The organism is Paenibacillus suaedae, assembly GCF_032337355.1.
Taxonomy (GTDB): domain Bacteria; phylum Bacillota; class Bacilli; order Paenibacillales; family Paenibacillaceae; genus Paenibacillus_B; species Paenibacillus_B suaedae.
On sequence record NZ_JAVYAA010000004.1, the window covers coordinates 57,672 to 115,342 of the forward strand.

General features: G+C 43.6%; 48 protein-coding genes and 1 other RNA gene (1 of these 49 only partly in view). 29 read left to right on the forward strand and 20 right to left on the reverse strand.

Annotated features, from left to right (window positions below; translation table 11 throughout):
• The 4 genes from rnr to ssrA all read left to right on the forward strand — a co-directional run.
• On the forward strand, positions 1–2,192 hold the 3' portion of the coding sequence (gene rnr, locus RQP50_RS17340) for a ribonuclease R (RefSeq protein ID WP_315746186.1). 1,021 nt of this gene lie to the left of the window's left edge; 2,192 of the gene's 3,213 nt are visible here — the last part of the coding sequence; its start codon lies beyond the left edge, outside the window; the stop codon is at positions 2,190–2,192.
• 207 nt (positions 2,193–2,399) lie between these two features.
• Positions 2,400–3,236 carry an MgtC/SapB family protein gene (locus RQP50_RS17345; protein ID WP_315746187.1) on the forward strand — a complete coding sequence of 279 codons (837 nt, stop codon included), beginning with the start codon at positions 2,400–2,402 and terminating at the stop codon, positions 3,234–3,236.
• 229 nt (positions 3,237–3,465) lie between these two features.
• Positions 3,466–3,939 carry an SsrA-binding protein SmpB gene (smpB, locus tag RQP50_RS17350; RefSeq protein ID WP_021252812.1) on the forward strand — a complete coding sequence of 158 codons (474 nt, stop codon included), beginning with the start codon at positions 3,466–3,468 and terminating at the stop codon, positions 3,937–3,939.
• A 300-nt stretch (positions 3,940–4,239) separates the two neighbouring features.
• Positions 4,240–4,604, forward strand: a transfer-messenger RNA (tmRNA) gene (gene ssrA / locus RQP50_RS17355).
• Positions 4,605–5,104: 500 nt separating this feature from the next.
• Here the strand turns inward: ssrA and RQP50_RS17360 are convergent.
• Both RQP50_RS17360 and RQP50_RS17365 read right to left on the reverse strand, forming a co-directional pair.
• Positions 5,105–6,541 carry a glycoside hydrolase family 1 protein gene (locus tag RQP50_RS17360; RefSeq protein ID WP_315746188.1) on the reverse strand — a complete coding sequence of 479 codons (1,437 nt, stop codon included), beginning with the start codon at positions 6,539–6,541 and terminating at the stop codon, positions 5,105–5,107.
• Positions 6,542–6,670: 129 nt separating this feature from the next.
• Positions 6,671–7,468 carry a MurR/RpiR family transcriptional regulator gene (locus RQP50_RS17365; protein WP_315746190.1) on the reverse strand — a complete coding sequence of 266 codons (798 nt, stop codon included), beginning with the start codon at positions 7,466–7,468 and terminating at the stop codon, positions 6,671–6,673.
• A gap of 384 nt (positions 7,469–7,852) precedes the next feature.
• Between RQP50_RS17365 and RQP50_RS17370 the strand changes: the two genes are divergently transcribed.
• A complete protein-coding gene (locus RQP50_RS17370) occupies positions 7,853–9,205 on the forward strand; it encodes a PTS transporter subunit EIIC (RefSeq protein WP_315746191.1) in 1,353 nt (450 codons plus the stop codon).
• 208 nt (positions 9,206–9,413) lie between these two features.
• Here RQP50_RS17370 and RQP50_RS17375 read toward each other — a convergent pair whose 3' ends face one another.
• From RQP50_RS17375 to RQP50_RS17385, 3 genes are all read right to left on the reverse strand, one after another.
• On the reverse strand, positions 9,414–10,031 hold the full coding sequence (locus RQP50_RS17375) for a DUF1796 family putative cysteine peptidase (RefSeq protein ID WP_315746192.1): 618 nt from the start codon (positions 10,029–10,031) through the stop codon (positions 9,414–9,416).
• A gap of 433 nt (positions 10,032–10,464) precedes the next feature.
• Complete coding sequence (locus tag RQP50_RS17380) at positions 10,465–10,920, reverse strand: hypothetical protein (protein ID WP_315746193.1); 456 nt, start codon at positions 10,918–10,920, stop codon at positions 10,465–10,467.
• A 132-nt stretch (positions 10,921–11,052) separates the two neighbouring features.
• The gene (locus RQP50_RS17385; RefSeq protein ID WP_315746429.1) at positions 11,053–11,559 is read right to left on the reverse strand and encodes a TetR/AcrR family transcriptional regulator; all 507 of its coding nucleotides are present in this window, start codon (positions 11,557–11,559) and stop codon (positions 11,053–11,055) included.
• 221 nt (positions 11,560–11,780) lie between these two features.
• On the opposite strand from RQP50_RS17385, the gene RQP50_RS17390 reads away from it, so the two are divergent.
• Complete coding sequence (locus tag RQP50_RS17390; RefSeq protein ID WP_315746194.1) at positions 11,781–13,550, forward strand: oleate hydratase; 1,770 nt, start codon at positions 11,781–11,783, stop codon at positions 13,548–13,550.
• 104 nt (positions 13,551–13,654) lie between these two features.
• Here RQP50_RS17390 and RQP50_RS17395 read toward each other — a convergent pair whose 3' ends face one another.
• Entirely contained in the window at positions 13,655–14,206 is a 552-nt protein-coding gene (locus tag RQP50_RS17395; RefSeq protein ID WP_072730282.1) for a helix-turn-helix domain-containing protein, read from the reverse strand.
• A gap of 114 nt (positions 14,207–14,320) precedes the next feature.
• On the opposite strand from RQP50_RS17395, the gene RQP50_RS17400 reads away from it, so the two are divergent.
• Genes RQP50_RS17400 through ribD form a run of 4 tightly spaced genes read left to right on the forward strand, consistent with a single transcriptional unit; the run spans position 14,321 to position 17,345 of the window.
• A complete protein-coding gene (locus tag RQP50_RS17400; protein WP_072730281.1) occupies positions 14,321–14,773 on the forward strand; it encodes a DoxX family protein in 453 nt (150 codons plus the stop codon).
• A complete protein-coding gene (locus RQP50_RS17405) occupies positions 14,770–15,429 on the forward strand; it encodes an alpha/beta hydrolase (RefSeq protein ID WP_315746196.1) in 660 nt (219 codons plus the stop codon). Before RQP50_RS17400 ends, RQP50_RS17405 begins: the two co-directional genes overlap by 4 nt.
• Positions 15,430–15,484: 55 nt before the next feature.
• Entirely contained in the window at positions 15,485–16,249 is a 765-nt protein-coding gene (locus RQP50_RS17410; RefSeq protein WP_315746197.1) for a GTP cyclohydrolase II, read from the forward strand.
• Positions 16,242–17,345: a bifunctional diaminohydroxyphosphoribosylaminopyrimidine deaminase/5-amino-6-(5-phosphoribosylamino)uracil reductase RibD gene (ribD, locus tag RQP50_RS17415; RefSeq protein WP_315746430.1), complete on the forward strand. Its 1,104-nt coding sequence runs from the start codon at positions 16,242–16,244 to the stop codon at positions 17,343–17,345. Before RQP50_RS17410 ends, ribD begins: the two co-directional genes overlap by 8 nt.
• Positions 17,346–17,690: 345 nt before the next feature.
• Here the strand turns inward: ribD and RQP50_RS17420 are convergent, their stop codons facing one another.
• The 5 genes from RQP50_RS17420 to RQP50_RS17440 form a co-directional block, all read right to left on the reverse strand.
• On the reverse strand, positions 17,691–17,996 hold the full coding sequence (locus RQP50_RS17420) for a hypothetical protein (protein WP_315746198.1): 306 nt from the start codon (positions 17,994–17,996) through the stop codon (positions 17,691–17,693).
• 402 nt (positions 17,997–18,398) lie between these two features.
• Positions 18,399–18,794 (reverse strand): VOC family protein, encoded by a 396-nt coding sequence (locus tag RQP50_RS17425; protein ID WP_072730277.1) that lies wholly within the window; start codon positions 18,792–18,794, stop codon positions 18,399–18,401.
• Positions 18,795–18,951: 157 nt separating this feature from the next.
• Positions 18,952–19,740 (reverse strand): GNAT family N-acetyltransferase, encoded by a 789-nt coding sequence (locus RQP50_RS17430; protein ID WP_315746199.1) that lies wholly within the window; start codon positions 19,738–19,740, stop codon positions 18,952–18,954.
• 243 nt (positions 19,741–19,983) lie between these two features.
• Positions 19,984–20,202: a hypothetical protein gene (locus RQP50_RS17435; protein ID WP_021252797.1), complete on the reverse strand. Its 219-nt coding sequence runs from the start codon at positions 20,200–20,202 to the stop codon at positions 19,984–19,986.
• Positions 20,203–20,265: 63 nt separating this feature from the next.
• A complete protein-coding gene (locus RQP50_RS17440) occupies positions 20,266–20,925 on the reverse strand; it encodes an SGNH/GDSL hydrolase family protein (protein WP_072730333.1) in 660 nt (219 codons plus the stop codon).
• Positions 20,926–21,211: 286 nt separating this feature from the next.
• Here RQP50_RS17440 and RQP50_RS17445 point away from each other — a divergent pair, with 286 nt between their 5' ends.
• The 14 genes from RQP50_RS17445 to RQP50_RS17510 all read left to right on the forward strand — a co-directional run bounded on the left by RQP50_RS17445 (position 21,212) and on the right by RQP50_RS17510 (position 36,969).
• The gene (locus tag RQP50_RS17445) at positions 21,212–21,859 is read left to right on the forward strand and encodes a 2OG-Fe(II) oxygenase (protein WP_315746200.1); all 648 of its coding nucleotides are present in this window, start codon (positions 21,212–21,214) and stop codon (positions 21,857–21,859) included.
• A gap of 78 nt (positions 21,860–21,937) precedes the next feature.
• Positions 21,938–22,225, forward strand: a complete 288-nt coding sequence (locus tag RQP50_RS17450) for a hypothetical protein (protein WP_021252794.1) — start codon at positions 21,938–21,940, stop codon at positions 22,223–22,225.
• A gap of 208 nt (positions 22,226–22,433) precedes the next feature.
• On the forward strand, positions 22,434–23,081 hold the full coding sequence (locus tag RQP50_RS17455) for a TetR/AcrR family transcriptional regulator (protein ID WP_021252793.1): 648 nt from the start codon (positions 22,434–22,436) through the stop codon (positions 23,079–23,081).
• 284 nt (positions 23,082–23,365) lie between these two features.
• A complete protein-coding gene (locus tag RQP50_RS17460) occupies positions 23,366–25,684 on the forward strand; it encodes an ABC transporter permease (RefSeq protein ID WP_315746201.1) in 2,319 nt (772 codons plus the stop codon).
• 4 nt (positions 25,685–25,688) lie between these two features.
• Positions 25,689–26,447: an ABC transporter ATP-binding protein gene (locus RQP50_RS17465; protein WP_251487648.1), complete on the forward strand. Its 759-nt coding sequence runs from the start codon at positions 25,689–25,691 to the stop codon at positions 26,445–26,447.
• 685 nt (positions 26,448–27,132) lie between these two features.
• Entirely contained in the window at positions 27,133–28,569 is a 1,437-nt protein-coding gene (locus tag RQP50_RS17470; RefSeq protein WP_315746202.1) for a CDP-glycerol glycerophosphotransferase family protein, read from the forward strand.
• 64 nt (positions 28,570–28,633) lie between these two features.
• Positions 28,634–29,680, forward strand: coding sequence for a pyridoxal-phosphate-dependent aminotransferase family protein (locus tag RQP50_RS17475; RefSeq protein WP_315746204.1), 1,047 nt, complete (start codon positions 28,634–28,636; stop codon positions 29,678–29,680).
• Positions 29,681–29,744: 64 nt separating this feature from the next.
• A complete protein-coding gene (locus tag RQP50_RS17480; protein WP_171417857.1) occupies positions 29,745–30,476 on the forward strand; it encodes a phosphocholine cytidylyltransferase family protein in 732 nt (243 codons plus the stop codon).
• Complete coding sequence (locus RQP50_RS17485; protein ID WP_315746206.1) at positions 30,473–31,318, forward strand: LicD family protein; 846 nt, start codon at positions 30,473–30,475, stop codon at positions 31,316–31,318. The genes RQP50_RS17480 and RQP50_RS17485 overlap by 4 nt, the downstream gene beginning before the upstream one ends.
• Before the next feature lie 17 nt (positions 31,319–31,335).
• The gene (locus RQP50_RS17490) at positions 31,336–32,097 is read left to right on the forward strand and encodes a class I SAM-dependent methyltransferase (protein ID WP_315746207.1); all 762 of its coding nucleotides are present in this window, start codon (positions 31,336–31,338) and stop codon (positions 32,095–32,097) included.
• Positions 32,098–32,125: 28 nt separating this feature from the next.
• Complete coding sequence (locus tag RQP50_RS17495) at positions 32,126–32,752, forward strand: class I SAM-dependent methyltransferase (RefSeq protein ID WP_315746208.1); 627 nt, start codon at positions 32,126–32,128, stop codon at positions 32,750–32,752.
• A 228-nt stretch (positions 32,753–32,980) separates the two neighbouring features.
• Complete coding sequence (locus RQP50_RS17500) at positions 32,981–33,508, forward strand: GNAT family N-acetyltransferase (protein WP_315746209.1); 528 nt, start codon at positions 32,981–32,983, stop codon at positions 33,506–33,508.
• 368 nt (positions 33,509–33,876) lie between these two features.
• The gene (locus RQP50_RS17505; protein WP_315746210.1) at positions 33,877–34,074 is read left to right on the forward strand and encodes an ATP-binding protein; all 198 of its coding nucleotides are present in this window, start codon (positions 33,877–33,879) and stop codon (positions 34,072–34,074) included.
• A 222-nt stretch (positions 34,075–34,296) separates the two neighbouring features.
• Entirely contained in the window at positions 34,297–36,969 is a 2,673-nt protein-coding gene (locus RQP50_RS17510; RefSeq protein WP_315746211.1) for a DUF4855 domain-containing protein, read from the forward strand.
• A 133-nt stretch (positions 36,970–37,102) separates the two neighbouring features.
• On the opposite strand, the gene udk is transcribed toward RQP50_RS17510, so the two are convergent.
• A complete protein-coding gene (gene udk, locus RQP50_RS17515) occupies positions 37,103–37,726 on the reverse strand; it encodes a uridine kinase (protein WP_021252782.1) in 624 nt (207 codons plus the stop codon).
• 265 nt (positions 37,727–37,991) lie between these two features.
• Between udk and RQP50_RS17520 the strand changes: the two genes are divergently transcribed.
• Positions 37,992–38,711: a YebC/PmpR family DNA-binding transcriptional regulator gene (locus RQP50_RS17520; RefSeq protein WP_021252781.1), complete on the forward strand. Its 720-nt coding sequence runs from the start codon at positions 37,992–37,994 to the stop codon at positions 38,709–38,711.
• Positions 38,712–38,888: 177 nt separating this feature from the next.
• Here the strand turns inward: RQP50_RS17520 and RQP50_RS17525 are convergent, their stop codons facing one another.
• Positions 38,889–39,938, reverse strand: coding sequence for a hypothetical protein (locus RQP50_RS17525; protein ID WP_072730271.1), 1,050 nt, complete (start codon positions 39,936–39,938; stop codon positions 38,889–38,891).
• Positions 39,939–40,332: 394 nt separating this feature from the next.
• Between RQP50_RS17525 and RQP50_RS29360 the strand changes: the two genes are divergently transcribed.
• The 4 genes from RQP50_RS29360 to RQP50_RS17540 all read left to right on the forward strand — a co-directional run bounded on the left by RQP50_RS29360 (position 40,333) and on the right by RQP50_RS17540 (position 46,519).
• Entirely contained in the window at positions 40,333–40,437 is a 105-nt protein-coding gene (locus RQP50_RS29360) for a BBE domain-containing protein (protein ID WP_370510435.1), read from the forward strand.
• 28 nt (positions 40,438–40,465) lie between these two features.
• A complete protein-coding gene (locus RQP50_RS17530) occupies positions 40,466–41,302 on the forward strand; it encodes a protein-glutamine gamma-glutamyltransferase (protein ID WP_072730270.1) in 837 nt (278 codons plus the stop codon).
• Between the two features lie 205 nt (positions 41,303–41,507).
• On the forward strand, positions 41,508–43,223 hold the full coding sequence (locus RQP50_RS17535) for a hypothetical protein (protein WP_315746212.1): 1,716 nt from the start codon (positions 41,508–41,510) through the stop codon (positions 43,221–43,223).
• A 182-nt stretch (positions 43,224–43,405) separates the two neighbouring features.
• On the forward strand, positions 43,406–46,519 hold the full coding sequence (locus RQP50_RS17540) for a hybrid sensor histidine kinase/response regulator (RefSeq protein WP_315746213.1): 3,114 nt from the start codon (positions 43,406–43,408) through the stop codon (positions 46,517–46,519).
• A 281-nt stretch (positions 46,520–46,800) separates the two neighbouring features.
• On the opposite strand, the gene RQP50_RS17545 is transcribed toward RQP50_RS17540, so the two are convergent.
• The 7 genes from RQP50_RS17545 to RQP50_RS17575 all read right to left on the reverse strand — a co-directional run bounded on the left by RQP50_RS17545 (position 46,801) and on the right by RQP50_RS17575 (position 57,571).
• Positions 46,801–47,448, reverse strand: a complete 648-nt coding sequence (locus RQP50_RS17545; RefSeq protein ID WP_072730268.1) for an ABC-2 transporter permease — start codon at positions 47,446–47,448, stop codon at positions 46,801–46,803.
• Positions 47,438–48,304 carry an ABC transporter ATP-binding protein gene (locus RQP50_RS17550; RefSeq protein ID WP_315746214.1) on the reverse strand — a complete coding sequence of 289 codons (867 nt, stop codon included), beginning with the start codon at positions 48,302–48,304 and terminating at the stop codon, positions 47,438–47,440. The genes RQP50_RS17545 and RQP50_RS17550 overlap by 11 nt, the downstream gene beginning before the upstream one ends.
• Positions 48,301–48,684, reverse strand: coding sequence for a GntR family transcriptional regulator (locus RQP50_RS17555; RefSeq protein WP_021262161.1), 384 nt, complete (start codon positions 48,682–48,684; stop codon positions 48,301–48,303). The genes RQP50_RS17550 and RQP50_RS17555 overlap by 4 nt, the downstream gene beginning before the upstream one ends.
• A 166-nt stretch (positions 48,685–48,850) precedes the next feature.
• Positions 48,851–54,007 (reverse strand): SpaA isopeptide-forming pilin-related protein, encoded by a 5,157-nt coding sequence (locus RQP50_RS17560; RefSeq protein WP_315746215.1) that lies wholly within the window; start codon positions 54,005–54,007, stop codon positions 48,851–48,853.
• Positions 54,008–54,309: 302 nt separating this feature from the next.
• The gene (locus RQP50_RS17565; RefSeq protein ID WP_175560755.1) at positions 54,310–55,485 is read right to left on the reverse strand and encodes a response regulator; all 1,176 of its coding nucleotides are present in this window, start codon (positions 55,483–55,485) and stop codon (positions 54,310–54,312) included.
• 92 nt (positions 55,486–55,577) lie between these two features.
• Entirely contained in the window at positions 55,578–55,874 is a 297-nt protein-coding gene (locus RQP50_RS17570) for a hypothetical protein (protein ID WP_021252770.1), read from the reverse strand.
• 218 nt (positions 55,875–56,092) lie between these two features.
• Positions 56,093–57,571, reverse strand: a complete 1,479-nt coding sequence (locus tag RQP50_RS17575; protein ID WP_268626209.1) for an aldehyde dehydrogenase family protein — start codon at positions 57,569–57,571, stop codon at positions 56,093–56,095.
• Between the last annotated feature and the right edge of the window lie 100 nt (positions 57,572–57,671).

Here is a 57,671-nt window from a genome sequence, read left to right on the forward strand (position 1 = left end):
TGTCCTGCGAGATGGAGTTCGACGAGAAGGCGAAGCTCGTGAAGCATGATGTATTCCCGAGTGTAATTCGTACCGTTGAGCGCATGACGTACACCAATGTACGGAAAATCGTTGAGGATGAGGATCCTGAGGTATCAGCACGCTACGCTTATTTGGTTGACAGCTTCAAGCTGATGAAGGAATTGGCGCTGAAGCTCCGCCAGAAGCGGATGAACCGTGGCGCAATTGATTTCGATTTTGTGGAATCGAAGGTATTGGTTGATGAGAAGGGTGTACCGACTGATATCATTAAGCGGGAACGTACGATTGCGGAGCAGATTATTGAAGAGTTCATGCTGGCAGCTAACGAGACGGTTGCGGAGCATTTCCACTGGCTCAGAGTTCCGTTCCTATACCGGATTCATGAAGAGCCGAATAGTGAGAAGCTGTTCAACTTCATGTCCTTCGCAGCGAACTTCGGATATGTTGTTCGAGGCAAGGGCAATTCGGTACATCCTCGTTCCTTGCAGATGCTGCTTGAGGAAATTGAGGGAACGCGTGAGCAGACTGTGATCAGCACGATGATGCTTCGCTCAATGAAGCAGGCGAAGTATGATGCGGAGATGACAGGCCACTTCGGACTAGCTGCTGAATTCTATTCGCACTTCACATCACCTATCCGCCGTTACCCAGACTTGGTGATTCACCGAGTCATGCGGGAAGTGATGGATAATGGAGGAGCGTTGCCTGAGAAGCGCTTGGAGCAGCTACATGCGCGCATGCCGGATATTGCGCAGCAGTCCTCAGAGCGTGAGCGGGTAGCCGTTGATGCAGAACGCGACACAACAGCGCTGAAGAAGGCAGAATTCATGCTCGATAAGGTCGGCGAGGAATTTGACGGCATTATTAGCAGTGTGACAAGCTTCGGGATGTTTGTTGAGCTGGATAATACGGTTGAAGGGCTTATCCGACTAAGCGAATTGAATGATGATTATTACCACTTCCATGAGCAGCATATGGTGCTGATCGGGGAACGGACGGCAAATGTATTCCGTATTGGGGATGAAGTTCGTATTCGGGTAGCTCGTGTCAATATGGATGAGCATACGATTGATTTTGAGCTGATTGAGAGCAAGTCCCGCCATAACGGACGTGACTTCGGCTTCGACATCCGGAAAAAACGTGGTCGCGGTGGATTTGGTGCCGAAGGACGCGGTGGAACTGGACGTAGCGACTATAAGAGCCGTAAGGATGGAAAAGGCGGCCGTCCAGGAGAACGCGACCGTGGTGGACAACCGCGAAATGGCCGCGATGCGGATAGAGGAGCAAGAGGCGGTCGTTCGGATCGATTGGGCGGTCGAGATAGTCGTCCGACAGAACGTTTCGATCGTGGTCGTCGTGCAGATCAGCCTGCTGGTCAAGGTGCACGTGGAGACGGTCGTGTAGATCGGCACGCTGGTCAAGGCATGCCTGGAGCTGGTCGTGCTGATAGACGTGTCACTGGCATTGATCCTGCAGAACAGCAAGCTTATGAGCAGTATGGTGCTTCTTCGAACCAGCAGTTGCGTGGGGGTTACGGACGAGATCAGCACCAGCATGAGGAGCGATTGGAGCGGGATGCTCGTTATGAGCGTCACAACAATGGTGATGCTGTGGAGCATGAGGCCGACGCATTCGCTGGCGATTGGTATAACCAAGGTGAATTCCGTGAGCAGCAGAGGGGCCGCCGTGGACGCAAAGGGCGCCGCGAAGAGCAGGGACGTGGATACAACCCATACGACAAGTCATCCGCTTCTTCTCAGCCGCGAGGCAAGGGAGGCATTAACTTTGGAGCGGGACAAGGGAATGCGGAGCGTCCAGCCCCAGCGAAGAAGGAGTATGATGACTCCAATTGGGTAGATCGTCTCATTGCAGATGCGGAACAAGAAGCTGATCGTCCACGCTCCTTCGACTTTGGCTCTGGCCGAGGAGGTTATGGTCGATCAGGTGGCAATGATCAGGGCGGTAGAAAACCAGGGCGTGATGGAGGCTCCTATCGAGGTAGCGGTACATCTGGCGGCAAGAAGGGGCGGAGAACGACGTCCGAAAGCGGGATCTTCATTGGTGAAGATGCGGCAAAGGCTCGTAATCAAGGCGAATCTGCCCACAAAGCAGCAAAGCAGAAGGGGAAAGCAAACAGCAAGACTGCAAAGTTTGTTCGTAAGAAGCGATAAGTTTTCCGTTTTCTAACAAGTAGAAATAACGGCTTTGGTTCCGCTTAAGAGCGGGACTGGGGCCGTTTATTATTTTCTGTGAGATGGAAGTTGGGGTTTCGATTTCAACGCTTAGGTGGGCATACGGACAATCAAACGGAATACATATGATACAATGTACATATCTTAGGAGACGCTACTTTTTACTTCGTTAGAGAGGTGAGTAAGATGAGCCCTTCAGATATATCGATGTATCATGTTATGCTGCGTATGGTGCTTGCATTAGTGCTAGGTGGCTGTATTGGATTGGAACGGGAGAAGCGAAGTCAGGCTGCAGGGCTAAGGACGCACATGTTGGTGAGCCTCGGATCGGCGCTTGTCATGCTCATATCGGTATACGGATTCCCAGATTTAAGCGGTAATAATAAAGCCGCTGTGGATGTGGCGCGTATTGCGGCTCAGGTCGTCAGCGGCGTTGGCTTCCTTGGAGCAGGGACGATAATACGCAATGGAACTAGTGTGAAGGGGCTAACGACAGCTGCTTCCTTGTGGGTTTCGGCGGCGATTGGACTTGCTTGCGGCTCTGGCTTTATTTCTGCGGCCTTATTCGGTTGTGCCTTATCTCTCGTCGCTTTGTGGCTGCTGAATAAGGTTGATATTAAAAATCGGGTTGCACATCGAATTCACGAGCTGGAAGTCGTTGTGGAGGAACGTGAAGGATGGCTGTCAGAATTGACAAAGGTTGCAGAGGAGCAGGGGCTTACGGTACGAAGCATTCGCATGCGGCCGGAACGCAATGCAGGGAAGTCGTGGATGAAGTGGCTTGGAGCGGGACAGGGGATAGAACTGAAGGATAGAAGCGATTACTTGTCTGAAAGTGATATGGAAGTCGGCAGGGAGGACGGCCACCCCGAAGACATGGATGATAAAGAGCGTACTTTGGCAAGTGCAAGACTTTTGCAAATTGAACTGAAGGTGCTGTCTGAGGATGTAAAATCGGTAGCCGTATGCTGCGAGGCGATACTTCGATTACAGGGAGTCTCGGATGTTCATATGTTATCGTAATTGGATTCCTTTACGATATAGAGATGGATCGAAGAATACCTTAGGACAATCATTGTCTGTGCCCATTCTTGTCTGAATACATGTTGAGCCAATATTGTTTCTTGCTTGAGTCGGGGGTGTCCTTTTTGGTACAATATACTTCTAAGCAATAAGCTATAGTGACGTGGTTCAGGGCAATTACTTCGTTCACTTGGCGATGATGTCATTGTCGTAACGTTGGAGGGCAATCATGGGTAAGAAGAATGATAATAAAGTTTTAGCCCAAAATAAGAAGGCGTCCCATGATTATTTTATTGAGGACACTTATGAAGCGGGCATGGTGCTGACAGGGACAGAAATTAAATCGCTGCGCATGAGCAAAGCGAACATTAATGACTCCTTTGCTACGATTCGTGGTGGTGAAGCGTTTATTCACAATATGCATATTAGCCCATTCGAGCAAGGTAATCGACACAATCCTACTGATCCGACGCGTGCTCGCAAGCTGCTGCTGCACAAAGAGCAGATTAACAAGCTGATCGGGCAGACGAAGCAGGAAGGATATACGCTCGTTCCGTTGAAGGTATACGTTCGTAACGGATATGCGAAGCTGTTGATTGGACTCGGTCGAGGCAAGAAGAACTACGATAAGCGTGAAACGGCTGCGAAGCGGGATGCGGATCGTCAAATTCAGCGCGCGCTGCGTGAGAAGCAGAAGTATTAAGGTTGGCTTGTGAGACATAATGCGATTTTTTGCTACTGTTGTTAGCAGTGTTCCTTTTGGATCATTTGTACCAAGGAAATGGCATGTAGCGTTGGTAACAAGTTGACTAACAACTTTCGTTTGAGTGTGTTATAATAAACGTGTCGGTAACGAACAGAGCTGCATGGTATCGCTGCTGACCGGATACGAACATCATTGACAACTGAATAGTGTGGAAGGATACACTATCTGTGTCTTAACTAGATTCTCTTTAATTCAAGACTCTATTCCCCTGATGGGCGAGGTTCGCTTATCATTTATGGGGGCGTTCTTGGATTCGACGGGGATAGTTCGGGCTCGGGTAGCGGGTAGTGGGGACGCGTCCACTTCATCAACGCTAAAGCCATTTAAACGGCAAACAACAAACAAACTACGCTTTCGCAGCTTAATAACCTGTGAGCGTGCTTCTACTCTGCATCGCCCATGTGCCGAGATAGGGGCTCAACTTTTAGTGGGATACGCTGTCACATCTCCGCCTGGGGTGTGCTGAAGAAGACAATCAGGCTGACCCAAAGCATAGCCGGTTACGGGGCGATGCTCGGGTGACATCAAAACTGTGACTACACCCGTAGAAGCTCGTGTTGCGTTATCTTCGGACAGGGGTTCGAATCCCCTCGCCTCCACCAAAAACCTGAAAAAACCGACCGCGTGAGGTCGGTTTTTTGCTTTTGGTGGAAATAGGCGAAGTTACGGGATGAGAACCCCTGGGGTTCGTTCCGCGCGCAGGAAGTGGGGGAATGGCTTCGAAGGAAGACAACAGCGGACGAGCACGGCATCGATTTCAACCACTAAGGTAGTCATCGAAGGATAAGCATCGACAGCAAGTTCAATGAAGAAAACGATTATCCCCTCGCCTCCACCATGAAAAACCCGACCGCATGAGGTCGGGTTTTTGTCATGCTCGGCGAAATTGGGGATTTGCCCCTGTCAGGGGTACGCTCCGCGCGCAGGAAGTGAGGGAATGGCTTCGAAGAAAAGACAACAGCGGACGAGCACGGCATCAATTTCAACCACTAAGGTAGTCATCGAAGGATAAGCAACGACAGCAAGTTCAATGAAGAAATCGATTACCCCCTCGCCTCCACCATGAAAACCCCGACCGCATGAGGTCGGGGTTTTGTTAAACTTATAAATTTTCACCGTTTGATTCGACTACTTTTTTATACCAATCAAAACTAGCTTTTTTATACCGTTTACCGCTGCCATTTCCGTAATCATCCAAGTCTACGTAAATGAAACCATACCGCTTACTCATTTCAGAAGAAGAGCAACTTACCAAATCAATAGGTCCCCAAGGGTAGAAACCGATCACATCAACTCCATCTCTGATCGCTTCTTTTACCTGTACGATGTGTTCTTTGAAGAAATTTATTCGATAGTCATCGTGAATTGTTCCTTCTTCATTTAATTCTTCATAAAAACCCATACCGTTTTCTGTAATCATAATTGGTAATTGATAGCGGTCATACCATTCGTTTAATGCAGTACGTAAACCTATAGGGTCAATTGACCAGCCCCAGTCATTTTGTTTCAAATAAGGATTCAATGCTGTTGGGCTGTCCGTATGGATACGCTCAGAATCTGTAATTTGAGTGTAGTAATAAGAAAAAGTAACAAAATCAACTGTATTTTTGAAATCTTCCTCATCTTGTTCACCAAACTCAATATGAAGACCTTTCTCTTCAAAGAAGCGGTAAGCGTAATTTGGATACTTGCCACGGACCAAAATATCTGAATAGAAGAACTCCATTTGGTTATATTTTAAACTGGCTAAGACATCTTTTGGATCACATGTTGCAGGATAAACATTTCCATAGTAAGACATCATACCAAGCTGAAATTCTGGATTAATCTCCTTAGCGATCTTAATCGCCCTTGCACATGCCACTAATTCATTGTGTACCCCTTGATATTTCGCCTCCGTAAGATTATCTACTCGATCTGAAGGAATACCTAAGTGATTAAAGGACTCATGAGTAATCAAATTCATTTGATTCACTAAAATCCAATACTTTACCTTATTACGATATCTTTTAAACAATGACTCAGCAAACGTAGTAAAGAAATCAATCATTTTGCGATTGTACCAACCGTTATACTCCGTTGCTAGATGAATTGGCATTTCATAGTGAGAAATAGTAATGAGAGGTTCCATACCATTTTTAATAATGGTGTCAATTAATCGATCATAAAATGCTAATCCTTCCTCATTGGGCTCTAGTTCATCTCCCTTAGGGAAAATACGCGCCCAACTAATAGATGTTCGGAAAGAATTCATTCCTGTTTCAGCTAATAAAGCTAGATCTTCTTCAAATGTATGATAAAAATCGATCCCTGTTCGTTTTGGATAAATACCAACTTTATCATTTAGTGCTTCTTCAATATCTGTTGTACTGACTTCTTTGTTTCCTTTTTTCTTAATGTTAATATCATCACGAAAACGATTAAGGTCAGCGACGCTTAGTCCCTTTCCGCCTTCTAAATATGCTCCTTCTAACTGGTTAGCTGCTACAGCTCCTCCCCAAAAGAAATTTTCAGGAAATGTCTTTGGATTCTTTTTCATCTGCTAACTTCCTTTCAAATGATAAATTAATCTGTAGCAAAATAATGATTTTTACCACCATGATTTAGCTTTATCATAAATGGAAACCACGTGAATGACTATCTTAATCGTTTTCTAAAAATAGAAAATTTAAACCAACATTAGGTAATTGGCAATGACTTTCAAAATCGTATGAATAACTTTTTGGGAGTAATAATTAGAATAAAAAAGAAAATGAAATGCTTCTAAAGAGATAATCTCTTCAAAAATTTGAGCATGGAATGTTTCAGGTTGAGATGTCAGAAGAAATGTGGGCGTTTCTGATTGTTGAATTTCCATAAGAATATCAGGATTTTCTGTTAACCATTTACCGGTAAGAGAAAAGATGAAACAGCTATCTACTTCGCGCAGCATTTGTTTAATAACAGAAAGATCCGCCTTGCGATTAATTTCAAAAACAGTAATACCCTTAAGACTAAGTAATTCTCGCAAAATATTTGCAGAAGCAAAGTTAAATGTATTACAAAAAACGGCAATTTCAGTTGAAGAAGTCAACTTTTCAGCGATTCTCTTGCACTGTTCTAGGTCTATTAATTCATAAATTTTCTGGTTTAGATTTTGTTCTTCTGTCTTCATCGCTTCTATCATAGTTTGTGGGGAGTTATTCCAATCGATCGTATTAAATGGATTTTTGTAAGAGTAGGGGGCTAAATCAGTCCTCATTTCCTTAAAAGAAGAATAGCCTATTTCTTTACAAAATTTAGTTACACTTGCAGGTGTTGTTTTTGCCACATGGGCAATTTCTTCGATATAAATATCTGGGAATTGATGAATTTTTTTGATTAATACTTTAACAATTGCATAATACACACTGGGTTTAGTGCACTTAAAAAAGTACTCAGTTAATCGTATATACACTGGACTAGAAGGAATTGAGTGATCTTGCATTATATTGAACTCCTTTATGAAAATAAACCCTAATTTTCGTTTTGTTCATTTCGTATTTGACTTGTTTTAAGCCTTGCAAATGAAAAAAGCGAAGCACTCCTTTTGATTCTATTATGAACAGGAAACACCATAACCATGCATGCCCGGGCTTCTTCCGTAATGGAAGCAAGTCACTGTTTCGTTGGGATGAAATCAATTGACCTGTTAGTGGAATTTTAAATAAATAAGCGTATATGCCCTCCTATTCCAGATCATAATTATAACGTGGAATGGGGAGAGATCCTGAGAATCTTATTTTCCGATTTTAGAAAATGAAACAAATTGTTAAGCGCTTACGTTGCTGCTAGACTCAAATTATCAAAGCAATAAGGAGTTGATATAGAAATGAGCTATGAGAAAATTGCTAAAAACTTGGTTAATCAAGTAGGCGGAATGGAGAATATTAGTAATTTATCCCAATGCGCTACTAGATTACGATTTCAATTAGTAGATCAAAATAAAGTAAATGATGAGAAAATAAAAGAAACTGACTTAGTTTTGGGAACGGTTGTTGCAGGAGGGCAGTATCAAGTAATCATCGGCAGTAAAGTATCCGATGTATACAAGGAAATTATGGCATTAAAAGAAAACAACACATCGGAAGCCGACAATGTACAAAACGAAACTAAGACTAAAAAAGGTGTTCAAGAGATATTCGACATTATTTCAGGAAGTTTTCTGCCCTTATTGGGGGTATTAGCTGGTTCTGGTATGTTAAAGGCAATTTTAAATTTATTACTGGAACTGAATCTGATCGATACAACTAATAGTACGTATATGATATTATCTTCCATTTCGAACGCTGTTTTTTATTTCTTACCCATTCTACTAGGTTTCTCATTATCTAAACGCCTGGGTGTAAACGTATACATTGGTGCAGTAATTGGAGCATCTTTGTTAGAGCCAGGATTTATGGGATTAATTGGGGATGGAAATGTAGACTTCTTAGGAATTACATTAATACCGATTAATTACGCTTCTAGTGTATTTCCCGTTTTTATAGCCATTGCTTTTTATTCGAAATTTGAGAAATTACTAATAAGATTTATACCAAAAATGTTACAGATGTTCTTGGTTCCAATGATATCTCTTGTTGTAATTGTACCGTTAACTATGCTGATTTTTGGTCCTTTTGGTACTTTGGTTGGTGAAGGAATTGCTAATTTTGTTGTAATGTTGAGTGGTGTCAGTGGAATGTTGACTGGTGCTATCCTAGGTGGTTTTTATACCTTCTTAATTGTTATGGGACTTCACTGGGGACTTGTCCCGATTGTATTAGCGAACTTAGGCGCTGGCGGTGATCCATTATATGCAATGGGGGGAATGTGTGCATTTGCTCAAATGGGGATTGCGTTAGGTTTCTTACTACGCTCGAAAAATAAAAAGCTGCGAACTCTAGCAGGTTCTTCTTTGATACCAGCTGTACTAAGCGGTGTAACAGAACCCATTATCTATGGTTTAATTGTTCCATATCGCAAAACTTTCATTTACATTATTATTTCAGGTGCAATAGGTGGCGCAATTAATGGGTTTTTCCAAGTGAAAATGGTATCTTACGCCTTTGCAAGTTTCTTAGGAATCCCAGCGTATAGTCCAATGTTAGTATATTTAATTTCAGCAATTATTACACTAGTAACTGCAGCCTTTTTCATAATAGTATTTGGATATGAAGGGAAGAAAAAAGTACAGACTTTATAAATACAATCAAGGTATTCAGTCACAACCCCAACATGAAAGTAGGAGTATGGAACTTCCTCCTAAATTGAATATTGTGATTTCACTTAGACAAGATCTGCAAAATTAAGCCGACCGCATGAGGTCGGCTTCTTGCGTTGGAGGCGAAGTCTTACAGCGTATGCCAGGCTTCTACTGAATTCATACATGTAGGCAACAAGTTAAATGCATGTCATAAATTAAGGTTAAACCCTTTCATAATGAGATCCCAATGATGGTCTGAGCCTCTCCAATTCCTCCCTGGTGGAATTTTCACAGAAGAAACGCGCTGCAGTCCCCAATCGTCATAAATGACGCCCTTTCCCCACTGATTATGGAAATTAACTATGAGTATCCTGAAATCTTTGTACGAAATGCCAGATAAAGCTTGTTCCAGGAGCCGTGCCTCCGAGCTTGAAGTTTCTGTACGCACGAAACAAACAGGACCGGTTTTTATCGTTTTTAAAAATCTGGATACCCTACGGTCCATTGTCTCTTTATACTTGGGGTACAGCTGGTTTGGATTATAATGAACGGGGAAATCATGATACGAATCTACATGGTATTCCGTATCACGTAAAACATAATGATTATCGACTATGTTTATAAGACGCAATTTGTCTAATTCCATAAATCCATTGAACCTTGTCTTGAGGAGATGTGAAAGTTTTGAGGAAGGATAGGAAATGAACCAATCAAGTGGGCCACTAAATTTACGGAGTTTTAGTCTTCTTAATTGATGCGCAGTCTGGCACGTTGCTCCAAGGCTGATAAATGCATGGTAAGTTCCTCTGTTTTGATTCCAATCCAAAGACCGTCACCTCAAATTCATATAATTGGACGGGTACAAGGCATTTTCCCTATTCTATTCCTATTGTATGGGTATCTAGAAATTTAGCCTGTTCAAATGCCTAGATGAACATTTTTCGCTACGCCCAAAAAGGCGAACATCCAATGAAAAAATCAAAAGTGTTGGAAAAGATTCGTACTAAAACATACGGATACGATGGGGCGCCTTATAATGCTGAATAGAGTGACGGGAACTATGGAATTAGGATTATTTCCTGACATTTGCACGGCTTTCTTTGCTCTACAGGGGATAGGAATTAGGGATGAACGGCTGCAGAAAAGATTAAACAGCCTTAGCCCGATGGAAGTACGAGCTAAGGCTGCTTAATCATTGTATTCTAATGTCTACTGACGGGTTTAGTTCAGATCAGGTGGCTCTATTGTTATTTAAATATTTAGCCTTTTTTAGCTGTTTTAAATGAACTGCGTATTTGATCATACGTATCCGGAGCCGTGTTCTGTAGACTGAAATGCATGTAAACTTTATTTTCGGTAATCAGCGCAATCATTTCTTTATCGTCTGCCGATTGAATGAGTACTAATGATCCTTTTGTGTCTCCGTCATCATAATCAGCAGATTCTACAACCTTCGGATCCTTCAGCTGCTCGTCCTCCGGAAGCGCTCTCTTAGCACCGACACGGAATTTACCTTGCACATCAGGGTGTATACTCTCATCAACAAACTTTGTTTTGGCCTCTTTCGTTCCATTGTGGTAGTTTGTGACATAGGATAATGCCAGCTTCTCATCCGCAGATCGATCCTTCGAATCCGCAGCATTATTACTTGAGCATCCAGATAATATAATCACTGCGGCTAATAAAATAGATAGAAATTTTGTGAAGTTCTTCATGTTTTCCCCCTTGAAATATAATACTATTCGTTAGTCTATCAGGTATAGGGGGTATTTGGTAGTAAAATCCAGGTTGTTTCCATTAAATTAAGTATTAATTTGTAAAAAATGATAGAAATGATAGATTTAGATTCACTTAAAACGCTCCACTGCATCCATAAAACGCCCATCCATCAGTCGAACAATGTGGTTCACGATTACCTCACAGGGTGTTTTCATCCCATCCTCAATCCAATCCAGCAGCGTTCCTGCAAAGGCATGACTGTAAAATTGAACGATGAACGTCCTGTCTTTTTCTGAAATCACACGGGAATCTGATACTTCATTGATGACATTGCTTAGGAGTTCAAACAAAACCTGATTTAAAAACATTTCCAAATGCTCTTTTCCAAGAGAACGACAGGTGTTCATGCAAAGCGCCTTGTTGCTTTCCACAAATTCTAAAATGATAAATAGCCCCTGCTGCCAAGTCGCATAGGATTTGTTATTCTGGATAGCACCCAGTGCCTCTGTTTTATATATCCATCCAAGCAGGTCATAAATATCCTGAAAATGATAGTAAAAGGTTTGGCGATTCAACTTGCAGGCTTCCACTAAGTCTTTAACCGTTATTTTATCTAAAGTCTTGGCGCCCAGCATATCCTTCAATGCATCAGCTAATGCATGTTTGGTGTACGGATGAATTGGAAACCTCTCCTTAGGATGCAATGTTTCTTATTATTTTACCATAACCTATGGATATTTTAGACATATGGCACTTGAAGTTTAAATTTTAGACACAGGGCTTTACTTGTCTATTTTTATTGCATTCATACTCCTATAAAGTGGAGGTGTCAGGATCACTAAAGGAGGTTGTAAGGATGTATTATAGCAATGGTAACTATGAAGCTTTTGCCCGTCCAAAGAAACCACTCGGTGTTGATCAAAAATCCGCCTATCTGATCGGCTCTGGTCTTGCATCACTGTCCGCAGCCGCATTCCTCATACGGGATGGTCAGATGAAGGGGGAAAACATTCATATTCTTGAAGAACTCGATATTGCCGGAGGTGGATTAGACGGCATCTACGATGACGGTCGAGGGTTCATTATCCGCGGTGGCCGGGAAATGGAGAACCACTTCGAATGCCTGTGGGATCTATTCCGCTCTATTCCTTCACTTGAAACAGAGGGTGCATCGGTATTAGATGAATTTTACTGGCTCAACAAGGAGGATCCGAACTTCTCCTTGCAGCGTGCTATCCTCAATCGTGGTGAGGATGCACATACCGATGGCAAATTCACACTGACTCAAACCGCTTCGATGGAAATTATCAAATTGTTCTTTACGCCAGAAGAAGCGCTTGAAGATATGAAAATTACAGATGTCTTCTCGGAAGATTTCTTTAATTCGAATTTCTGGCTTTACTGGCAGACGATGTTTGCATTTGAGCCTTGGCATAGCGCGATGGAAATGCGCAGATATATCGCTAGATTCATTCATCATATCGGGGGATTGCCAGATTTCTCAGCGTTGAAATTTACAAAATACAATCAGTATGAGTCTCTTGCATTGCCGCTAATGAAGTATTTGCAAGGCCATGGCGTCACCTTCCAATATGCAACGACCGTAACGAATGTTGAGTTTGATATTACGGAGAACAAGAAAGTTGCTAAAAAGCTGGTCTATGTTCAAAACGGACAAGAAAAACACTTTGACCTGACTGAAAATGATCTGGTATTCATCACGAATGGCAGTAATACCGAGAGCTCCACTTTAGGCGACAACAACACTCCTGCCGTTATGAATACCTCCCTCGGGGGAAGCTGGGAGCTTTGGAAGAAGATCGCGGAGCAAGATCCTGCCTTTGGCCGTCCAGACAAATTCTGTGGCAACATTGCGGAAAGCAACTGGGAGTCTGCTACGGTTACAACGTTGGATGACCGAATCCCTCCTTACATCGAGAAAATTTGCAAGCGGGATCCATTCAGTGGCAAGGTCGTTACCGGCGGTATCGTGACAGTAAAAGATTCAAAATGGCTGATGAGCTTTACCTTGAACCGACAGCCTCACTTCAAATCGCAGCCAAAAGATCAGCTCGTCGTATGGGTTTACAGCTTGTATTGCGACGTGCCAGGTGACTACATCAAGAAACCGATGAAGGACTGCACGGGTATCGAGATCACGGAAGAATGGCTCTACCACATGGGCGTACCTGAAGCAGAGATTCACGATCTTGCCGTAAACTCCGCAAACTGTGTGCCTTGCATGATGCCTTATGTTACATCTTACTTCATGCCAAGAGCTGCGGGAGACCGTCCGAATGTAGTTCCTGATGGTTGTATCAACGCTGCCTTTATCGGTAACTTTGCCGAAACACCGCGAGACACGGTATTCACCACGGAGTATTCGGTACGTACCGCCATGGAAGCTGTATACACGCTTCTTGACATTGATCGCGGCGTGCCAGAAGTATTTGGATCCGCTTATGATGTCCGTGTGTTGTTGGATTCCACAGCGAAAATGATGGACGGCAAGAAGCTAACCGATATGGAACTGCCTCCAGCAATCCAATTAGCAGCAGTGACGGGTGTGCAAAAAGTTTCTCACACCAGAATCATGCAGCTGCTTAAAGAGTATAAGTTGATTTAAACGTAGACGAATAGATGTAAAGCGATGAGGCTGTTGCACAATGGTGAGAGATCAAATCACTGTGCTTCAGCCTCATTTTTATGTCCTACGAACATCGCTTATAGTTAGATTAGCTCCCGATTGTTGTCGTTCTCCGTATAGATGGATATTAGAACGATGGCAGTTTCATCACCGATGTTTTTCACCAAATGGGGTGTACATGCGTTCCAACTGAAGGAATCACCTTTTTCAAATTCGGCCGCGTCTTCTCCCTGCTCCGCGTAGATTCTTCCCTCAATGACAACATGAACCTCCTCACCTTCATGCGCATGTGGAGCAATCCCTGTCGAAGCCCCTGGAGGAAACTCTACGACCATCATCCTTACGTTCTTCGTAGAGCTTAAGTGCTGCACTGTTAACTTATCAGAACCGCTTGTCGTAATGCTTCGCTCATCTTTACGAACAATATTCATCCGATCTTCTTTCTTTAATAGCAAGTAAGCTAAAGGTACTTTTAGTGCTTTTGCGATGTTTTCTAGAGTTGATATGGAAGGGGAAGTCTTATTCGTTTCCACTTGACTCATGAATCCTTGTGATAGACCAGTTTCTTCGCAGATCTGAGCAATAGTTATATTTTTTCGTTTTCGGATAGCACGTATTGTGGAGCCAATATCCATAGGACTGCACCTCTTTAATATTAGTGATAACAAATATAATTGTATATTAGCAATTTTTTTGTTGACACGCTACTTGCTTTTGATTAGTATTACTAATATGAATTTTATTTCTTTATGACTAATATTATTTTGAGGGTGATTTGTGTGACGAAGACAGCTGCTGTAACAATTATTATGCGTGTAGTGCTAGGAATCATATTTATGTTTCATGGTATCGCGAAATTTCAAATGGGCATGACTAATGTTGAGGCATGGTTCAGTTCCATTGGTATCCCTGGATTTGCGGCTTATATCGTGGCGCTGCTTGAGCTTGTGGGCGGTGTTATGCTGATAGCGGGATTGTTTACCCGTTATGTAGCGGCGTTATTCGTAGTAATGCTTATTGGTGCAATACTGACTGCAAAACTCTCCGCCGGACTTCTTGGCAATGCTCAAATGGCTGGCTATGAGTTGGATCTTGGATTTATGATGGTTTCTTTATACCTTGCAGTGGCCGACCGGTCGCCATTCTCGCTTGACCACATTATTATGGCAGGAAAAGCGTCTCAAAAAGGGTGGTTCAAATGACTCCGTTTTACCAATATGACGTTCACCTGCCTGCCAATGTAGTACCGAATAAGAAATACCCGGTTATTTTTACGCTGCACGGTAAAGGTTCTAATGAAGGAAATATGTTTGGCTTGGTAGCACCTATAAGTGATGATTTCATTGTCATTGGGATTCGCGGTAATCTACCGCTTGGTGCAGGATATCAATATTACGAACTGAAAAGTCTGGGCAATCCCATTCGAGAGATGTTTGATGAGGCGGTAAAACAGCTCGAAGCTTTCATTCAATATGCGATGGATAAGTATCCAATCGATCCGGGCAAATGTTACTTGCTCGGCTTCAGTCAAGGCGCCATTTTATCCATGACGATTGCACTTACAATGGGGGATCAACTAAAGGGAATTGTTGCGTTGAATGGATACATTCCTGACTTTGTAAAGACGGAATATTCACTTCGAAGTCTGAATAATGTATCGGTATTTGTCTCGCACGGTGAGTATGATTCCATATTCCCAGTCAGAATCGTGCATGAAACGGCGACATATTTAAAGGAACACACGCAACGAATCACATTAAAGATATACCCGACCGACCATGGCGTTTCGGAAGAAAATCAACGTGATGTTCTGGATTGGCTTAGGCGGGATGCTGGTTTAACCATTAACAGGGTATAAAAGTTGTTTCGTTCACAATAAGACATAAACATTGGTTAAAAGAGGAGTTGTGTTAATGCCTGCTGTTAAGGAGTTTGATCCGAAAGTCATTTCTCTTCTACAAGAGAGAATTAAAATGATCAACACGGAAAACGGAGCCATTTATCTAGTCGGACCAATAAATCTTCCGATTAATTTGCGGGGGGAGACCGTTCAGTTTAAATGGTATTGCTGGTTGAATTGCAGCGAGGTAACGGAAGATTTTGAGCATATTGTTGCCAAATTATCGAATGTGAATTTAGCTGAATTTCAACAATCGAGCGTGCTGGTGCACGGAGACTTCGAGAATGCAGATCATGCCTTAATCCGGTTCCATTCCATTTGCCACACCGGGGATATTTTCGGTAGCAAACGCTGTGATTGTGGATATCAGCTAGAACAGTCATTGGTGCATATTGCCGAGCATGGAACTGGCGCGCTGTTTTATCTTGCCAACCACGAAGGCAGAGGGATCGGGCTTTTCAGTAAAGCGCTGGCTTATATCCTTCAGCAAAATGGTTACGATACCGTAGATGCCAATCTTAAACTTGGATTTGTTGATGATTCCCGTGACTATAGTGATGCGATACAAGTATTAAATGTCCTTCGGACCAAACCGGTTACACTGATAACCAATAACCCTAAAAAGATTGATGCGCTTCGAAACGCAGGCATGGCAGTAGAAGATAGGGTACAGCTTTGGGGAGATATATCGGAATATAATGAAAAATATTTAAAAACCAAAATCGAGCGGTCGGGACATATAAACGAAGGGAATGGCTCCTGCAACAATGATGAATAACCATGAATTCTATATGCGGCTGGCCATACAGAATGCAAAGGCCATGAAGGGGCAGACTGATCCCAACCCGCTTGTAGGGTCTGTGATTGTCAACGAAAACCGCATCGTGGGCATCGGGGTTCATATGAAGGCAGGCGAACCCCATGCCGAAATCCATGCGATCCGCATGGCTGGAGAGCTTACGCGGGGAGCGACCATCTATGTGACGCTTGAGCCTTGTTCCCATTATGGTAGAACAGGGCCATGCGCAGTTGCTATTGTTGAAGCAGGCATTAAAAAAGTGGTGATCGCAGCACTTGACCCTAACCCGCTCGTTTCGGGCAGAGGGGTGGATATACTCCGGGAGGCAGGAATTGAAGTCATCACGGGAGTATGTGAAGAAGAATCTTACCAAATGAATGAGGTTTTCAATAAATTCATTGTCCAGCATATTCCGTTTGTGACTTTAAAAACAGCTATCACGATGGATGGGAAAATCAATAGCTACACTTCCGATAGCAAATGGATTACTTCAGAAGCAGCTCGGGAGGATGTCCACGTTCTCCGCAATCAGAATGCCGCGATCTTAGTTGGCGTCAACACGGTGCTTACAGATGACCCCGAGCTTACAACAAGGCTGCCTAACGGTAGGAATCCGATACGCGTGGTTTTGGATTCCTCTTTACGGTTACCTTTGGATGCTAAGGTGGTTACAGATGGAGAAGCTCTTACTTGGGTGTTCACAACAACTTCTCATGACGCCGAGAAGAGGGCGGCATTAGAAAAGGCAGGCGTTAAAGTCTTTGTTACGGAACAGACGGGCAGGGTCAATCCAATCGAAGTTCTTCAGCTTTTGGGCAGGGAGATGATCTCTTCCGTTTTGATAGAAGGCGGTAGTGAAATCAATGCAGCCTTTTTTGAGAATAAACTCATCGACAAAGTCATTATTTACATGGCTCCAAAGTTGATAGGTGGTCGGAATGCATCGTCCTTTCTCGGCGGGACAGGGATCGAAAAGATGAGTGGCGCTGTAGAGCTTCACAATGTCAGTGTGCAGCCCTTAGGTAAAGATTTTAAATTTGTGGGTTACCCGTATGCAAAAGCCCAGCACCGGTAAGGTACTGGGCCGCTATTTTCTTCTCTAAAAACATGTAAATGACACAATGCTTCTTAGATCGACTCCCGTAAACATCCATCCAAAACCGGTCCATCTAAAACCTGCAACGGATCTACGTCCTACAAAGGTTGGGAAGAACCAGAACGAGTTCCCATTTCTTAACCACACATACGTGTTGCGGAATAAACAACCGGAAATAGCTCCGGGGTCGATGGCGAACGCTGTAGCAGCGGGTTGTGGTGGTGCGAATTGTGGAGGAGGGGAGGATGGTGCCTGCTGTATTCCTTGTGGTCCTTGAGGCGACATAAATGCCATAAGATTTCACTCCTTAGATTAGGCTTGAGCCTATATTAATGAAATGGCGAGTAAATTGAACAGTACTAGGGGCAAGACGAAATCATTTTGGAAACCAGGTACAAAAGCGCGACTAGCCCCCTGGCTTGGAAGTCGTAAGTATAAAATTCCTCTTTCGCAGTGGATAAGCACCCCTTCAAAAACATCGCCATCCACCGTCTCCACTAGAACCAGTTTATTCATATGGTTGCGGCATATATTTCCTATGTGATCTTGAATGGATCTTACGTTATGCATAGTCGATGGATCCATTCGATATAGTGTTTGTTCTTGTTGCCCCTGTTGTTGCAAGCTCATGGTCGTGACCTCCAATTTTGATTTGTTCATTTTCTCCATCGTATGCAGATGCCTATAGGGGAGTGACGATTTGTGGATGGGATTGATAACTTGGTCGATTTCAAACCCAAAGGTAGTCATCGTAGGATAAGCTTAGGCAGCAAGTCCAATGGAGAAGTCAATAGTCCCCTCGCCACCATGAAGTCAGTCAAACCAGAATTCAGAAGATGACAGAAGTAAATGGTGTAAAAATGAAATGGACATATGTCCATGTAATTAAAAAGGGGTTTGGTCTGTTTTAGCACACCATTGATAAAGGGGAAGAGAAAATATTCGCATCTCTCACGTATATAAAATAAGGTACACATAGAAAAACCCGACCTCTATAGCGGCCGGGTTTTCCTATGTGTAAAGGGAAAAATTCTATTTTGCATTCTTATCTGGCTGATGAATCCCAAAAGTATTCCCCTCGGTGTCAATATAATACCCCTGCCATGCCATTCCGGGTAGTGCATGCTTCGGCAATGCGACTTTGCCTCCCAGCTTTAGAATTTTTGTCTCAGTAGAATCGTAGTCTTCCACTCCCATTGTACATGCATAGCCATTCAAAGGCTGACCTGATTCAGGGGTAGTGCCTTTACGTTGCATCAAAGCCCCGTTAATGCCCAGTTCATTTGCATCCCCAGTCGTAGCTCCGAAATAGGGCATTCCAGCATAATCGCTCCAATCCTCAAATGTCCATCCAAATACCTCTCCATAAAACTTCTTAGCACGTTCCATGTCATCTACATGAATTTCAAAATGAACGATTCTGCCCATGATTACCTCCTACGTTTTGATTTTCTAAAATCCTATTATGCATGCTTTTTGATTCCCCTAGATCATTATTGTAATTACCCAAAAAAATAATACATTCCATAATAAAATCAGTTAGGGATTTACCTGTTTACAGGCGTATAAAGAAATGCTGGAGGATCTAAGATTGGCTTCTGTTCACTTTGTTATTAATAAAATATGTGTCGTAAGATTCCTTGAACGTATATCCCAGCTTTTTTGCTAGCTCAACAGACTCAGCATTCGCCGCATCCCAACTCGGGTATTTCCCTCTATCCAGACAATCTAAAATCAGTACAGAGGCAACAGTTGCTGCAAGTCCCTTCCTTCTATGGTTAGGGTGACTCGCAATTTCGATCTCGATTCCGTCATCATAGATGCTAAATGATGTTGCCGCAGAAACAACCTGCCCTTTATGTAAAATAGCATACCCGATTCCTCTTTCCATAAAATCATCAATCGAATCAAACTGACTGACAAAGTCTTCTGAGAGCTCATGGAAGGAAGGGGCGTTAGCTATCTCTTTATCAATTTTTTTAATTTCATATTCTTCAGGTAATGCAGACAGTAGATTCTGTATGTGTGCTCTATCTAAATCCACAGAATCTTTTTTAAATCTGAATCGCTGAAATTTCTCATAGGATCCTTTGTAAACCGTTTCTATCCGCTTTTTCCACCCATCCGAATCAACAATTGCAAGCGTAAATTCAGGAAGATTGTGAAGTAATTCTTCAGCTTCCTCTGTGTTTGGATTCCCCGCATAAAACACTATAAGCCCCACAGTAATCTGAGCAACAGTTGGATTCTCAAGGTTGTCTACCCAAGCGTCACCCATATGTCCTTGGAGATAGGAGAGAACAAAAGTGTTATCCATGTGTTCGAACATAGGTACCAATTTTTCTCTTACCTTGAGATCTGCTTTATAAATCATTCAATTCCTTCTCTCTAATCAAATAGTGAAATATTTTCCAACATAACATATCACCCATTTCACAATATTACCATATAAACCTATGTTTTTTTATGACAGGAGCGATATATATCTATTCTTTCGAGAAACAGGCAAATGATTAGCTGCTGCAAATATGTGAATGCGAAAAGGGGATATACAGGTCATTTCACATGACTTGTATATCCCCTTTGTATGAGAACTGTTCAACTTGCTATGTACAAATTAGAACAGCTTCTTGATCGAATCAAAAACGCCGCTGGCTTTATCTACGGTCAATTTCGCTTTTACACCCTCGATTAATGCATTGATCTGATCATTTGGCAGGTCAATCCCTATTACAGATTCGATCGCCGAGACAGGATCACTCATAAATTTAGATGAGAAGTCTGGATCGTTTTTGATTTTAGCAACGACTTCTTCAATTTTTGCTTTGATATCCATGTGCAATCCCTCCTTTGGATTTGTACTATTTTCATTCTTCGCTATTATACTAGAACTTATTCGTTAAGTAAAAAGCGGGGGAGTGTTTGGAAAAAGATATGGCGCCAACTTCGCTGCAATCACTTGGTGACCCCTGTTGTTCGGGTGTATCGGCAAAAATCCGCCCAGTGCATCTTCAATCTTTCCATGTTGAAATCCATAGATAAGCTCGGCCTGCTTCCCTTCAAACCACTTATGAGCGGGAGCTACCGTAACATCAAAATGACGGGAAATTTCACTGATTAGAAGATTTAATTTGCTTACCGCATCAACGGCAAGAGGACTTTTGGGAAATGGATTGTATTGGGTGCAGCAAACGATTCGAGCACAGCTTCCTGCTTGAATTTGAGTGAAAATGGAACTTAAATTCCGTTCATAGTTTGCAATCATATGTTTTACTTCCGGTGCTGTTTTAGATCTAAGCGCGGCTAGTGCCGTGTTCGCTAAGTCCACCCCGCCAATCCATACCGAAACGACTGAGGAATGACTGATTACAGGGGCCCCGCGCCAAATCAAAGCATCCAATAGATCATAGCTGTTCCAACCAGGCTGAGCCAGAACAAAGCCTTGGGCCCTGCATGATTTTGAATGTAACGCAGAGACGATCAATCGGGGATAAGACTGTGCTAGTGAAGAAGCATTTTCCCCAAATGTGATGGAGTCCCCAAGAGCCGTATAGATCATAATGATATCACCCGTTCCATTCTTTATCATAAAGACAACGTCAACCACCAGATGAAAACAATAATAATGATAACGTTTGACTGAATGCTCGTGTATTTTCGTCACATACAGCCTAGAGACATTATATTGCGGCTGCGTATTAGTTGTGAGTCAGGAATGTATGATTCGGAATGTAGAGGTAAAGGTGAGAGTGGTCTGTACCTTTCTAAAAATTAGTAGAGCGGAATGACCATTTTATGGTATCTTATTTTTGTGATTGATGTCATTAGCTGGGGGATACCTAAGGATGATCGGGAACGCGACGGAGAAAGAACGTACTATTTTTGATCATGTCGGAAGCACAATTAAGACAGAAGATCGAGAGATTCGAATCCTTGCCAAATATGAGGAGCCCTTGGTTATGGTATTAGGAAATGTCCTTAGTAATGAAGAGTGCGATGAACTGATTGAACACTCAAGAGATCGGCTGCAGCGCTCCAAAATCGGAGAAGACCGTTCGGTCGATCAAATTAGAACGAGCAGTGGAGTATTTTGTGAAGACAGTGAGTCGGTCGCAAGGATTGAGAAGCGAATCGCTCAAATCATGAATATTCCGATCGAGCATGGTGATGGTTTGCAAGTGCTGCTCTATACCCCCGGTCAGGAGTATAAACCGCATTATGATTACTTCGCTGAGACGAGTCGGGCAAGTGGCAATAATCGAATTAGTACACTAGTTATGTATCTGAATGATGTGGAGGAAGGCGGAGAAACGACCTTCCCTAAGCTTAATTTATCCGTGTTCCCTAATAGAGGCATGGCGGTCTACTTCGAATATTTTTACAGTAATCCTGAATTAAACGAACTTACCCTGCATGCAGGTACACCTGTAAGCAAAGGCGAAAAGTGGGTTGCAACGATGTGGATGAGAAGACAAACCTTTCGAATTTCATAGGCTTGGAAGGAATGCCCTTGCCCTTTGCCGAAATACTCCTTGATTACATACAAATCATTGGATTCGGAGGGATAGGTTATGTCAGTAATCATCACAACAGGTGATTTGAAAAGAAATTATGAAGTGATTGATACCATATTCGCGATGGATTCTCACAAAGAAGGCTATTATAAATCTGCAGACCCTAATTTAGCCTTTGAGGGAGTTAAAAATCAGTTAAAGAAAAAATGTGAACAATTGCGTGGGGATGCTGTGATAAGTTGTCAATTTGAATATCGTGTAGCTGTTTCTGATAGTTTGATTGGCAAAAAGCAGGTTATGGAGATTTTTTCTTACGGTACAGTAATCCGTTTTTTGGATAGATGATGATGAAGACGAAATAGTGGTTGCTTTACAAAAAGCTCGACCTGATTAGGTCTGAGCTTTTTTAATACCCAACAAAAGCGTTAAGAGATACTTATTAAACCCTTCCATGTATTCAAATTTTTTAGGGCAAAAGTCCTTTTTTAATAGATTGGTTTATGTTAACATTTAACAGACAGGCAGTCGGTCTACTAAAGAAAGAGGTATATGGATGAGAATTGTAAAAGAAGCCGAAGAGCGTAGAAATGAAATTCTTGACGCAGCGGATGAGCTTTTTGGCCTGAAAGGCTTTGACGGTGCAAGTACAAACGATATCCTCGATAAGGTCGGGATTGCACGTGGAACCTTATATCACCACTTTAAATCGAAGGAGGATATATTAGACGCGCTGATCGAGCGGTACAATGTCCGTCTATTAGGTGCGGCGCAGGATATTGCTGCTGACAAGAGCATCCCTGTAGTCGAGCGTATTATCCGTGTAGTCATGGCACTGAACATAAGCGGCGGGAGCAGCAAGGAGATAATGGAGCATATTCACAAGCCGCAGAACGCACTTATGCATCAGAAAATACAGAAGGTCATCATTAACGGCGTTACGCCGATACTGGCGGAAATTATCCGCGAAGGCATCCAGGTGGGCATGTTCCATACGCCGTTCCCATATGAATGCATGGAGATGATCGTGATCTATGCAAATACCGTGTTGGATGATGATGTGGTTGAATTGACGGACGAAGAGCGGATGTTACGTATGCAGGCATTTGTTTATAACATAGAGAGACTGCTTGGGGCTGCAGAGGGAAGTCTCATTCACACGATGAGGATGTTCGGAAACATAAACGGAAAACATGCCGAGTAGTTAAATAGAACTACATCATTCGGAAAAAATGTGAATTTTTTCTTGAGATCATGAAGGTTTCGTATCCGACCAAAACGTCCTAGTTTCAAACAGAGCCGGAACATATAAGTTCTCGTTCTATCATCAGGGAAGATAGCCATATGACTAGTGACAGATAACAGGGAAGGGTTGCTTAGGTTACTTATGAACATCGCTGACTTATTGCTGCAATTTTGTTCTGCATGGCTTTTGTGATTCTGTACGACTTGAAATCGGCTAAGAAGTTCGAGGAACAGAGGTGACGTATGCATTTCAGGATAATCCGTAATGACATGTTGAAGAGCAAGGCAATAACCCTGACAACGATGATATTTGTTGCCGCTGCGGCAATGCTTGTCTCACTGGCGGCAATTCTCATCGTCAATCTAACAGGCGCGTTAGACACACTTATGATTCAGGCGAAAACGCCGCATTTTATGCAGATGCACTCAGGTGCACTTAACACAGCACGGCTGAATGCTTTTGCGGAGCAAGATGCTAATGTTGAAGACTTTCAGGTGCTTGAGTTTTTGAATATGGACGGCTCGCAAATCCGCTTTGGCAATGGTTCACTTGCTAATAGTGTGCAGGACAATGGTCTTACTGTCCAGAGCGAGAAGTTCGACTTCCTCTTGAATCTTGACGGCAGTCCTATCCAAGCATCCGATGGAGAACTGTACGTTCCGATCAGCTACATCAAGGACGGAATAACGAAGATTGGCGACAAGGCGAACATAAGCGGGAAGGAGTTCACGGTTGCGGGCATGCTTCGAGATTCGCAAATGAATTCCTCGTTAGCTTCTTCGAAGCGAATGCTGGTCAGCAAGCATGATTATGAGGAGTTAAAACATGCAGGGAACGTCGAGTATTTGATCGAGTTTAGACTCAAGGATTTGTCTAAGACGAGTGAATTCGAAACGGCTTATGCCTCTTCTGGACTCGAAGCGAACGGGCCAGCGATTACATATTCTCTCTTCAAAACACTTAACGCGATTTCCGACGGGATGATGATAGGGGTGATCCTTCTAGTCAGCGTACTTGTTGTAGCAATCGCATTGATGTGCATCCGCTTTACACTCCTGGCGAAGATCGAAGACGATTACCGCGAGATTGGCGTGATGAAGGCCATAGGGCTCCGCATTTCCGATATCAAGGGAATTTATCTGGTGAAGTATGCGGCGATTGCAGCGGCAGGCTGTGTGCTCGGTTATGCACTTTCTTTTGTATTCAAAGGGATGCTCCTTGAAAATATCCGCATGTATATGGGAGAAAGCGAGAACACTTCTCTTGCTATGCTGTTCGGGGTAATCGGCGTACTGCTTGTATTTGGGGCAATTATTGCTTTTGTAAATGGAGTGCTAAGACGCTTCCGGAAAATATCCGCTGCCGAAGCCATTCGATATGGAGCCTCTCAGGAAAAGGCCTCGGGCGCAAAACGCTTCAATCTGAGTAATAACAAACTGTTCCATACCAATGCTTTTCTTGGTATCAAAGATGTGCTTGCGAGGAAGAAGCTATACGCTACAATGCTTGCCGTGTTGGTGATTTCGGCATTTATCATCATCGTTCCTCAGAACCTCTATAACACCATTTCCTCAAAAAGCTTCATCAAATATATGGGGATAGGCAACAGCGATATGCGCATCGATATACAGCAGACTGACCATATGTCTGAGAAGGCAGCTGAAATGCTCAAAACAATGAGCAGCGATAGCGCGATCTCCAAGTATGCGGTACTCACAACCAAAACATTTAAAGCTAAGATGGAGAATGGCTCGGAGGAAAGGGTAAAGATCGAGCTCGGAGACCATTCCGTATTCCCAGTGCAATATTCGGAGGGTACGGCTCCACGTGTAGAAGATGAAGTGGCGCTGTCGGTCATGAACGCCAAAGAGCTCGACAAAAAAGTCGGCGATACCATGACTCTAGTGATAGAGGGGAAAGAAAAAAATCTCAAGGTAAGCGGCATTTATTCTGACATTACCAATGGAGGCAAAACCGCAAAGGCGGTGTTTACCGATCAGTCGGCAGAGATGATGTGGGTTGTGATCAGTGCGGTAATTGCTGACAAATCGCTTATCGGTAGTAAAGTTTCAGAATATGCGGATAAATTCCCTTTTGCAAAGGTGTCAGACATCGATGAGTTTATGGCACAGACATTTGGCTCGACAATCAGTGCTGTTGGCAAGGCATCCTATTCCGCAATTGCCGTTGCGTTGTTGATAGCGGTACTGGTTACCTTGTTGTTTATGAAACTGCTTGTTGCAAAGGATAGATACTCCATTGCCGTTATGAAGGCATTCGGTTTTACAAATTCGGATATTCAGGCGCAGTATGTGACGCGTTCCGTGTTCGTGCTGATTGTGGGCATTGTCCTTGGAACGCTTCTAGCCAATACGCTCGGAGAGATGCTTGCGGGGGCAATGGTCTCTTACTTTGGGGCGTCGGCGTTCCAATTTACGGTCAATCCACTGTCAGCGTATCTGCTTAGCCCACTAATGATGATCGGTACTGTGCTTATCGCAACCATCATCGGTACATCGAGAGCAGGGCAAATCAAAATTTCCGAAAGTATAAAGGAGTAGGCATATGAAGAAGATCATTATCGGCGATCAACTCGTAAAATCTTTCGGCGAGGGTGATGAGAAGCGCAATGTTCTCGACGGTGTATCCGTTGAAATCAATGAAGGCGAATTCGTCGCGGTCATGGGACCTTCAGGATCGGGAAAATCAACACTGATGTTCGCACTGAGCGGAACAGATGGCGTAAATGGCGGTAAAGTCATCATGGACGATAAGAATTTAGCGGAGATTGGCGAGAACGAGTTGTCTGATATACGCAGAACAAAAATGGGGTTCGTGTTCCAACAGCCGACGATGTTGAAAAACCTGAATATCCTCGACAATATCATTCTTCCCTCTATGAGGGACAATCGAAAGAATGCTGCACAAATTACGGAAAAGGCAAGGGCACTCATGAAGAGGGTGGGCATTGCGGAGCTAGAAAAGCGCGACATTACACAAGTGTCGGGTGGTCAGCTTCAGCGTGCAGGGATATGCCGTGCGCTTATGAACAGTCCCAAAATTATTTTTGGTGATGAACCTACGGGTGCGCTTAATTCGAAGTCGGCACAGGAGATTATGGACATCTTTTCTAAAATCAACGAAGCAGGTACTGCTGTCATGCTTGTTACTCACGACGCCAAGGTTGCGGCACGGACGGAACGGATCATGTTTATGCGTGACGGAGCGATTGTGAGCGAGTTGAGTCTCCCTAAGTTTACGGGGACAGATATGGACGGCAGGATCGAGCAAATTACAGTGAAGATGAGGGAAGTCGGCATCTAATTGTTCTTCGACCGTCACATGTCCTGATTGCCCATAAGAAGGGTACGATAAGCAGGATATACAATCTTATCGAATTAATTAATTTTTAGGCAAAGTGTCCAGGCTAAGATGAACTGGATGATCTTTGCCTTTATTTTTGACTTTGATATGACCTCAAATTAGAGCCTTATATTGTAGGACGTCATGGTATATGGTGGTTTGATGGAAGGAAACGGGGTTGTATGAATCTCCTCACCTCTCCATGTGTGCAGTATTTGCATATGATGTTTTGGCACTATGTTTATATTTGCAGTATTTTTTGTTAATTTATGTGCTATTATCATATCCATTCAAGTTAAAGACTATTAATCTTTTGTTGTATTTTGTCGATAGAGTATATACAAGGATGACAAGTTTAAATAGCTTATCAATAAGGATTAAGCAAGAAAAAACATGAAGTTTCCAGCTTAGTGATCTGAGAAAAATGCAAATCAGTGGAATGAGCATCGTTTTCAGCATAGGATTAAAACTGGTGCAGCGCAACCTGATGGTGAAATAGAAAAATGGAATATACCGTTAGGTCAAAAGATTGATCGGAACATAGAATAATACAAATGGAACTTGCAGATTTATATAAAATAGAGCTTATAATAAAAAAGTTGATAAGAGCATAAAGAAAATAGATAAACTTAACTGGAGATGGACTATGAGATTAAATCGAAAGAAACAAATTTTGGAGTTTATGTCTACAATAGAAGAAGGTATAGATTATGTAAGCTATACTGGTGAAATGATACAAGATTGCAATGATAGTCTAGTATTTTTGTCTAACTTACTGAGTGAGGAACATGAAGTACGCGAACTGATTCAAAAAGCCATTGATGCCGTTCAATGTTTAAAGCCAGGAATGCAGAAAGAGCAATCATTTATAACTCATGTAAATAATATTAAAATCATAGTGAATAACGTAAGAACTAGGATAATCAATGATATAAAGACAGATATAGAAATAGCGTTCATGCCGTATAAAGCATCAATGTGGGATTCGCTTGAAAGTATATATAGAGAAGCTGAGAAGGATCCGAATTGTACATGTTACGTAGTTCCTATTCCGTACTACGAAAAAAACGCTCAAGGGGAAATCATTAAATTTTGCTATGAAGGAAATGAGCTTCCAAAAGATATAAATACAATACCGTTTGATGTGTATGATTTTGAGAATAGAAGACCTGATGTTATTTATATTCACAATCCATTTGACCAGTATAATAAGCTTACCATGGTTTACCCACGCTTTTTCTCTGATAATCTTGCCCAATATACAGACATGTTAGTATATGTTCCTTATTATGTTGCAGGGAGTGCTAGTACACCGGAATTGTACGGGGTTCCATCATTTAATAATGTCACAAAAATCATTGTGCAATCAGAAATCTTAAAAGATGCATATGTAGCTAATGGTACTAAGGCCGATAAAGTATTGGTATTAGGTTCCCCTAAACTTGATGCGATGTTTAATGCATTACGTGACCATAGAGAAGCTCCATTGCATTGGCAAAGTACGATTAGAAATAAAAAAGTAATATTATTTAACACAGGTATTGCTGATCTATTGAATATAGATACTTGGTTTGAACAAGCAGAGTACATTTTAAATTATTTTATGGATCATGAGAAGTATGTTTTAATTTGGCGGCCACACCCACTTACTGAAATAACAATAAAAACAATGCGGCCGCAGCTTTTAGAAATATACGTAGAGTTAGAGAATAGGCTAAAAAAAGCTACAAATATCATTATTGATACTAGCAGCGATATTTATCAAGCAGTAGCTGTTTCTGATGCTATCATAAGTGATTATAGCTCTGTGATGATGCAATATATCATAACGGAAAAGCCTGTTTTAGGCTTACTAAGCAAAAACAAACTGGAACAAGATACATATTACTATGCAGACTATTTGGGTTGTTATTTCACGAATGAGGATATTTCAGTGGCTCAATTTGTAGATATGGTAGAATGCAACGAAGATTTCAAAAAGGAAGAACGGATCTCAAGGTTTAAGAAAAGTGTAGTTCATGCAGATGGTACGTGTGGACAAAGGATTCATCAAGTCATTTTAAATGAGATCACGAACAATTAAATATTGTTCGTCTTTATGGATGGGGATGGAGCCAAGAATGTTAAATTTGTCAGTAGGGCCTGTAATGATGGAGCAGGAAGTCTTGGATATTGGTTCAGAACAGATCCCGTATTTTCGAACAGATGAATTTTCTAAGCTTATGCTTGAGAATGAAATACTGATAAAAAAGTGTGTGGGGTCAACTGAAAATTCTCGGTTGATTTCTTTGACTGGTTCCGGCACTGCAGCAATGGAAGCCACCATTACGAATATATTTGACGAAAATGATAAATTGCTTGTAGTAAATGGTGGCTCCTTCGGCACTAGATTTAAAGAGATTTGTGAGATATACGGATTATCTTCAGAAGAAATTCGCTTAGATCACGGAGAATTATTAACGAATCGACATTTAGAAAAGTATGAAAATAAAGGATTTACGGGTTTTTTAATAAATATGCATGAAACATCTACTGGCGTGTTGTACGACATGGGGCTAGTGAGTGAATTTTGTGAAAGGAATAATTTGATGCTAGTTGTGGATGCAATTAGCTCATTTCTTGCCGATCACTATAATATGCGAGAGTATAATGTTAATGCGACCATTCTAAGCTCGCAAAAAGCGATTGCTCTACCGCCGGGAATGTCATTTGTTGTATTAGATGAAAAGGCTCAGGAAAGAGTATTGAACAAAAAGGTGAAAAGCCTATACTTTAACTTTAAGAATTACTTAGCGGATGGAACGAGAGGGCAGACTCCCTACACTCCCGCTGTCGGAATATTAATTCAATTAAGAAAAAGATTGCAGATGATTGATGAAATAGGCGTCGATAAAGTTGTAGAGCGAGTTGCTCATATTGCTCAAGATTTTAGAACAAAAATCAGAGGGTTACCTTTTGAAATTTCATCGCAGTCTCTCTCAAATGCTGTTACGCCTTTAAGGCCAAACGGGAAAATGCCTGCTGACGAAATATGTCGCCATTTAAAAAATAATTATCAAATATATGTATGTCCAAATGGCGGAACGCTTAGTAAGACCTTATTCCGAGTAGGTCACATTGGTGCCATAACAGAAGAAGACAACAATAAGTTAATCAATGCATTGCATGTTTTGCGTGAAAAGGACATTTTATAAAAAACTTGTGTAATAGGCTTGTTTTCAAGTTGAAAAATCAAGAGTAAAGAAGGGGAGGGTACTCATGAAAGCTATTTTGCTGGCAGCTGGAAGAGGAACTAGAATCTCGAGAATGATAGAAGAAATCCCCAAATGCGTGTTGCCGATTGATGGAATTCCATTGATTAGAAGAACTGTGATGATGTTATTAGAAAGAAATATTCAACCGATCGTATGTGTCGGTTATTGCAAAACTAAAATATTTGAAGCATTAGAAGGTCTGGACGTTACTTATTATTTCAATCCATTTTACAATGTAACGAATAGTATTGCCTCTTTTTGGTTTGCAAGAGAGGAATTGACGGATGATACTATTATTATGAATGGCGATGTTTATATAGATGACGATATTTTAAACCTGATTGTAAAGACGAACAAAGACTGCGCTTTAATGGTGGACACAGGTAGAACGGTAGAAGGTGACTATTTTCTACAGCTAGAAAATGGTTATATAAAAAAATACGGCAAAGACCTGCCGTTAAAAGAACGAACTTGTGAGTATGTAGGGATGGGAAAGATAAGAGCGAAATTTTTAATTGAATTCAGGGATAAACTCGAAAGTCTAATAAACGCACAACAACATCAATTATGGTGGGAAAATATATTATATTCATTAGTAGAAGAAAAAAATATAGAAACCATTGATGTAAAAGGAATGTTCTGGTCTGAGATTGACTATTTCGATGATTACGAAAGAATATTAGCATATACAAGCAGGGACGACAAGGTGGAAAGGGCAGTAGGAGGCGGAATGTGAAATCGGACATAGATTATATAAAACTCAATGGCGACCAATTAAAGCTATTGCAAGAAGAGATGTTCTCCCTTCTTATCGAAGTAGATCGTATATGCGAAAAACATGGCATTCCATATTTTTTATCTGATGGAACGTTACTTGGAGCAATTAGACATGACGGATATATCCCTTGGGATGATGATGTGGATATCCAAATGCTTAGAAAAGACTATGATAGATTTTGTGAAGTTTGCAAAAGTGAATTGAATCATGAGAAGTTTTTCTTACAAAATCAAAAACTAGATAAGAATTACAATTGGGTCTTTGGAAAGTTAAGATTGAAAAACACATCATACATACGGGCGGGACAAGAGCACTTAGAACAAAAAGACGGAATATGCATGGATATTTTCCCGTTAGATTATATTTCGTCGAATAAATACAAACAAAGACTTTTAATGTCCATTTGCAAAGTTTGTAGAAAAATATTATGGTCCCATGTCGGGAAAAAGAATGCAGGCAGTGTATATAGTAGAACATTGTTTAAGGCATTATCTTTCATGCCAAGAAATTTCACCATCGCAGTATTCGAATATTTCGCCAAATGGGACAACGAGAAAGAAACATCTCATATAGTATGTCACAATTTGGTCGGCCATATATTTGAACGCGAGTGGTATGACGAGGCAATAAAGGTTAATTTTGAAGGGCATGCATTCCGCGCGCCGAAGCGGTATGATGATATCTTAACATCAAGATACGGAAAATATATGGAACTTCCGCCGGTTGATAAGCAACATGGTCATAGTTATGCGTCGTTTATTAGGTTTTCGAACGGATTGCAACTGAAATTGCATAAGTAAAACAAGGGGGATGAAAAATGGAAAGAGTATATAAAGAACATGTTAAAATCGATCATGAAAGCTTGAAAAATTTTTACACTCAAAGAGCGGTCGAGAAAGTTTCCGTCGATGTCGATGCGCCAGTAGTTTTATGTGCAGACAAAGATAAAAGCAAAATTGAAGCATGGACAAGCTTCGAAATAGAACATAGACTTCCCCTATTAAGTTTAGATGACAACAGTAATGTGCTTGAAGTTGGATGTGGAACAGGACGTATATCCAAATATATTACTTCTGTGGCAGACACATATGTCGGAGTCGATTATGTAAAGGAATTTATCGACTTAATACAATCGCGAGAAGATATTGCGAAGAAAGATGAGACCCATTTTATACATTCATCCATTCAAGATTTAACGAACGGAAAGGTTGAGTTCCCTTTTAAGGGGAGATTTAACCGTTTTATTATATCGGGCGGAGTCTTAATGTACATTAATGACGATGAAGTAAAGGCAGCACTTAACAAGCTTGTTGAAAGATTTGACGATGAATGTATTATCTATTTATCAGAACCGATTGCTTTGCAGGAAAGACTGACTTTAAATAAATTCTATTCGGAAAATTTAGAGAGCGAATATAGCGCGATTTATAGAACCGAAAAGGAATATAACGATATTTTCAGTGTTTTATATAAAAGTGGGTTTGAATTAAAAGTAAGTGAAGAGTTTTTCTATGAAGATATCAAAAATCAAAAAGAAACGAAGCAATGGATTTTCATTTTGCAAAGAAGTAAGAAATAATATGGCAGCTACGAGAGGAAAATAACATATGGATTATTCGTATTGGGATAATTACTATTCAAAAATGATTGCTACTAAAGAACCTACCCCATTCGCAAAAGATATCTTGCCTATGTTGGAAACAGGAAAAACTTTGGTAGAATTAGGTTGTGGAAATGGAAGAGATTCTTTATTTTTTGCTGAAAACAATTTACGAGTAGTAGCTATTGACCAGTCACACAATGCAATATTGAATTTACAATCGAGTTGTTCCTATGACAACATTGAGTTTAGAGTTGATGATTTCATTCATTCAGACGTGTTAATGGAAAATAGCTTCGACTATGTATATAGTCGTTTCACTTTGCATTCTATTACGGAAGAAGAAGAAGGTTTACTTTTACATAATGTGTATCATTCTTTAAAAAAAGATGGGCAATTTTTTATAGAAGTAAGAAGTGTGAAGGATGAAATTTTTGGGTTGGGGGAAAAAGTCGGAAGAAATGCGTATTTCTATAATGAGCATTATAGAAGATTCATTGTACTTGAAGAAATAGTACAGAAGCTACAGGCAATAGGATTCAAAGTTAATCATATGGTAGAGGGTAATAATTATGCCGTATATAAAGATGAAAATCCGGTTGTTATTCGAGTAATTGCGCAAAAAGCGGTTTGATCAATAAATGAGGATTACGCACCGCAGGGACTTTTGGTGTAAGTATAATTTCAGTATAAGAAGCAGGAACTAATAATAAGTATATAGAGGAATGGATACAGGTTTCGAGGAAATTAGAACCGATATCCATTTTTTTAGTTTTTACTTATAATAATTTGAAAAAAATAGATATTTCCCTCACCTGCTTAATAAGCTTTCTAGTTCTGATTTCTGAAAGGGGCAACTGTGTTGATGGTTATGGAAACGAATCGATTAATTCTTCGCAAGTTGACTGTGGATGATGCAGAGTTTATATTACGACTCTTGAACGATGAAGCGTGGCACCGATATATTGGCGATAGAGGGATTAGAACGGTTGAAGGTGCGCGTGACTATATTGTGAGTGGTCCGATGGAGAGCTATGAGCGACTAGGTTTTGGTTTGTTTTTGACGGAATTGAAGGAAGATTCGACTCCTATCGGATTGTGCGGACTTATCAAGAGGGACTCCCTGACAGATGTGGACATCGGCTTTGCCTTCCTCCCTGAGTTCCGTGGGCGGGGATACGCCTACGAAGCGGCTGCCGCAACATTGGAATACGGTCGAACGACGCTTGGTTTAAAACGCATAGTAGCCATCACCACGATAGACAACGAACGATCCGGTCATCTGTTAGAGAAAATCGGAATGAAGTTAGAGGGGCACGTTGCTACAAATAAAGAGGAACTGAAATTGTATGCTTCTTGCTTCTCGAGGAAGTCGGAGCAAGAACAGTAGACCTATTACGATTTAGGTAGATCAGAGTCTTTATACATTCAAAAGGAGCTCTTCCAAATGGACGAAGCTCCTTTTTGCATAGGAAGGTATTAATTTCATTTGTCCTTACTTGGAACTGATCGCTTCGAAACTCGATGAACTATTCCATTCTACAATGATGATGTTGATGACTAATCCGACCCAAATGTTGACCTTAAGTATCTGTCTCAGAATGGGCTCGATGCCTTGGAATGGCATATCACGATTCCTGTAAGATAAATAAGGATGCATAAGGGAGTAATGAGCCGTGCGGTTGCGGCGACAAGGGTTACCGCATAGTTGCAGATCATCCCATATGCGATGGCTTCGAATCTCTTCTGCCGGGCAGTTTGATATCCTCTCCCATTTTTGAGCCGTTCTATCGAAGCGATAGTTCTCGGAATCCGGGATATGGAGGGACTGGGCTCGGATTAACGTTAGCACAGCGGATAGTAAGAGCACATCAAGGCGATCTCTCCGTTAGGAATCGCAGTCAATTGGGTGTGCTATATTACGGGGTTGATCCCTGGCAAAATCAAATAAAATGATGTCTTGATAGAGTAGGTAAACAAAAGTATACAAAAGTAATGATTAATCTATTTGAATAGGACAGAAAGTCTCTTATTTTAAAAGTAAGCGCTATCATATACGTGGGTTTCATCAGTTGAAAAGGGAGGGAGATATGAAACCGCAATAATATTCAATCAAATTACATGCTTACCGAATTTGATGACATTCATAATCTTACATATAGAAAGGGAGTTCAATTAATGAAAAAGAAATGGTTATCCATCGTAATGTCTACGGTGTTAGCCCTCTCAATGATGGTTCCATTAGTACAGGCGGAGGAGGCGAATACGTCGTTGCCAGCGAGTGAGCAATATACGGCGCAGCAAGCTGCTGAACCTCAGCAAGGGGAGCGCAATCTGGCTCTAGGTCTCCCTTATGAATGGTCGCAAGCACCAGAAGCAGGGTATGCTGATGATGGCTATAAGCTGACAGATGGCAAGTACGGCAAGGTCACGAAGTCAGACCCGGCATGGGTCGGACATTTGAAGAAGAGAACGCGTGAAGTGGTATTTGACCTCGGCGAGAATAAATCAATCTCATCCGTTAAGGCTCATTTCTTGCAGGATTGGCCGAACAACAATGTCCTTTTACCGTTGACCGTGTCTATTTACGTATCGGACGATAAGGAAAATTGGGGTTTGTTATCTCATAATGCACTCCAAACGTTATGGATAGACGGACAGCATGAAGAGACGTTTGAATGGAAGGGCAACAAAGAGGGAATCAAGGATCCGAACAAAGAAGGATTGGCGTACGGTGGCATCGCTTATGCACGTTATGTGAAGATAAGCTTCATGATGCATAACAGGGCGATGACGTTAGTCGATGAAGTTGAAATTCTAGGCGAAGACGGCAAGGTGCAAGGTGCAGATACTGTTCCTACGCAGACACCAGCCTTCCAAGCACCAGGAGAAGCGACTGCCGGAATTAGCGATCTTGGGCTGCTGTACAACGGGCACTATGCGAATGGCAAGGGTGATTGGTCGAAGGAGCGCATCATTCCGAATATTAGCTATGTAGATGAGGCAGGCAATCCGAAAGATTGGCTGTTCGATGGAGTTCTCTATCTTGGATTAGATACACCAATGGGCCGTAATTTGGGACTGAACAGCAAGCTGGACGACTGGAAATGGTACTTAGAAAAGACATTTGCAGCGCAAGGCGATATGTATCAATTAAATGAAGCGACCAAAGAAGTCGGGGTGAAGCTGAACGATCCTAACCGTAAAACGAAAGTCGTGTATATGATCCCATATCCAGCAGAAGGCATCGCTGACTTCGGTGATATTGGCGATGGCAACTTGAACTTCAGCGACTCGATCGGTGTGGAACAGGCACTTACTAACCGGGTGAAGGCTGTTCACTGGTGGCTGGATCAAGTGAAGCAGAAGTGGGCTGCTGCCAACTACTCCAATTTGGAGCTTGTCGGTATGTACTGGTTAGATGAGCAGATCAGCACACATAGCAAGGGACCAGATCTGCTTCGTGCAACAAGTGCCAAGGTGCATGACATGGGCATGAGGCTGTTCTGGGTTCCGTTCTTCTCCGGATACAAGTCATTCCTGTGGAAGGATGTTGGCATCGATAATGTGGCTTACCAGCCGAACTACTTCTTCGAGGATGACATCGACCCTGAGCGCTTGCCGGATGCAGCGTACTTAGCGAAACAGCACGGCATGGGCATGGAGCTGGAATTTGATGACCGGATGCTGACGGATAACCATTTCCGTGAGAAGTATATCGAGTACTTGAACAACGGCGCAGAAACTGGGTTTATGCAAAATGGTTACAATGCTTACTATCAGGGCAATGACGCTGTATATAATACAGCCGTAAGCAAGGATCCATCCAATCGGATCTTGTATGATTGGCTGTACCAATTCGTGAAGGGCACATACAGCGTGAATAGCGGCGTTCCTTCCGATGCTGACGTACAAATGAACGGAAAGCCGTTGGAGAGCCATACAACAGTGCCGGCCACAGAGACGGTGCAATTTACATGGCAGCTCAAGGATGACGACGGAAGCGGCATTACTAAAGTTACTGCGACATTCGACGGCAAGCCGTACACGGCAGGTACGCCAATTAACTTTGCAGGCAAGCTTGGCAAGCATGAACTTACGGTTACGGTGACTTCGGGCAAATCGAAAAAGACAACTTATATCATTGATGCTGGGACAAATGTGGATCTCATCAAAACATTAGTTGATCAATTCGAGCGAGAGAACCAGTTCAAAAATCCGGGGGCGGCTCGCTCCTTGCAGGCTCATTTGGATAATGCGAAGAGATTCGAAGGTAATGATGAAAAGTTCAATAAGTTTATCAAGATGTTCAATGCGATGTTGGAGTTCCAGAAGATCAAAGGCCACATTGCAGATGGTGCTTACAACACGCTGAAGGATAATGCTTACTACCTTCTTGGCAACTTGGCGGAGAATAAAGCGGTTGAAGCTTCCTCGGTAGAGGGCAACAATCCAAATTACATGCCGCAAAAAGCTGTGGATGGTTCCCCTGCGACAAGATGGGCAAGCAATTATGTAGATGATTCCTGGTTCACGATTGATCTTGGTGAGGTGAAGGAGTTCGATACGATCCGCATTGATTGGGAATACGCTCGCGCCAAAACATACAGAATCCTCGTGTCTAACGATAAGAAAGAATGGGTAAATATCACGACGAAGAACGATGGAATCATTACGGCTCAAGATGGGCGGGACACGATTCATTTCACGCCGACAGAAGCGAGATATGTAAAGTTCGAAGGAATTCAAAGAAACACGGACTATGGCTACTCCTTCTATGAATTTGGAGTATACAATATTTTTGGAGCCGATGGCATGAAGACGCTGGAAAGCTTCGAACCTACAATGTAAAGCCATAACAGACAGAGAGGGCGAGTATCTCCTCACTGACTGTATACCATTTAGCAAAAAGCCACTCGGCTCATAAGAAAATAAGCCGCTCGAATGGCAGATGCAGGTCTGCCATTCGAGCGGCTTCTTCACGTTAATTCCATTCGCTCGTCAAATATTTCTCTGTCAGCACAGACAGCATGTGAATGCCTACCTCGTTCTGACCGCCTTCTGGAATAATCAGGTCAGCGTACTTCTTAGAAGGCTCGATAAATGCATCGTGCATCGGCTTGACCGAAGTCAGATACTGGTTGTAGACCGAATGAATCGTCCGACCGCGCTCTTCAATGTCGCGAAGTACACGGCGTAGAATCCGTACATCTGGATCGGTGTCCACAAATACTTTAATGTCGAGCAATTGACGTAAATTTTCATCGAACAGCACATGAAGCCCTTCGATGATGATGATATTATTCGGCTTCAGCTCTACCGTCTCATCCGTGGAACGGGCATGAACGGTAAAGTCGTATACCGGTGCATAAGCAGTTTTGCCTTGCTTGAGCAGGTTCACATGCTCAAGCAGCAGCTCGTTGTCGAATACGAGCGGGTGGTCGAAGTTAATTACTTCGCGTTCAGCCATGCTGAGGTGAGAATGATCTTTGTAATAGTTGTCTTGGGAAATGAATGTGACTTTATCTGATCCAAGACGGTCAATGACGGACTTGGCAACCGTTGTTTTGCCGGATCCGGTGCCTCCGGTGATACCGATAATGAGCATGGTGATTCACTAAACCTCCCTAACAAAATAGCGGGTGCAATTACAGTATTTTAACACAGCTTTCTGTTTTTTACACCTTTGTACGAATTAACAGTGTGAACGGATATCTTGTTTGCTAGAAATGTCTGAATTTTACCGGAAAAATCGCCAATATAACTAGCTAAGAATTGAAATTCAAAAGTTTTCATATTTGCCCAAGCTCTCTCGAAAAGATATAATTATATGGAGTATGCATACTTTATGCGGAAAGAGAGCGAGATACAGTATGGGGCGTAAATGGAATAATATTAAGGAAAAAAAAGCATCTAAGGACACGAATACGAGTCGTATATATGCGCGTTTCGGCAGAGAGATCTACGTTGCAGCGAAGCAAGGCGAGCCTGATCCCGAGCTGAACCAATCATTGCGATTCGTGGTTGAACGTGCCAAAACATACAATGTACCAAAGGCGATCATTGATCGCGCGATCGAGAAAGCAAAGGGCGGCTCCGATGAGAACTATGATGAGCTTCGCTATGAGGGCTTTGGTCCAAGCGGTTCCATGGTGATCGTAGACGCTTTGACCAATAACGTGAATCGCACTGCTTCGGAGGTTCGTTCCACATTTAACAAAAATGGCGGAAGTCTCGGCGTAAGCGGCTCTGTAACGTATATGTTCAGTCCGACGGCCGTTATCGGTCTGGAAGGCAAGAGTGCAGACGATGTTCTGGAAATCTTGATGAACGCCGATGTAGACGCACGCGACATCTTGGAAGAGGATGAAGCGGTAATCATCTACGCGGAGCCGGATCAATTCCATGTTGTTCAGCAAGCGCTGAAGAATGAGGGCATTACGGAATTCAGCGTAGCTGAAATTACGATGCTGCCCCAGACCGAAGTAGTCTTGGACGACGATCAGAAGGCACAGTTCGAGAAGCTGATTGATGCGCTCGAAGATCTTGATGATGTGCAGCAAGTCTACCACAACGTGGATCTGGAAGGATAGTCGAGCCGCAATACGATATGCATCATGAAAAAAGACACCCGAATGGTGTCTTTTTTCATTTCTGTTGAGAGAAAAACAGCCACCTACGTCGAGGTACCAATGGTCAATAAGTTATAACGCTTAAATTTTTGGCCGACACGAAATACGAGGTTACTGGTAAAAATGCTACTAGCTGCGTCACTTGATTGGGCAAAATGCCGGTATTTTACTCGCTTGTGCTGCTTGCGTCGCAGGATCAGGTACAGTAAATCCGCTGCTAGGCTGCCCCATCCATATGTACACGGTCATCATACTGAAGATCATAATGGTGAAGTGCAGCACCACGAAGAAGCTGCGTAGTTTGGGAGCGCGTCTGGAGAGCAGAAATGTCGTATAGCCGTCCCGGCCAACAATAAGGAAGATGAGCAGTATCGTATGCATAATCATATGGCCGATGATTTCGGTAAATCCGAATACAGTGGTTGTGACGAGGAATAATCCGGTTAATAGCAGAGCTGTGAATCGATTCATAATACCGACGATAAATGCCCATGCAAGGCCAAGCTCAATAAAGGCGCTGATCAGTACGAAGTCTTCAACGGTAAAGCCTAGTGACGGAATTCCGTATTCGTGCATCAGGGAGCACGCCAGCTTGGCGAGGGTCAGCTTCTCCATCGCAAGCCACGCAAGAGACAAGCCGGTCCATATATAGAGGACAGGGATGCCAGAACGGCTCCATCTCGTGTTCGAGACAAGCAAATAATAAATGATGCCGAGGTAGAACATATAGTCGAGCATGTGGAACATTCCATAATTAGCGAGTGCCTTCACATATAAGACGCCTAACACTATACCGCTTATAAACAAGGTCTTGCGATGAAGCAGACCAAGCAAGCTAGTAATAAGAAGTGCATAGACCCACCATGTCTCGATTCGCAATGTGGGAGCTAGGTAGGAGCCTGTGCTTATCTGCATCAACAGTGCAATGCCAACACCCACTCGCATAATCAATAGGTGAAAGCGTTTTAACTTATTGAGAAATGAATGTACCTTCACAACGATAGGGATGCGCTCCAAAGCTGCGTTATATCTCGAAACAAGCAGCAATACTACAATCGTGAAGCTAAACCAGAACAGAAAGGTAGGGGTGAGCACCTTGCTCATTGCTTGAGGTGTCCACTCGTGATCGGCTGCGAACCATTTAACATGCAAATATAGCCCACTCCCAGGCTGTATTCCAACATTCATCAATACTCCTCCTTCATTATCAGAACATTCCGTCTTCTAATCATGCGTAGAGCCAAGCTGGTTAGCTAAGATCCCTCCTTTTAGACACAGGTTGTAAGCCATCTATGTATTAACGGCGGTATCTCATACGTCCATATTCCGTGTATCAGGCAGTCGAGAGCACCTATCCGATTCTTTTATCCGATCTTCACAATAAGGAATTTGAATGTCGTGTGGATGAAGGCAAACAAGGGAAGTAGAAAGACAGAAGGTTGAGGTGAACATGCAGGTATTGATGATGATAATCACTATTGTAGCGGATTTTTGCACTGATTTCCATATTGTAGTATAAGCTTTAAGTTCTGTTATTTTATGAAGATTTCATGCTTATCCGATGTAGGCCCCTTTTTCTGACATGAACCCGAGTAGATGGGGGCGCATAGAGTACTGTAGGTTACACCTAGTTAATCAGGAGTGCGATCCGTTTCATGTGTTCCGATCCCCGCAAAGCGTTCGGTAATCAGAGGAACTTTAGGAGGAGAGTAAGAATGATCGAGATTGCAGGTGTTAACACAGGACAGTTCAATACATTGGGATTATCGGAGTTGGAGAGGAGTGTAATTGCGGCTAAGCAGAAGAGTCCTGTCGTTTATCGATATAACTCCCTTGATGACTTGAAGTTCGAATTGAGAATGCGCTCCAATATCGTGAATGCGGCGAAGGCATTGCACGATAGTGGGGTGGATTTTGCTGGATTCGACGATTCCAGATGCAACGAGAGGTATTGGATACGCACGGACAGGGGGGGATTTCAATTAAGAAGAGGTGTCTCGCCTTCTGCTGCCATCAACGATATTTTCCATAATGGGGGACAGTATGCATTTGAATGTGCGACAGCTATTATTATCGTTCTGTACAAGGCAGTCATAGATACGCTTGGTGAAACCGTTTTTGACCGTTACTTTCAGGATTTGCTTCTATGGGATTGGAATTATGACCGTAATCTTCGATTGGTGTCGAACTCAAACCTCGCTGAGACATTTTTAGGGGATATTCTTTATTTTAGAAATCCAGACTACAATCCGCGTACTCCGGAGTGGCAAGGAGAAAATGTCGTGAAGCTGGGCAACGATCTCTATTACGGGCATGGTATTGGCATTACCTCTTCACAGGGTATGATCACAGCCTTGAATGGAGCGAGGAAGCCTGGAAGCAAGACCTCGGCTTATTTATCCAATGAGGTCATTCATCCGGATTTTGATGCCCTACAGCGACTCCAATATGGTCGCGACAATCGGAACGTAGCCATTTCCGAGCATCGTGGATGGGGTGTTGCTGCTAGAATTGGTACGAAGACATACAGGGATCCTAGCAGGGAGGTTTAGTTTCGAAGGAAGGCGGCGGTTGAAGTCTTGAAGCCCTACTAGAATGAAGTGCTCTACTGCCGTCAATCGCCGCTAGGCTCGTTGTACAATTTAGATTGTTGCTATAGAATGGTAGAGATTATGGACGATATGGATGGCCATGGTGTGCGATGAGTGATGCAAGCCATGAGCGAAGCTAGATAGAAAAATGGGGGACATCAATTTCATGAAAACAAAAGTAAGTATTCTCCTCAGTTTCGTGATGATGCTGGGAATGGCTGCTTCCGTTCAGGCTGCAGACAAATCCGTAATGGCGCGGCCGACTCAGGCCAATGTGAGCATTAATGGACAAGCGATGAATCAGATGGATGCCTACAATATTGGGGGCAGCAACTACTTCAAGTTGAGAGATGTTGCAATGGCATTGAAGGGGACGAAGAGCAGCTTCGATGTAACCGTTGATACCACGAGTAATGCGATTCGTATGCATACAGGACAAGCCTATACCCCAATCGGAGGGGAGCTAGAGCCTGCCAAGAAGTCTGCACAGTCAGGCAAGGCAGCTGAACGACAGGCGATACCGACTTCCTCCAAAGTATATGTAGATGGCAAAGAAATTCAATTGACGTCTTATAATATCGGGGGAAGCAATTATTTTCAACTGCGGGAATTAGGGGAGCAGCTGCATGTTCCCGTTCTGTGGCGGGCGTTAAGCAGTTCAATTCATATCATTGCCCAACCAGAGATGGCGATCCGCTCTATTGAAGGGGTTACCCAGCTGCGTACAACCAATGATTATCATTATGGAAATTGGTTCGAGCCAGCTGCCCGCTATTTGTTCCTGAAGGATGAACAGCTGAATTTGCTGCAATGGGACTCGGACAAGCAGAAGATACATATTCAGCAATTCAATAAGGACTATACCGCAGCGGGAAGTAAGACGCTGAACATGGAGCTGCCCAAATTCGGAGGCTTCCATCAAGGTGAGGACGGCAATTATTATCTCGTATTCGGACAAGACAACATGGAGGAATCCAGCACAAAGGCAGTATATTGCGTAGTGAAATATAATGCTTCGTGGGACAAGCTTGGTCAGGTAGATGTATCAGATGTGTACGTATCAGAACCGTTCAGATCTGGGAATGTTACGATGGACAGTGCCAATGGCAAACTCGTAGTTCAATCGACTCGTCTTCGCTATAAGACCGCTAAGGATGGTTTGCGGCATCAGTCGAATATGACCTTTACCATTGATATGGCTGCGATGAAGGTGCTTAGTAAGAGTGGTCAGTTCCCGTCTAACCATGTGAGCCATTCCTTTGCTACATATGTTCGCATAGATGGAGATCGAATCGTATACGCTGACCATGGCGATGCGTATCCGCGCTCTATTGTACTGCAGGTGGAGCAGGGTGGTAAGATTACGAAAAAAATTGACCTCATTAATATACCGGGCAAGATCGGTGATAATTACACAGGCGCCAACTTGGGCGGACTAGAAGTATCTGCATCCAGCTATCTTGCCATTGGCACCAACAGTACCGCCGGTTCACAAGATGGGAAAGGCAAAAATGTATTCCTTAGTGTCGTGCCGAAGAATGCGCAAGATCAATCAAGCATCCAGCCGATATGGCTGACACAGCATACGTCTGAGGACGGCGTGTTCATCAGGGATACATATATTAGCAAGATCGATGATAATAAGTTTGTCTTGTTATGGACGGAGTCGAGCCGACTCGGGGAAGGAATGAAGTATGCGGTCGTGGATGGCCAGGGAACGATGCTTAAGCAGCCGACCTATCTTGGGGGTGTTCCATCCCCTGGGAACATGATGCCGCTTGTGCAAGATCAGTCGATTACGTGGTACTATGCCAACCCAATGGTGGGTCAGATCACGAGCAAGCCTTCGGCAATCGAATGGTATACGCTGCGTGTCGAATAGCAGATGAGTGATAGTCGATAGAGTAATAGACGGGGAATAGATAGGGAATATTAGATAGGGAAATAATGCTGGAAGAACGATGATAGGTACGATTGTATGAGGCGAGGGGCGAAGAGCTCTTCGCCTTTTTATTAGCAAACATTGAAAATGGGCGAGGATTCCAACGTGCAGGAAAAAGAAGATTGCTGTCGAAATTTCATAGAATGATGAACAAGAAAAAAGTCATTGTGAGCACGTTATTGTTCGTGCTTTTGCTTGCCAGTATTCACGTAACATGGCTTATTACTCTGGAAGCATCTCAGCATGTCCAGGTGGCTAATGGGGTAGCTGATATGCGCGGCATGAAGCTGGATAACAGGCATACCGTATATTTGGATGGCCAGTGGGAGTTCTATCCGGATGCATTCCTATCTAGTGAAAATGAGCTGCGTCAGTTCCAAGGCCAATCGAGCTATGTTCAGGTTCCCGGAGATTGGAGGGAAGGTTGGCAGCAGCATAAAAGCAATTCATATGGTTATGGGACGTACCGGCTTCGTATATTGGTTGATCAGACGGTAAGTCAACCCTACACGTTTTGGATAAGAGAAATTCAAGCTGCCAACGTTTTTCTCATCAATGGACAGATCAGTGCGAAATCGGGGGTAGTGGCCACCGATGTGGAGTCGTATCGACCCGTTCAGTCATCATTTACCGCTTCTTATGAGGTCGAGGCAGAGGATCAAGGCGTTATCGAGGTTCTGCTTCAGGTCTCCAACTTCGACAGTCCCTATAAAGGAGGCATCGTTCGCTCTGTAAGATTCGGAACGGAGGCTGCAGTTGGATTTCAACGCTGGTATTCCATCGGTTTTCAACTAGCTACCTTTATCATTTTGATGCTGCATGGCCTATATGCCATCATTTTATATTGCTTTAATCCGAGAGAGAAGACGTTTATTATTTTCGGGTTATTAATGACAATGACAGGTACATTAGTCATCGCTGACAATGATTCGATCCTGCTGTTATGGCTTCCAATCAATTATACCTGGGCGCTTCGAATCAAGATTCTTGCTTATTTGTGGCATGCCTGCTTCATGATGATTATGGGAAGGAACTTTTCCGGATTTACACGGCGCGGTAAGCTGTTCTACGGATATACGGGCTTCTTAGTTATGTTTACAGCATTTACACTTGTTGCCCCTGCACCGTATATTTTCTTCACGACGGCCTATAAGATTTTCAGCGTGCTTTATCTCTTCCCGATAATTTGGTTATCATCCCTGATTATGCAGATGGTCTATCAAAATCGCAGGGAAGCTTATATTTTGCTGCTTGCGGCTGTCAGTGTCATGTCGGGGGTTACTTGGAGTGTCTTTATTTATAGCGGAACGAAAAATATGATTTACTATCCGATCAACATCATCGCTTCGATTGTTGGATTTTCGGCGTATTGGTTCAAGGGATATTTCCGCAATGCTGAAGAGAATTCAAAATTGAACGAGCAGTTGCGGGAGGCTGACGAGAAGAAGGATCTATTCTTGGCAAACACGTCGCATGAATTGCGTACGCCGCTGCACGGTGTCATCAATATTGCGCAGTCCGTCGTCACACGGGAGAAGGAACTGATGGATGAGAAGAGCAGGGAAGATATGGAACTGCTTATTACGATCAGTCGCCGAATGTCGCATACCATTAATGATTTACTTGACTTGGCACAGCTTCGGGAAGGGAAAGTCATTTTATATTGCACTCCGCTTCATGTGCAGTCGGTGGCGTCTGGCGTGCTGGACATGCTGCGTTTCATGATGGAGGGCAAGCCAATTCAGCTGGTTATGGCGATACCAGATACATTTCCGCCTGTTATAGCGGATGAGAAGCGATTAGTTCAAGTTTTGTCCAATCTTGTGCATAATGCAATCAAGTTCACGGACGAGGGCTCAATAACGATTTCCGCAGAGGTTCGAGAAGGACTGGCCTGTATCTCTGTTGCTGACACAGGCATTGGCATGAATAAGGAACTGCAGGAGCGGGCATTCCATGCTTATGAGCAAGGAACTGCGGATACGAATACAAGTGCTGGGGGAATCGGACTTGGACTTCGCATTTGTGAGCAAATGGTGCAGCTGCATGGTGGAAGATTGGATGTGGAATCGGAACTGGGGAAGGGCTCTGTATTTTCCTTCACCCTGCAATTGGCCGAACTGGATACCATTCCGCTTGTGCAGGAGGAGAACCAGATAGAGGCGCTTGTATCTGCTCAGGCTGCAAGCGAGGTGAGCATGATCTCTGACGAGTTTCATGTGGTGCAGCAGCAGGCGGCCTCGGCCCTGTATAAGCCAATGGTATTGATTGTTGATGATGATCGCGTGAATTTAAAAATACTGGGGGACATCTTGTCCAGCGATCAATATGAGGTTGTGAGAGCAACGAGCGGCAAAGAGGCCTTAAGCAAGCTGGATGCAGCCAAGTGGGACTTGATCATTACGGATGTCATGATGCCCCATATGTCCGGTTACGAGTTAACTCGTCTCATTCGCGAACGCTTTACGATTCTGGAATTGCCTATTCTGCTCCTAACTGCGCGAAGCAACGCGGAGGATGTGCACTCGGGATTTTTGGCGGGTGCAAATGATTATGTAACGAAGCCTGTTGATGCTATGGAACTGCGCTCCCGCGTACAGGCGCTGACGGAGTTGAAGCAGGCAGTGAACGATCGCTTGCGCATGGAGGCTGCTTATTTGCAGGCACAGATCCAGCCTCACTTCTTATTCAATACATTGAACACGATTACGGCGCTCAGTGATTTCGACACGAACAAGATGAATGACCTTATTGAGGCATTCAGCTCTTACTTGAGAATCAGCTTCGACTTCTTGAACTCGTCGAAGCTGGTACCGATTGAACATGAGCTTGATCTCGTTCGTTCCTACTTATTTATCGAGTATGCTCGCTTCGAGGACAGACTGAATGTCATTTGGGAACTGGAGCAGCACATTCGGGTGATGATTCCGCCACTGACAATCCAGCCGCTTGTGGAGAATGCCATTCGACATGGGGTGCTAAGCCGTGCTCGTGGGGGAACAGTGTGGATCAGGATTACGCAGGATGAACGGTATGTTCATGTGGAGATTCGCGACGACGGTGTAGGTATGGATGCTCATCGAGTTGGTACTCTGCTTGAATTCCATGGGATTGAGAAGCGGGGAATTGGGCTGCTCAATACAGACCGACGATTGAAGCAGCTATATGGAGCGGGTCTCGTTATTCGCAGTAAGGTGAATGAGGGGACGAGTGTATCCTTTGCTATGACGAAATAATAATGGATTGATATTGTGAAATGATTTATAGGGCTGCCCTAGGTCACCTTACTGACCTTTAGGCAGCCCTCCCTTATGAATATACAGGTGATTGCTGCAGAAATTGAAGAACAAGGGAATTGAATTGTTGTGGCTCCTCGCTGAAGGGCAGATGGCTAAATTACTATTTTTCCATAAAAAGAGGTAGACGTTCACATGCTTATGAACGACATAAGGCGGGGGATTATCCCTCGCCTTAAGATGTATTGTTTACTTTCTTAGATTGCGACTTGTACGGATAATTACAAGTTCTTGCTTGCATAAATACGAATTGATATCATCATCGACACGATGCCAATGGCAAGCGCAATGATACATGGAATCCACTGCTGAATCTCGTGTGGAAGTGGAAGCGAGATCGAAATGGAAACAGGCCGAGACTGGTACCACTTCATGATCACTGGAGTGATGAAGGGAGTCACGAATATGATCATCATAGATATGAACTTCGTTTTTTCATAACCATATTTGTACTGCAACGGAATCAACACGCCCAAGTACAGGCTGACGAGCAGCAAGGCCGTCCCTACGCCCAAGACACTCAAGCGGCTTAATAGTTGTGGAACGACAAGGGATGTGATTGTATAAAGGCCGAGACTCACAATAAAGATGGTGAGAACGAGCAGATACTTAGCCTTGACTAGCGCATTGCGTGTATAGGGAGTGGCACACAGCAGCGAGGCCCCCTTATACTTTTCCTCCGATACAGACACGGTATTGAATAGAATAAACTCCATAAAGAGTACGGTAATAAGAAAGCTGATGTTTCCATTTCCGCTCAGCGGCATCCGATAAGATATAAATAGAGGTCCACCGATGGCGAATAGCAGCATGACCAGCAAATACTTTTTCGTAAGGATGAGATCTTTTTTGACCAGATTAATGAGCATGTCGATGACCTCCTATGTAAGCCAGCATAATGGACTCGATGGACGGCTTCTCCATATGCACGTTGCCCATCAGCTGCCGCACTTCGGGAATGCTGCGCGTAATGCCTTCGAATCCGTATGCGGTAACCTGTAGAGATAAGAAGAGGGATTCTGTGCGCTCATTCAGCAGCTTCTTGTCTCCCTTCACAAGGGCATGTGAATCCAGCAATGCATCCTTGTCTTCGTGAAATAAGATGTCCCCATGATCGATCATCAACAGGGTATCTGCGATCTTCTCTAAATCAGACGTAATATGTGTGGAGAAAAAGACACTCTTTCCTTCCTCGTTCATGAACTCCAATAGAAGCTCCATCAGTTCATTCCGGATGAGGGGATCAAGACCGCTCGTGGGCTCATCCATAATGAGTAGATCGGCATGATGGGACATGGCGAGTGCAATTGCATATTTCATGCGCATGCCTTTGGATAAGGTCGATATCTTCTGATTCAGCTGCAGATTGAAGCGCTGGATATAGCGTTGGAAGATGGCTTCATCCCAGTTCGTATAGGCAGGAGCGATGATGCTCTTCATTTCCGACAGCGTCATATCATCATAGAAATAGCCTTCATCAAATACGATGCCGATGCGGTTTTTCAACTCGCGCTCATGCTTGTCCATTTCCTTCCCCAGAAACGAAACGCTGCCCCCGTTCTTCTGAATGAGTCCTAGAATGGCTTTAATGGTCGTCGTCTTCCCTGAACCGTTCGTTCCAATAAATCCAGTAATACAGCCTTCTTGTAGGGCGAAGCTAATATTGTTCAGACGAAAGTGTTCAAATTGGACGTTAACATTCGTTACTTCCAATAGATTGCTCATTGCTCATCCTCCTCTACAAATAGTAGTTCCATCATTTCACGTAGTTCTTCCTTCGGAATATCTAGTGTCCGGGCTAGCTGCCATGCCTCCGCGAGCTTCGATTCCACGAGATGACGCTTGGACTCTGCTAGCAGCTCTTGGCTCTCTGGCGCCACATACGAGCCCTTCCCAGCCCTCGTCATGATAAATCCTTCTTCCTCCAACTCAGCGTATACGCGCTTGGTCGTTAGTACGCTGACATGCAGATCGTTCGCAAGTGAGCGAATGGAGGGGAGAAGTTCGCCTTCCTTCAGATCGCCGCGCAGAATCGCGTCTTTGATCTGATCCTTGATCTGTTGATATAAGGGAACGTCGGACACGTTCTTAATAATAATGTTCATAAAATACCCTCTTTGCTCGAAACTGTGCATACTGTATATTAGATAGATACACAGTATGCACAGTTACTACTTTACTCGATCATGCCCGAAATATCAATCCTCTTTTGGGTGGAAGGGGATAGAAAAACCGACCCCATAAGTTGGGGTCGGTCTGGAATAGCTGCTATTAAGATTTCATCCATCTCTTGCGAATGGCGAACAATACGGATCCGAGCATGATAAGTGCCAGTCCAGCAAGCTGCATAGGCAGCGGGCTGTCTTCGCCTGTTTTCGGCAGCACTTTGTCGGATTTATCTTGCTTCCGGTTTTGTTCACGGTTGGTGATGTTATCGCTTGTGCTCTTATCTTTTACTTTATCCGATGTTCCGTTATTTTCGGACTTCTCGTTCGACCCATTGTCAGTGGCGCTGTTATCCTTGCCATCGCCGGAGTCTTTGCCATCCGTTTTATCGGACTCTTTACCAGAGTCACCAGTTTCGTTGCCTGAATCCGTTTCTTTATTTGGCTTGTCGCCTGTTTCATTGCCCGTTTCTTTCTCAGGCTCTTTATTAGAGCCTTCTTCTGTGATGTGGCCAGGAATGCTGCCATCATCTTCAGGTTTTTCTGGCTTGTTTGGTTCTTCCGGATTGATAGGTTTGCTCGGTTCCTTATTGCCGTTTTCGGTCGGTTCCTTCGAATTGTCACCAGGATGTGATGGATCGACCGGATTAACCGGATCAACAGGATTGATTGGGTCAACCGGATCGACTGGATCAATAGGATCGATTGGGTCAACCGGACCAATTGGCTTGATAGGCTTCGGAGTATTCTCGACAGTCACGAGTGTTTCTTTCTCACTCGTAATCGTAAACTCCGTCAGCTTTTCATCAATGAGATAACCATCTGGAGCTTTAGTCTCTTCAACAAAGTAAGTGCCCGCCTTCAGATTCGGAATCAGAATAAGTCCATCCTTATCCGTAGTCTGAATTGGGTACGGCTTACCGTTCTTATCCAAAAGAGGCTGCTGGTTCTCGTCAAGGAGACGGAACTGAGCGCCTTCAAGCCCTTTATCTTTCTTGCCCGTTTCAATCTTCAAGAGCTTCAAGGAGCCCGGAAGAGGTTCGCGAGTGTTCTCCACAGTAACAAGTGTTTCTTTCTCACTCGTAATCGTGAACTCGGTCAGCTTGCTGTCGATGAGATAGCCATCTGGAGCTTTAGTCTCTTCGACAAAGTAAGTGCCCGCCTTCAGATTCGGAATCAGAATAAGTCCATCCTTATCCGTAGTCTGAATTGGGTACGGCTTACCGTTCTTATCCAAAAGAGGCTGCTGGTTCTCGTCAAGAAGACGGAACTGAGCGCCTTCAAGCCCTTTATCTTTCTTGCCCGTTTCAATTTTTAAGAGCTTCAAGGAGCCCGGAAGAGGCTCAAGAGTATTCTCGACAGTAACGAGCGTTTCTTTCTCACTCGTAATCGTGAACTCGGTCAGCTTGCTGTCGATGAGATAGCCAACTGGAGCTTTAGTCTCTTCGACAAAGTAAGTGCCCGCCTTCAAATTCGGAATCAGAATAAGTCCATCCTTATCCGTAGTCTGAATTGGATAGGGCTTCCCGTTCTTATCCAAGAGAGGCTGCTGGTTCTCATCAAGGAGACGGAACTGAGCGCCTTTCAACCCTTTATCTTTCTTACCCGTTTCAATCTTCAAGAGCTTCAAGGAGCCCGGAAGCTTTTCATTTACAAATCTGAGCTCGATCTTGCTCTCATCTTTTATATCAAATTTCAAAGGAGTCGTAATGAGCTTGTACCCCTTAGGTGCATCCTTCTCGACAAATTGATAGCTTCCGATATCCAGGTTGCCCGTGCTCACCTTACCGTCTGTTCCGGTAATCAGCTTGCTGCGTACGACTTTACCTGTCTTAGCATCTTGAATCTCGAACTCAGCCCCAGCAAGAGGTGAAGCAGGCTTGCCGTCATCTACCTTTGTCAGTTCAACAGAGCCTTTGATTCGGTTATTTGTCACAGTCCCCGTTTTTTGTACGGTTTGGTTTTCATCAATTGTAAATGGAATTTCTTTAGCTTCCTGCTTATACCCAGCGGGAGCCTGAACCTCGACCAATTTATATTGACCTGGAGGGAGATCCGTCAGTTTCAACTTACCGTTCTTTTTCGTAGGTATGTTCGTATATCCATTGACATCTGCATATCCGACTCCATCAAACCGCTGAAGCTTGAACACAGCGTCTTCAAGAAGCTTAGATCTATTTTCAGCATCTACTTTCGTGAGCTCAAAATCTCTTACGATTTTGATGTTCTTAATGGTAACGACCTGGCCATCCTTGCTCAGTGTAATGACCTGCTCCGGCTTTTGCGGCAGCAAGTAGCCTGGAGGAGGGGCCAGCTCTTTAATTTTGTATTGTCTAAATCGCAAATCAGTAAAGGTTGCGATTCCGTCTTGATCCGTTACAGCTTCTTGCAGCAGAATCGTTCCCGATTTATCGTACAGCCCGAATTTCGCGCCTTCCAGCGGCGCTGCTGTAGCAGCATCGACCTTTTTGATTTTCAACTCTCCGCGGCTGGAGGTGCTTGCTCCGCCCCCTGCTCCAGCGAATTCAACTTTGATGCTTGATGATTCATTGCCGTTTACTGTTCCGGAGGACTGACCTTCAAAAGATACCTTATTGCTTAAACTCTCGCCATTATCGGCATCAATAAAGGATTGATACTCTAAAACGTAAGCTTTATCCAGTTCTGTCTTGAAGGTAAGCGTAAGCTTGTTTCCATCGACTTTCAATTCCGCAACTTGCTCTAAATCCATTGGCGTGGAAGCCTTAGTCAAGGTTCCGTTCTGTGACACGGTCGTTTCGTACAGCTTAATCGACTCTGGCACAAGCTTTTGGCTGGCAGACAACGTATCTGTCAGAACCGAACCGGCCTTGATGTGCGATTGGCTGCGGTTAATGTTGACGGTCCAGAACGCGATGTCCGATTGTTCCCCTTTACCTTGGACACCTGTCTTGGATACATACTCATCTCCGTATTGCGGTGACACGGAAGCCGAGCCGTCGAATACTTTGTTGGATGTCGATTTATCCTCCAATGTTGCTCCATTGCTGTAGGATTTGACGACAGACTGATTGTTAAGGCTTGTCTTGTAGGTAATTCGGTAAGCCTTGTCAATTGGGTTGTTGAACGTTAATTCGAAGCCCGATTTATTATTTTCCGTTTTCTTTTCGAATGTATAATCGTTTGTAATGCTGCCTTCTTGAACACCATTTGCGCCACCCGACAAAATCAATTCGTGTACAGTCAAAGATCCGTCAACGAATGTCTGCTCGCCGGTATAAAAGTCGCGAAGTACGGCTTTATCGATGTGGTGAAGGTTGTAGTTGATATCGATCGTCCACGTAATTTCCTTCGTGCGGGCATCGTAAGAACCTCTTTTATTCCCGTTGTTCTTCGTATAGCCATCTGGTGTAACGGTATCTTCTTTCGTGATAGGCTTCTGAGATACGCCTTTTTCTTCCCAATTCAGAGTCGCACTATTTGTGTAGCTGGCGTTATTTAGAACTGGATCGAATTTTGTCTGATACCGAATAACTAGACTGGAAGTAATGTTCGTTGTAAATGTAATCTTGAATCCGCTATGATAGCGGGAATTTGTAGGATCTACTACATAATTGATCGTATAATCCTTATCTTTGGTAAATCCAGCAACTGCCAAGCTATCCTCAAGGCTTTTCTGATCAATGGTCAAACCTCTCGTCTTGAATATATCTTCTACGACGACATTTTCCATCACCTTGTTGTCTTGATTCAGGGTGAGGTACCAACCAATCGTTTTGTTGGCATAGTTAACATCGTCATGGCCCTTGAAGAAGATGACAGGGTAAATGTCTCTCGATGCCTCTTTAGAGGTGTTGTCATGCATCGTGACTTTATTGTTGATTTTTCCATTTTCATAAACCCGGTCAATGGATTTGGTCGAATACTCGATGGAATAAGCTTTCGTTACTTTATTTTTGAATTGCAGCTTAAATCCGTCGGTTGTTTTTACGACCGTATATTCATCTTTGCCCAGTTGTCTGACAACGGTTGCTTTTCCGTTATCGTCAATAGACATTTCGTTCACTACGAATGAATCTACATTGAGTTCTTGAACCTTCGTGTCAAAAACATCCGCAATCCAAGCCTTCGCTTGGTCGATATCACGCTCGTTGTAATTGTATTCAATCTTCCAATTGATCGTTTGCGTGTAAGGATCGTAGCCGGTCGATTGTTTCTCTAGCGGCTTGCTGAATCGTACATCCACACCCGAAGAGATCGTTAGAGGGTTATGATTATCTCCTGTGATCTGAACAGCATTTGTATAGCGCTTATCTTCTGTCTTGGTAATTTTCGTTTTGTATTTCACTCGATAGGCATTTTGTATATTGCCCAGCTCGATTTTGAAGCCATTGGCTTCGCGTACGGGGAGGTAAGCTACTTGCTCAGCTTCTTTAACCGTTCCGTTCAATTGAACGTCAAGCTTATGTACTGTAATCGAACTCATATCGATTTCCAAGCCGTCTGGCAGCATGTCGGTGAAGATAGCGTTATTGATAATGTCTTCACTTGTATTGAAGTCTACAACCCATTCGATTTCCGTAGGATTGATTGTTCGATTGGCTGTGCCACGCTTCGTAATCTCTTTGCTGTTCGGATTTTTGTTGAAATGAATTGGGATTTCGAAGCTGGAGTCCCCTTGAATATCAAAAGTTATCTCTTGCTGGGTTCCACCTTCAAACTTTTTCTCGTCGAAATATCTCCATACGAAGAAATCGCCGATCAGCTCTTGGCCATCCTCAATTTCTTCATTGAACGTGAAGGTTACTTGACCGTCCGGCGTAATATTAAAGGTGCCGTATTCGATTCCACCTTTATTCAAAGGTTGATTCTTAATTGGGGCCGATAACTGGAACTTGTCTGGAAGTCGGAATGTAAAGGTCGAGCCAGCGCCGTAATGGTGACCGGCTGGAAGCTTCCAAGTATAGTCTATATTCACATATTCATTCAGATTTGGACGAATAGATGAAATATTATTCCCCTTCGCATCCGTTATAGACACGGAAGTAAGAATATTGTCTGTAATTGCCCCGTAAGTAACCTTCGTCACGCTGCTGGGATCCTGGCCATTGTTCGGATCCTTGCCGTAAGTGAGGTCGGTAACGCTTGTGGCATTACGATCTCCGGTATTGAACAATTGATTCGGCAACCCATCATACGCTTGAACAAGCGTGGGAGGCAGAACAAGATTCAACATAATAGCGACTACTAAGAGACCGTATAATGTCTTTCTAAGGTTGTTCATTCTTAGAATCTCCTATTTTTTAAATTTTTTTGCAACTGAATCATTGTCTACTAAAGGATTCAGTTTTGTCAAACCAAATGAAAGTTTCAGAAAACATTTCCTGACATGTGAAATTACCCAACGAAATGGTATGTTAAACAGATTTGCTTGACATTTTTTTGTGCGGAAATGAGAAAGGTGGAGGGGCGTACAAGGATTATATGGCGACTATATTAAAATGAAGAAACACAGTTTACACAAAAAAATCCCGATAGGTTATCGGGATGGGTAAGGCGTTGGTCGGTGTATGTGCTGAGCAGCTGCTAGATTACAGATCCATTAGCTTGCGCTGATTCCATCATCCATTGATGGTACCAGTCGATAATTTCCTTGCTAGGGGCCGTATCATACTCCTCTTCGAGCCTGCTTGTCAGATGATTGTACAGCTTGCGTACTTCGGCTGAGTGATTCAGAGAGGCATAAATGTTCATTAGCGCGAAGTAACCATGCTCCATATGAGGGAACTTGTCAATAATTTGGCGATAGATCAGAGTAGCTTCTGAGTACATTTCATCCGAAAGGTAGTATTGGGCAATTACCTCGGCATGGTTCAACCAGATCGTTCGTATGCGCTCCCATTCGTATTCAGCCCAGCCATATCGATGCTCTTCTAGGAAATCTCCTGTGTATGCATTCAAGATGGCAAGATGCTGCGCTAAGGTATCCCTCTGCAGTAAGGGAGCTTCGCGAACAGAGTTCTCCCATTCTTCCACGTCAAGTCGCAATGCGCCCCAAGCCAGACGATATCCTTCGTCTTTATATTTGACTTCTATATCGAGTTCTGCGGTTTTGATCATTTTCCGAATTTGATAAATGGCCGTGTGCAGCTGCGTCGTAGCGCGTTCCGTATCATAATTCGGCCACAGCAGATCCATCAGCACCTGCTTATTCACGGTTTTCTCTCGGTAATAGAGCAGATACGCGAATAGCTCTTGGGCTTTCAGCGTCTTCCAAGGGAATCGCTGTGCAGCGCCGTTCGCATCGATATAGTGCAAGCTTTGCAGACAGCATAATGTCAGCTGGGGTGTACGCTCATGGCTGATTGCAGGAGCTGCCCCATTATGCGGATTCGTTGAGGTAAGCCGCTGCAAGGTCAATGCCAGCCGATTGTGGTGAACCGGCTTTAGTAGGTAATCAAGCGCATTAAGCTCGAATGCTTTGACCGCATATTCTTGATAGGCCGTCACAAAAATAATATGTAGCTGTGGATGAATTTGCAGCAGGCGTTCGGCTAATTCGAACCCGTTAATCTCCGGCATTTCAATATCTAGAAATGCTACGTGGAGCTGCTCCCGCTGTGCAATTTCAATTGCATCATAGGGATTATAGCAAGCCATTAATCGCTCAATTTTATTTCTTCCGGTCTGTTCCGTCAGCAATTTTTCCATTTTCTTTAGAGCGAGTCGCTCATCATCAACAATTATGGCATGCAGTCCCATTGTTAAGATAGCCCCCATTCTATTTCTATTTCTGAATACGCAGGGAGAATGTATGCTGCATATAAGCTTTCTACAAATAGCGAATAGCCGTGTTACGATTTCAAGTGCCTATGTTCCAGAATAGCCCGCATATTAATAGACTTCAAGCTTGGGAGTGATTCAACAAGTGTACAGCTCCGCCAATCTTCCATCAACAGGTAACCGCGCCGTACCAAGGCGAAGATCGTATTGGTGGTGCAATGCCATTCGGGGAATGCTTTGCTGTGATCATCCTCTTCTAAAATAGCTGCTCCCTCATATGTCCAACATCCTCCACTCCAGCGAATGAGCCGTCCTCCATGTCGTCTTGCCTGCTCAAGTGCTTCTTGTTGAATGATGGATAATAGCATGTTCGCATTCCTCCAGCAGTCATAGTCGTACTCGTTAGTTCTATTCAACCATATTTGGCTGAACAAAATCTGAATTCGACTGCTGAGATAGAATGAGACGTCCCAGCTTGTCAGACCAGCAGGAAAAAGGCCGGCTCCCCGAGACCGGCCTTCCCTTCCTATCGAGCTGCTGGCAGCTGGATAACTGCTATGTCATGCCAAGGGTTAGAAATGCAGCATTAATCAAGATTCACCCATACCGTCTTCACTTCGGTGTAATTGTCTAGCGCATAGGAGCCCATTTCACGCCCGATTCCTGACTGCTTGTAGCCACCGAATGGAGCGGCTGCATCGAATACGTTGTAACAGTTGATCCATACAGTTCCTGCTCTAAGCTTGCTTGCAAGATAATGGGCGCTCTTCAAGTCCTGTGTCCATACACCAGATGCAAGGCCGTAGTCGGATTGGTTAGCCTGTTCAATCAAGTCATCCAGCGTATCATAAGGCAATGCTGCAATGACTGGGCCGAAGATTTCTTCACGAGCAATGGTCATCTGTGGATCAACCTGTGCAAACACCGTTGGCTCGATGAAGTAGCCTTGATTGTAAGGTACGCTTCCGCCCGTCACCAATTCAGCGCCAGCTGCTCTGCCTGCTTCGATGTAGCGCTGGACGACATCATGCTGCTCGGAAGATACTAGAGGCCCCATCTCCGTGTCTAAGTCCAAGCCAGCGCCAACACGAATGCGTTTGGCTTCGGAAGCGAGGTCAGCAACAACGTTATCATAGAGCTTCTTCTGCACGTACAGCCGTGAGCCTGCTGAGCACACTTGCCCTTGGTTGAAGGTAATGCCGCTGAGCGCTCCAGGGACTGCGCGGGACAAATCAGCATCAGGCAGAATAATGTTCGGCGACTTGCCGCCAAGTTCAAGGGTAACCTTCTTCAAGGAGTGGGCAGCTTCCTGCATGATGGATTTGCCTACTACTGTTGATCCTGTGAAGGCAATCTTATCAACATGTGGATGCTGGACAAGCGGAGCACCAGCTGTCTCGCCGAAGCCTGGAATGACGTTGACGACGCCCGGCGGGAAGCCAGCTTCCTGAATGAGCTGTGCGAGATAGAGTGCTGACAGCGGTGTCTGCTCAGCTGGCTTCAGGACGACTGTACATCCAGTGGCCAGTGCGGCGCCCAGCTTCCAAGCAGCCATCAGCAATGGGAAGTTCCACGGGATGATTTGTCCTACTACACCTACAGGCTCATGTCTCGTATAGGTGAGGAAGTTGCCGGCAGTCGGTATCGTTTGTCCAACATTTTTGGTTGCCCAGCCAGCATAGTATCGGAAGTGCTCGATGGTGAGAGGAAGATCGGCAGCCAAGGTTTCGCGGAGCGGCTTGCCGTTATCCAGTGTTTCTAGCTCCGCAAGCTCTTGCTTATTCGATTCAATCAAGTCTGCCAGCTTGTAAATGAGACGGCTGCGATCAGCTCCGCTCATGCGGGACCATTCGCCATGATCGAAGGCATCGCGAGCAGCTTGTACAGCTCTGTCGACGTCTTCTTCCTGCGCTTCGGCAACGACAGCCAGCACTTCACCAGTTGCGGGATTCATAGAGGAGAATACGTTATTCTTCGCGGATTCTGTCCATTCTCCATTGATGAACAGCTTTTTCGTACCTTGCAAGAATGCTTCTACCTTAGGACTGATCTGAATCTGTGACAAGATGCAATCACTCCTTCTATTTGGAATTGGTACAGTGGTTAATAACTTGTACATCTCATATGTATTCCGGCGGGCAGCGGATCATGCCCATTGAGATATT

Coding starts and splice junctions, on each gene's coding strand:
- RQP50_RS17345 (WP_315746187.1), top strand. CDS start 2,400: ATGAGCCCTTCAGATATATCGATGTATCATGTTATGCTGCGTATGGTG.
- smpB (WP_021252812.1), top strand. CDS start 3,466: ATGGGTAAGAAGAATGATAATAAAGTTTTAGCCCAAAATAAGAAGGCG.
- RQP50_RS17360 (WP_315746188.1), bottom strand. CDS start 6,541: ATGAAAAAGAATCCAAAGACATTTCCTGAAAATTTCTTTTGGGGAGGA.
- RQP50_RS17365 (WP_315746190.1), bottom strand. CDS start 7,468: ATGCAAGATCACTCAATTCCTTCTAGTCCAGTGTATATACGATTAACT.
- RQP50_RS17370 (WP_315746191.1), top strand. CDS start 7,853: ATGAGCTATGAGAAAATTGCTAAAAACTTGGTTAATCAAGTAGGCGGA.
- RQP50_RS17380 (WP_315746193.1), bottom strand. CDS start 10,920: ATGAAGAACTTCACAAAATTTCTATCTATTTTATTAGCCGCAGTGATT.
- RQP50_RS17385 (WP_315746429.1), bottom strand. CDS start 11,559: ATGCTGGGCGCCAAGACTTTAGATAAAATAACGGTTAAAGACTTAGTG.
- RQP50_RS17390 (WP_315746194.1), top strand. CDS start 11,781: ATGTATTATAGCAATGGTAACTATGAAGCTTTTGCCCGTCCAAAGAAA.
- RQP50_RS17395 (WP_072730282.1), bottom strand. CDS start 14,206: ATGGATATTGGCTCCACAATACGTGCTATCCGAAAACGAAAAAATATA.
- RQP50_RS17400 (WP_072730281.1), top strand. CDS start 14,321: ATGACTAATATTATTTTGAGGGTGATTTGTGTGACGAAGACAGCTGCT.
- RQP50_RS17405 (WP_315746196.1), top strand. CDS start 14,770: ATGACTCCGTTTTACCAATATGACGTTCACCTGCCTGCCAATGTAGTA.
- RQP50_RS17410 (WP_315746197.1), top strand. CDS start 15,485: ATGCCTGCTGTTAAGGAGTTTGATCCGAAAGTCATTTCTCTTCTACAA.
- ribD (WP_315746430.1), top strand. CDS start 16,242: ATGAATAACCATGAATTCTATATGCGGCTGGCCATACAGAATGCAAAG.
- RQP50_RS17420 (WP_315746198.1), bottom strand. CDS start 17,996: ATGAGCTTGCAACAACAGGGGCAACAAGAACAAACACTATATCGAATG.
- RQP50_RS17425 (WP_072730277.1), bottom strand. CDS start 18,794: ATGGGCAGAATCGTTCATTTTGAAATTCATGTAGATGACATGGAACGT.
- RQP50_RS17430 (WP_315746199.1), bottom strand. CDS start 19,740: ATGATTTATAAAGCAGATCTCAAGGTAAGAGAAAAATTGGTACCTATG.
- RQP50_RS17435 (WP_021252797.1), bottom strand. CDS start 20,202: ATGGATATCAAAGCAAAAATTGAAGAAGTCGTTGCTAAAATCAAAAAC.
- RQP50_RS17440 (WP_072730333.1), bottom strand. CDS start 20,925: ATGATCTATACGGCTCTTGGGGACTCCATCACATTTGGGGAAAATGCT.
- RQP50_RS17445 (WP_315746200.1), top strand. CDS start 21,212: ATGATCGGGAACGCGACGGAGAAAGAACGTACTATTTTTGATCATGTC.
- RQP50_RS17450 (WP_021252794.1), top strand. CDS start 21,938: ATGTCAGTAATCATCACAACAGGTGATTTGAAAAGAAATTATGAAGTG.
- RQP50_RS17455 (WP_021252793.1), top strand. CDS start 22,434: ATGAGAATTGTAAAAGAAGCCGAAGAGCGTAGAAATGAAATTCTTGAC.
- RQP50_RS17460 (WP_315746201.1), top strand. CDS start 23,366: ATGCATTTCAGGATAATCCGTAATGACATGTTGAAGAGCAAGGCAATA.
- RQP50_RS17465 (WP_251487648.1), top strand. CDS start 25,689: ATGAAGAAGATCATTATCGGCGATCAACTCGTAAAATCTTTCGGCGAG.
- RQP50_RS17470 (WP_315746202.1), top strand. CDS start 27,133: ATGAGATTAAATCGAAAGAAACAAATTTTGGAGTTTATGTCTACAATA.
- RQP50_RS17475 (WP_315746204.1), top strand. CDS start 28,634: ATGATGGAGCAGGAAGTCTTGGATATTGGTTCAGAACAGATCCCGTAT.
- RQP50_RS17480 (WP_171417857.1), top strand. CDS start 29,745: ATGAAAGCTATTTTGCTGGCAGCTGGAAGAGGAACTAGAATCTCGAGA.
- RQP50_RS17490 (WP_315746207.1), top strand. CDS start 31,336: ATGGAAAGAGTATATAAAGAACATGTTAAAATCGATCATGAAAGCTTG.
- RQP50_RS17495 (WP_315746208.1), top strand. CDS start 32,126: ATGGATTATTCGTATTGGGATAATTACTATTCAAAAATGATTGCTACT.
- RQP50_RS17510 (WP_315746211.1), top strand. CDS start 34,297: ATGAAAAAGAAATGGTTATCCATCGTAATGTCTACGGTGTTAGCCCTC.
- udk (WP_021252782.1), bottom strand. CDS start 37,726: ATGCTCATTATCGGTATCACCGGAGGCACCGGATCCGGCAAAACAACG.
- RQP50_RS17520 (WP_021252781.1), top strand. CDS start 37,992: ATGGGGCGTAAATGGAATAATATTAAGGAAAAAAAAGCATCTAAGGAC.
- RQP50_RS17525 (WP_072730271.1), bottom strand. CDS start 39,938: ATGAATGTTGGAATACAGCCTGGGAGTGGGCTATATTTGCATGTTAAA.
- RQP50_RS29360 (WP_370510435.1), top strand. CDS start 40,333: ATGAACCCGAGTAGATGGGGGCGCATAGAGTACTGTAGGTTACACCTA.
- RQP50_RS17530 (WP_072730270.1), top strand. CDS start 40,466: ATGATCGAGATTGCAGGTGTTAACACAGGACAGTTCAATACATTGGGA.
- RQP50_RS17535 (WP_315746212.1), top strand. CDS start 41,508: ATGAAAACAAAAGTAAGTATTCTCCTCAGTTTCGTGATGATGCTGGGA.
- RQP50_RS17545 (WP_072730268.1), bottom strand. CDS start 47,448: ATGCTCATTAATCTGGTCAAAAAAGATCTCATCCTTACGAAAAAGTAT.
- RQP50_RS17550 (WP_315746214.1), bottom strand. CDS start 48,304: ATGAGCAATCTATTGGAAGTAACGAATGTTAACGTCCAATTTGAACAC.
- RQP50_RS17555 (WP_021262161.1), bottom strand. CDS start 48,684: ATGAACATTATTATTAAGAACGTGTCCGACGTTCCCTTATATCAACAG.
- RQP50_RS17560 (WP_315746215.1), bottom strand. CDS start 54,007: ATGAACAACCTTAGAAAGACATTATACGGTCTCTTAGTAGTCGCTATT.
- RQP50_RS17565 (WP_175560755.1), bottom strand. CDS start 55,485: ATGGGACTGCATGCCATAATTGTTGATGATGAGCGACTCGCTCTAAAG.
- RQP50_RS17570 (WP_021252770.1), bottom strand. CDS start 55,874: ATGCTATTATCCATCATTCAACAAGAAGCACTTGAGCAGGCAAGACGA.